Annotated in this window: 26 protein-coding genes (2 of these 26 running past the window's edge); 11 read left to right on the top strand and 15 right to left on the bottom strand. The window is 72.6% G+C overall.

What is annotated here, in order from left to right:
• Both ACGFIQ_RS22200 and ACGFIQ_RS22205 read right to left on the bottom strand, forming a co-directional pair.
• Positions 1–23: the 5' end (the start) of a hypothetical protein gene (locus ACGFIQ_RS22200; RefSeq protein WP_393246419.1), read on the bottom strand. Its footprint begins 319 nt before the window's first position; the window shows 23 of its 342 coding nt (coding positions 1–23); its start codon is at positions 21–23; its stop codon lies off the left edge, out of view.
• Positions 20–307 (bottom strand): hypothetical protein, encoded by a 288-nt coding sequence (locus ACGFIQ_RS22205; RefSeq protein WP_393246421.1) that lies wholly within the window; start codon positions 305–307, stop codon positions 20–22. The genes ACGFIQ_RS22200 and ACGFIQ_RS22205 overlap by 4 nt, the downstream gene beginning before the upstream one ends.
• Before the next feature lie 122 nt (positions 308–429).
• Between ACGFIQ_RS22205 and ACGFIQ_RS22210 the strand changes: the two genes are divergently transcribed.
• Positions 430–1,953, top strand: a complete 1,524-nt coding sequence (locus tag ACGFIQ_RS22210; protein ID WP_393246423.1) for a hypothetical protein — start codon at positions 430–432, stop codon at positions 1,951–1,953.
• A 138-nt stretch (positions 1,954–2,091) separates the two neighbouring features.
• Positions 2,092–4,647 (top strand): hypothetical protein, encoded by a 2,556-nt coding sequence (locus ACGFIQ_RS22215; protein ID WP_393246425.1) that lies wholly within the window; start codon positions 2,092–2,094, stop codon positions 4,645–4,647.
• Here the strand turns inward: ACGFIQ_RS22215 and ACGFIQ_RS22220 are convergent.
• The 5 genes from ACGFIQ_RS22220 to ACGFIQ_RS22240 form a co-directional block, all read right to left on the bottom strand.
• Positions 4,632–7,289 carry an AAA family ATPase gene (locus tag ACGFIQ_RS22220; protein WP_393246427.1) on the bottom strand — a complete coding sequence of 886 codons (2,658 nt, stop codon included), beginning with the start codon at positions 7,287–7,289 and terminating at the stop codon, positions 4,632–4,634. The two genes, ACGFIQ_RS22215 and ACGFIQ_RS22220, sit on opposite strands and share 16 nt — an antisense overlap.
• A complete protein-coding gene (locus ACGFIQ_RS22225; RefSeq protein ID WP_393246429.1) occupies positions 7,286–10,006 on the bottom strand; it encodes a LuxR C-terminal-related transcriptional regulator in 2,721 nt (906 codons plus the stop codon). The genes ACGFIQ_RS22220 and ACGFIQ_RS22225 overlap by 4 nt, the downstream gene beginning before the upstream one ends.
• Positions 10,003–10,515, bottom strand: a complete 513-nt coding sequence (locus tag ACGFIQ_RS22230; protein WP_393246431.1) for a hypothetical protein — start codon at positions 10,513–10,515, stop codon at positions 10,003–10,005. Before ACGFIQ_RS22230 ends, ACGFIQ_RS22225 begins: the two co-directional genes overlap by 4 nt.
• A gap of 71 nt (positions 10,516–10,586) precedes the next feature.
• The gene (locus ACGFIQ_RS22235; protein ID WP_393246433.1) at positions 10,587–26,195 is read right to left on the bottom strand and encodes a toxin glutamine deamidase domain-containing protein; all 15,609 of its coding nucleotides are present in this window, start codon (positions 26,193–26,195) and stop codon (positions 10,587–10,589) included.
• Between the two features lie 261 nt (positions 26,196–26,456).
• Entirely contained in the window at positions 26,457–29,021 is a 2,565-nt protein-coding gene (locus ACGFIQ_RS22240; RefSeq protein ID WP_393246435.1) for a hypothetical protein, read from the bottom strand.
• A gap of 274 nt (positions 29,022–29,295) precedes the next feature.
• On the opposite strand from ACGFIQ_RS22240, the gene ACGFIQ_RS22245 reads away from it, so the two are divergent.
• Positions 29,296–30,381 (top strand): hypothetical protein, encoded by a 1,086-nt coding sequence (locus ACGFIQ_RS22245; protein WP_393246437.1) that lies wholly within the window; start codon positions 29,296–29,298, stop codon positions 30,379–30,381.
• A gap of 174 nt (positions 30,382–30,555) precedes the next feature.
• On the opposite strand, the gene iolB is transcribed toward ACGFIQ_RS22245, so the two are convergent.
• The 7 genes from iolB to ACGFIQ_RS22280 all read right to left on the bottom strand — a co-directional run bounded on the left by iolB (position 30,556) and on the right by ACGFIQ_RS22280 (position 38,599).
• The gene (gene iolB / locus ACGFIQ_RS22250; protein WP_393246439.1) at positions 30,556–31,428 is read right to left on the bottom strand and encodes a 5-deoxy-glucuronate isomerase; all 873 of its coding nucleotides are present in this window, start codon (positions 31,426–31,428) and stop codon (positions 30,556–30,558) included.
• Positions 31,425–32,609: a glycoside hydrolase family 88 protein gene (locus ACGFIQ_RS22255; protein WP_393246441.1), complete on the bottom strand. Its 1,185-nt coding sequence runs from the start codon at positions 32,607–32,609 to the stop codon at positions 31,425–31,427. Before ACGFIQ_RS22255 ends, iolB begins: the two co-directional genes overlap by 4 nt.
• A gap of 83 nt (positions 32,610–32,692) precedes the next feature.
• Positions 32,693–33,370 carry a hypothetical protein gene (locus ACGFIQ_RS22260; protein WP_393246443.1) on the bottom strand — a complete coding sequence of 226 codons (678 nt, stop codon included), beginning with the start codon at positions 33,368–33,370 and terminating at the stop codon, positions 32,693–32,695.
• A gap of 5 nt (positions 33,371–33,375) precedes the next feature.
• Positions 33,376–34,269: a carbohydrate ABC transporter permease gene (locus tag ACGFIQ_RS22265; RefSeq protein WP_393246446.1), complete on the bottom strand. Its 894-nt coding sequence runs from the start codon at positions 34,267–34,269 to the stop codon at positions 33,376–33,378.
• Positions 34,269–35,132 (bottom strand): carbohydrate ABC transporter permease, encoded by an 864-nt coding sequence (locus ACGFIQ_RS22270; RefSeq protein ID WP_393246448.1) that lies wholly within the window; start codon positions 35,130–35,132, stop codon positions 34,269–34,271. Before ACGFIQ_RS22270 ends, ACGFIQ_RS22265 begins: the two co-directional genes overlap by 1 nt.
• Positions 35,133–35,248: 116 nt before the next feature.
• The gene (locus ACGFIQ_RS22275) at positions 35,249–36,553 is read right to left on the bottom strand and encodes an ABC transporter substrate-binding protein (RefSeq protein WP_393246450.1); all 1,305 of its coding nucleotides are present in this window, start codon (positions 36,551–36,553) and stop codon (positions 35,249–35,251) included.
• A gap of 42 nt (positions 36,554–36,595) precedes the next feature.
• Entirely contained in the window at positions 36,596–38,599 is a 2,004-nt protein-coding gene (locus ACGFIQ_RS22280; protein ID WP_393246452.1) for a DUF2264 domain-containing protein, read from the bottom strand.
• Positions 38,600–38,865: 266 nt separating this feature from the next.
• Here ACGFIQ_RS22280 and ACGFIQ_RS22285 point away from each other — a divergent pair, with 266 nt between their 5' ends.
• The 5 genes from ACGFIQ_RS22285 to ACGFIQ_RS22305 all read left to right on the top strand — a co-directional run bounded on the left by ACGFIQ_RS22285 (position 38,866) and on the right by ACGFIQ_RS22305 (position 45,573).
• Positions 38,866–40,815, top strand: a complete 1,950-nt coding sequence (locus tag ACGFIQ_RS22285) for a heparinase II/III family protein (protein ID WP_393246454.1) — start codon at positions 38,866–38,868, stop codon at positions 40,813–40,815.
• Complete coding sequence (locus ACGFIQ_RS22290; protein ID WP_393246456.1) at positions 40,812–41,951, top strand: substrate-binding domain-containing protein; 1,140 nt, start codon at positions 40,812–40,814, stop codon at positions 41,949–41,951. The genes ACGFIQ_RS22285 and ACGFIQ_RS22290 overlap by 4 nt, the downstream gene beginning before the upstream one ends.
• Positions 41,952–42,056: 105 nt before the next feature.
• Entirely contained in the window at positions 42,057–43,466 is a 1,410-nt protein-coding gene (locus tag ACGFIQ_RS22295) for a protein kinase (RefSeq protein WP_393246458.1), read from the top strand.
• 85 nt (positions 43,467–43,551) lie between these two features.
• Positions 43,552–45,321 (top strand): extracellular solute-binding protein, encoded by a 1,770-nt coding sequence (locus tag ACGFIQ_RS22300; protein WP_393246460.1) that lies wholly within the window; start codon positions 43,552–43,554, stop codon positions 45,319–45,321.
• A gap of 123 nt (positions 45,322–45,444) precedes the next feature.
• Complete coding sequence (locus ACGFIQ_RS22305) at positions 45,445–45,573, top strand: hypothetical protein (protein ID WP_357522714.1); 129 nt, start codon at positions 45,445–45,447, stop codon at positions 45,571–45,573.
• 51 nt (positions 45,574–45,624) lie between these two features.
• Here ACGFIQ_RS22305 and ACGFIQ_RS22310 read toward each other — a convergent pair whose 3' ends face one another.
• Positions 45,625–46,971 carry a lysine N(6)-hydroxylase/L-ornithine N(5)-oxygenase family protein gene (locus tag ACGFIQ_RS22310; protein WP_393246462.1) on the bottom strand — a complete coding sequence of 449 codons (1,347 nt, stop codon included), beginning with the start codon at positions 46,969–46,971 and terminating at the stop codon, positions 45,625–45,627.
• A gap of 126 nt (positions 46,972–47,097) precedes the next feature.
• Here ACGFIQ_RS22310 and ACGFIQ_RS22315 point away from each other — a divergent pair, with 126 nt between their 5' ends.
• The 3 genes from ACGFIQ_RS22315 to ACGFIQ_RS22325 form a co-directional block, all read left to right on the top strand.
• On the top strand, positions 47,098–48,042 hold the full coding sequence (locus ACGFIQ_RS22315; RefSeq protein ID WP_357073348.1) for a methionyl-tRNA formyltransferase: 945 nt from the start codon (positions 47,098–47,100) through the stop codon (positions 48,040–48,042).
• A 140-nt stretch (positions 48,043–48,182) separates the two neighbouring features.
• Positions 48,183–52,589 (top strand): amino acid adenylation domain-containing protein, encoded by a 4,407-nt coding sequence (locus ACGFIQ_RS22320; protein ID WP_393246465.1) that lies wholly within the window; start codon positions 48,183–48,185, stop codon positions 52,587–52,589.
• On the top strand, positions 52,586–57,671 hold the beginning of the coding sequence (locus ACGFIQ_RS22325) for an amino acid adenylation domain-containing protein (protein WP_393246467.1). It continues 5,327 nt past the right edge of the window; 5,086 of the gene's 10,413 nt are visible here — the first part of the coding sequence; its start codon is at positions 52,586–52,588; the stop codon falls past the right edge of the window. The genes ACGFIQ_RS22320 and ACGFIQ_RS22325 overlap by 4 nt, the downstream gene beginning before the upstream one ends.

Below are 57,671 nucleotides of genomic sequence, written 5' to 3' on the forward strand. Positions count from 1 at the left end.
GGTGCCCACTCGGTGGGGCTCATCGGGACCCACCGGCGGCGAGCGCCAGATCGGCCGGCCGGAGGTCGGCCGCCGCCTGCAGGTCACCGGCGATGTCCTGGAGCGCGTCGTCGAGCATCCGGGCGTAGATGTCGTACCCGGTCAGCAGCGCGTCGCGACGGGAGGCGGACATCCGCAGGCGTGCCGGGTCGAGGCTCGCCAGGTGGGCGCGTAGCCGGTCGAGTTGCGTACTGATGCCGGCTGCGGCGTCGCGGCACGCGTCGGCGATGTTGCCCTGGCCCTGCGGATACGGTGTAATTCCCCTCATAACGCCTCCGATCTCGGGAGAACAACCTGAGAACGACGGGTGGCACGCCCCGGTTCACCATTCCTCCGACGATCCTTGGATCGCGGCAGCACCCGACGACCCCGGCGAAGGACGATGCCACGATGAGACGACGGCTCGCGGTGCTCGGCCTCTGCCTGCTCGTGCTGGGCGTCAGCACACAGGTGATCGCTCCGGCGGCCGTCGCCGCACCCACCTCCCCGACGCTGCGCGCTGCGGGCGAGACCGGCAAGTACTACGTCGTCGGACCTCCGGTCGACGGCCAACGGGAATATCTCTTCGCGATCGCGGCGAAGACACTGGGCAACGGCAATCGGTCCCCGGAGATCTTCGCGCTCAACGAGGGGCGACTCCAACCCGACGGCCGTCGGCTGACCGACGCGACAAGCCTGCAGCCCGGCTGGATCCTCGTCCTGCCCCGGGACGCGACGGGCCCCGGCGTCCAGACCGGCGCGCTTCCGGCACCGACGCCAGCACCGACAGCGGTGTCACCGTCCCCGCCGTCGACCGCGTCCACGGCATCCGCCGACCCGCCGGCACCATCCACTGTCACACTGCCGCGCCTGTCCGTCCTGTGGTCCCCGACCGGGCTGCGGGTGGCGTTGATCGCGCTCGCCGTGCTCCTCCTGCTCTGGGCACACGTGGCTCTGCGTGCACGGCATCGACCCGCCCGTGGCGACGCCGCGCCGGCCAGCAGGCCGGTCCGGCCCGTCCCGACGACGACTCCCCCGGATCCACGGCCCGCACCGGTCACCACGCCACCAGCGGAGCAACCACCTCCCCCGACGCCCGCGGAACCAGCCCTCGTGATGCCATCCCCGGTCGCGACCGAGCCGCCCACACGGCCGCTCGTGGCGGTCACGACCAAGCCACCCGCCCAACCACCCGCGTGGGTCGCGACCGAGCCGCCCACCCAACCGCCCGCGGCAGTCGCGACCGCGACACCCGCGGCAGTCACGGCCAGGCCACCCGTCCAGCCGCCGGTGGCGGTCCCGTTGCCGCGAGCCGCGGATCGCACCCCGGCTCGGGCGGTGCCCGACGGCCGGGCTGCCGGCCTTCTTCCGCTGGCCCGCCCCAACCCGTTCGCCACCCTGGTCACGGATCTGACCTGCGGCCCGGACCGGGCGACCGTGCGGCTGGTCGGCGCGCGACCGGCGCGCTGGGGATCCCCCTACGGGTGGCTGACCGACGGGCAGCGACCTCCACCGTCGAGTGCGCCTCTCGTACTGGGCGACCGGGACGGGCGTCGACTGTGGATCGACCTCGCGGTCGCTCCCGACGTACTCAGCCTCGGCGGTGACCTGGCCGCCTGCCGCCGACACGCGCTGGCCCTGCTGCACCAGTTCGACGCCGACACGGACGTGGTGGTGGTCGGCGACGTGCTCGGCGACGCGGCACCCGAGGGTTGCCGCCGGGTCGACGCCGTTGCCGAGGTGGCAGCCGAGGAACCGTCGACGAGGGTACGGGTGGTGGTGTGCGCGGGCCCCGCTGCCGGGGCAGGGTGGGGCCCCTTCCGCGCGTTGTCGCACAGCCCCCACCGGACCGTACCGATTGTCGTCGGCGCGGGACCCGCGGCACGGTGGTCGTTGCGGCTGGGTCCACCGGTCGCGGCCCAGTCCGGACGATGAGCTGGCACAGCACCGGGCGTACGCCCAGAATGGACGCCTTGTGGCCGGTGCCGGCCCGAGGCGGGACACAGAGCGAGGACTACGTTGCGACCCAGCCGACAGCGCACGCTCGGGGCAGGCCCGGAGCAGGTTCCCCCGGTGGATCTGCCGCTACCCGTCGACGGCCTGTGCGACCTCGTGCTGGTCCGCACCGGGGACGGCAGGTTGGCCCGGCCAGCGGATGACGACACGGCACTGACCGCGGACGAGATCGCCGACTGCGCGCGGGCGCTCGGAGTCGCCGGGCGGGACCTTCGCGTCCTCGTCGACGACGGTGCCCGTGACGCGGCCCTGTTCGGGCAGGTCGCCACCGCGCTGGGCTGCGACGTCCTGGTCGCGCCCGCCGGAGCGACCGTGCGTCGCCGGACCGGCCCGGGCCTCGCCGGCCCTGCCGAGGTGGTCCCGCTCGACCGGATCAGCGGGGCGGTGGTCGACTGGGTCCTGGTGCAGCCCACCGGACTCCAGACCACCCGACCCGGGTGGTTCGACCTGGCCGGTGGCCTGGTGCTGCCGAGGACCGGGCTGGCGACACTGCCATTGGCGGGCGGCCTGGAGTTCGCCAACCGCGAGGACTTCGTCGTACGCCGGGCCGCGGCGGCCCGGCTCGGCGACGGTCACCCGGACCTGGTGACGGTGGCGCTCGCGACTCGCGCCGGCCAGTTCCGGCTCTCGACGTACCGGCAGGACGCCGCCGGGGAGAGACCGGGCCGGTACTCCGGGCAGGACGTGGCCGCGGCCCTCTCCGCGACGTTCCTGTACGGCGGTGACCTGCGCCTGTGGTTGCGCTGGCCGGACGATCCCGCACAGTGCGCGCGCCTCGACGCCGAGGTGACGGCTCTGGCCGAGGCGACCGGCGCGACGGTGTGGACCCCGGAGGTCGGCGGCGAGGCGGTGCTGCTGCGCGGCTGCCTGGACCTGGCCGCCCGGGACCGCTCCGGCGCGGTCACCCGCTGGCGGGAATACCGCCCCCCGCACGCACCGGGCGCCGCTCGCTTCGCGACCGATCGTGACGGACGGCTCGTGCCCGATGGCGGGCCCACGGTCAGCGCCGCCGGCGGGGTCGCGCTGATCAGCTCGGAACGGCCGTCGGAGGTCACGTTCCTCGAACGGTACGCCGATCTGTCGGCCGAGCCGGGCATGACGCTCGTCGACCTGACCATTCTCGACGGAGGGCGCCTCGCTCTGCGGTACGCAGATGGCAGCCACCTCGCGGTGGGCGCGGTCGAGCTGCGGGCACTGTTGACGAACGCCGGGTGGCAGGGTGCCGACCTCCAACTGCTGACCCCGGTGGCCGACGAGTGGACCGAGGGCCTGCGGGAGCACCTGAGCGTGCTGGAGTCGGACCTCGGCGTCGAGATCTGGTCGCTGGCCCCCGGCGCCGTCGTCGTGGTCCGCGACGGCCTGGCCCGGGCCGTCGACGAACAGCGACGCCCGGCGCGCTGGTTGCGGGCCGCCGATGCGGATCTGCGGGCCGAGACCGGTCGGTGGCGCAACGACGATGGTTGGCTGATCCCGCGTCGGCGGGGCGCGGATGGGCCGTCGACGCCTGCGCCGGGGCCGTCGCCCGCCGAACCGGCGGCCGGGCCATCGCCCGCCGAACCGGCGGCAGCCGAGCGGTCGCCCGCCGAACCGGCAGCCGGGCCATCGCCCGCCGAACCGGCGGCAGCCGAGCGGTCGCCCGGCGGACCGGCAGCCGGGCCATCGCGCGCCGAACCGGCGGCAGCCGCGCCGCCGCCCGAGCGGGTGTTGCCGGCACCGGGCCCGCGCCCCGCACTGACCGTTCCCGCACCCGGCAGCCGGCCACACGGTCTGCGGTGGTTGCCGGACCGCCCCGAGGTGAACGCCGACCCCGTGCGGGTCTGGCTGGCCAGCCCGTGGTCGCCGCAGCGGGTCGCGGTCGAGGGTGTGCCGTCGGCCGACCTGTTCCTCGTCGGCGACCTCGACGGCGAGCGGGTCGCCCGTGCCCACCCGTACCAGCATCTGCTGTGCCTGCGGGTCGAGGCCGGCGCCCTGGTGGACCTGGACCGGGTCGGTGACCTACCGGCGGACCTGGGCCGCCGTGTTGCCGGGGCGGCGGGCAGGTTCCTGCTGCCGGCGGGTTGGCTCGACCAGGCGCGGCTGCAGGCGGGCTACGACATCGACGACGCCGGGCGCCCACAGGAGGAGACCGAGCTACCCGGACATGACGTCGTGCTGCGCTGCACCGGGGCGCGACACGGCACGGACGGTCTCCCGGACGATGTGGTGCGCTGGCCCGCAGGCGGGCGGGGGGCCGGCGTCTGGGCGCTGATCCCGGCTGCCGGGGACGAGCCGACCGACGACTTCCTGCCGCTGCACCAGGGCCGACCGCCGGTGCGCGACGGATACCTGTTGGTGCGTCTTCGGGTGGCGGCGGGCCGGGCGATCGACGCGCGGGCCAGCGCCGCCGCGTTGGCCGCCCACACCTCGATTCGGTCGCGCCTGCCCGAGTTGGTGGCCGACGGTGTGACGCTGCTGTTGCCGCCGGGGTCCTACGACGACACCCGGGTGGAGCAGGTGCTGCACACCGACGGCGGGCGCTGGCGGCAGCGGGCGAAAGGAGTCGACCTGGCTCTGCCGAACCTTCTCGGGCAGCGACCCGCGCCAGACGTGTGGCGTCCTCAGCCGATGCGGTAGTCGCCGAGCAGCACTGCCGTGGCCAACTCCACCCGGGACCGGTAGCCGGTGCGGTTGAACAGTCGGGTGAGCCGGCCCTCGATGCTCTTCGCGCTGTTCTGCGTGGCGGCGGCCAACTGTCGGTTCGACAGTCCCTCCGCGACCAGGGCGGCGAGCAACCGTTCGCCCTCGGCAAGGGTCTGCGCCCGTCCCGGCACCGTGATGCCGTGGTCGCGCATCGCCTGGCGGACCCGGGACCGGTGCAGGATCGCGCCCAGGTCGCCGAGGATCTCGTACGCCTCACCCAGCAGCTCGACGCTCCGACCGGTCCAGCGGACCGCCCGCTCGATCGCCCTGGCCACCTCGTGGGGCTGACCGACGACCCGGGCCAGTGCCACCAGCTCACCGGGCCGCACCCGGTCCGGTCGAACGATCAGTTGGGCGGTGGCGACCCGCAGGGCGCCGATGGCGGTGGTCTGGTCCGCCGCCGCCACGGCGGATGCGGCGGCGCTGCGTGCCGCTTCGCCGTCGCCGCGTACGATCGCGAGTTCCGCGGCCACCAGCCAGAGTTCGTCCAGGCCGACGACCAGCCCGTGCCGGGTGGCGGCGGCCAGGGCGTCGCCGACGACGCGTTCGGCGGCCGACGCGTCGCCGAGGAGCCACTCCGCCTCGGCCGCCACGGGTGCCAGCAGGTACGGCAACGGGGCGGCGTCGGCGCGGGCGGCGTCGAGCAGCGCTCGGGCCCGCACCGGCCAACCGCGGGCGAGCAGTATCTCGGCCGCCGCCCGATGCACGGTGCTGTGTGCCACCGGCCGGGTCACGGGGAGATCGGCTGCGATACCGAGCAGCGCGGCGTCGTTCGCGGCATCCCACCGGCCCGCGCGCCAGTGGACCAGGCACCGCTCGGGCGGCGGCAGATCGTCCACCGTCAGACCGGCCTCCGCCAACTCACGATCCGCCCGGTCCAGCGCGCCGACGACCGCCGCCAGGCTGACCCGCGCGACGGTGTCCGCGAAACGCCGGCGGGCAGCGCCCCGAACCGACCCGCCGAGACCCGAGCCGTCACCGGCCGGAGCGCCGGCCACCGGGACGCCGGCGGTGCCGGCGGTGATCGGCGCGCCGATCAGTAGTTCGCTGTCGGAGCGGGTCGAGTCGGACGGCAGCAGGCTCGCGGCCTCGGCCCAGCGGTCCAGGAAGCAGAGCGCCGCGGCCCGGGTCGTCCGGGTCGGCACCGGACCGTCGGGCAGCCAGGGTTCGCCGGCCGCGACGGCCTGCACGTCAGGCGCCGCACGCATGCCACGCGCGCTGGCGAGGGCGAGCAGTTCGGCCTCCTGCCGGGCGGCGTCGGGCAGGGTGTCGGCGTACTCGCCGAGCAGGTGGCGCACCTGCGCCTGGGCGACGGCGTATCCGCCGATGCCGACTTCGGCGACGGTTCGGGCCAGCAGGGCCTCGGCACGGTCCGCGGGATCGCCGCTGAGGTCGGCCGCGCCGGCCCACCAGCGTGCCGCCACGGCGGGCGTGCGTACCGCCGCGTCGTCCGCGTGCCGGCGCAGCAGCGCCGCCGCCGGCTCGGCGTCGACCAGGCCACCGGCGGCGGCGACCTGATCCGGCAGGTACGCCGGATCCGCGCACCGGGCGGTGCCCGACCAGAGCGCCTCGACCGCCACCTGCGCGAGCCGGCGTCGTTCGTAGGGGCCGAGACCCGCGCGCAGGGCCAGTGCCAACGCGGGCACCCGGATCCGCCAGCCGCGCCGATACTCCCGCACGAAACCCTCCGCGCGCAGGGCATCCAGGTGCCGGTGTGCCTGCTCCGGTGTGGTGTCGAGCGCCTGCCCGATCAGCCCGGGGACGGCCGCGCCCAACGGTTCGAGCACTGCCAGGGCGCGGGCGACCGTGTGGGTGGCCGGGCCGAGCTGGCGTACCGGCCGGGTGAGGTCGTGCTCCGCGGGGATCCGGGGTGTGCTTGTCGCATCGGTCAGGTAGGCGCGGCGCTCGACGATCCGCAGGGCCGCCGAGGCGCGGTAACCCTCGACGACGGCGAGCACCGCGGCGGGCACACCCCGGCCGAGTCGGTGTAGCTGCGTCGAGAGGGAGTCGTGTGGCGTTGCCTGCAACGCCTGGCGGGCGAGCGCGTCGACGTCGGCCCGGGACAGCGGCCGCAGCCGCTCGATCCGCACGAGCCCGCTCTGGCGCAGGCGGTCGAAGGCGGCCGACTGGTCCGGATCGGCACCGACGGCGTCGGAGCGCAGGGTGGCGACGCACCGTACGGGCACCGGGTACTCCTCGTGCAACACGTTCCGCAGGGCATCGACGGACTCCGCGTCGGCCCACTGGGCGTCGTCGACGAGCAGCACCAGGCCGGAGTGCCGCCGCAGGACGCGGGAGAGTGCGTGCGCTGGCGGCTCGCCGGTGCGGGCGTGGCCACGACCGGCGGCCAACCGGGTGGGGGTCGGGATGAGCGCGGCAAGGATCCGCCCGGCGAGATATCCCGCGTCGTGCCGACACTCCGGCGCCAACCGCAGGTCGAGAACGGGCCTTCCGGCCTGCGTGGCGGCGTTGCGCAGCGTGCGCAGGGCATGGGTGCGACCGATGCCGGCCGGACCGGTGAGCACGGTCAGGGTGGGCCCGTCGAGGTCGACCGGGAGATTCACTGCGACGCTCACGACGCCGTACCGAGGATGTCCGTGGTGAGGCTCACCGCGGCCAACTCGACACGCGAGCGGCAACCGGTACGCGCGAATAGCCGGGTCAGGTGGTTTTCGACGGTCTTCTCGCTGATCCGCACCTGCGCCGCGATCTGCCGATTGGTCCGTCCGTGACCGATCAACTCGATGATGTGCGTCTCCACCGGGCTGAACCCCGTCCGGGGCGTACGGGTGCGGGGCTGGCGGACGTCGCGCTCCCGCATCGCGGCGGCGACGGCGGACCGCAGCCAACCAGAGGTCATCGTCTTCGCCACCGCCTGTGCCTCGATGAGCCACGGCCGAGGGTCCTCGGCGACCCGGCCGAGCGTCAGACAGGCGTACGCGAGGGCGAGGCGGTTCCCACCGGCACGGACGAGATCGACACCGCGTGCGGCGGCGGTCGCGTCACCCCGGCACAGCGCCTGGACCAGCAGCGTCGTCTGCCTGCTGAGCCGACGCCGAGGCTCGGCCGCGTCGGCGTCGACCACCGCCGTCAACCAGGCCGTCTGCTCGCCGAGACCGAACCGTGCCGCGAGACCCGCCGCGCGTACCAGGAGGTGCTCGACGCCGATGCGGCTGCCGTGGTGCCGGTGGCTCTCGTACGCCCGTCGCCCGTCACCCAACCGCCGGGCCGCCTCCTGCGCCGTCTGGGCCTCCCCGGCCGGCCCGTTCGCGGCCCACCACCGAAGTGCCGCGTACGGCGGTTCCTCCGGGACCGAGCGCAGCCAGGAGGGCGCCTCCGTGGCTCGACCCAGCAGGCCGAGCGCCTCGGCCGCCCAGAGCCGGGCGAGACAGCGCGGCAGGGGCGCCTCGGCGCCGGTCAGGTCCAGCTCGCGGGCGGCCGAGAGCAGGCCGGAGAGGTCGCCGCCGGCCTGGCAGGTGTGCAGCCGGTGGTACGCGGACAGGAGTCCGTCCTTCGGCACGCCGTAGCGGTGCGGTCCCAGGACCAGCCTCAGGAGTGCGGCCAGGTCCCCCGTCTCGCCGGCCAGCAGCAACTCCTCGCGCGCCGGGCCGGCATCCGCCAGTCCGGGGCCGACGGCGTCGGCCAGGACGCCGAGTTCCGCCGGGTGCAGCAGCGATCCGCTGTCTGCGTGGGCTGCCGGCGGCATCGGCGCCGCGGGCGGTACGCCGGTGCGCCACCAGTCGGCGAAGGCCACGGTTGCCGAGGCCACCGGTGCTCCCCGCAGAGCGGACCGGATGGTGGCGGGCACCGGCTCTCCGGTGTGCACGGCGACGAGTGCGGCGGCAGCCGCGACGTCCGCTGCGTGCCGGGACGACGCGCCGTGGCCTCGCTGGATGGCCGTGTCGACCACCTCGCCGAGGCGGGCGACCTGGCCGGTGCGCACCAGCAGCCGCAGCAGCCGGGCGAGGATGTCGTCGCCGGCCCGCCCGCCGCCGGAGTGCCAGAGTGCGGCGCGCAGCCAGTGCGCCGCCCGGTCCGGCGCACGGTCGCTGTTCTCGTCGGCCGTGGCGGCGAGGGTCACCGCCGTACGCCTGTCGAACGGCAGGGCGACGCCCGCCGAGGTGACCTGGTCGGCCAGGGCCGCCCCGTCCGCCGGCCGGCCGGACGCGGCCCGGCGGAACATCGCCGCGGCGCAGGCGCGGTGCAGGCGGGCCACGGCGTCCGGGCCGGCATCGGTGATCAGGCGGGCGGTGAGCGCCGGGCTCTGCGGGAGGATCCCGCCCTGCGGCCCGGCGACGAGCAGGCCGTCGTCGATCAGTTCGTCGATCATCCAGCCGTAGTCGGACAGCCGGCCGCGGGTGGCGTCGGCGAACAGCGGCAGGTCGTCGATGCCGAACCGGGTGACGGCGGCCATGGTGGCCAGCCGGACGGCGACCGGGCCGCGCGCCCGCAGCGCGGCGAGCAGGCTGTGGTCCGTCGGCAACGCGATCGGGGCGTGCGGGTCCAGCAGGCACAGGTGCCCCCGCACGACCGCGAGCCGCCCGGCCCGGGTCAACTCGTGTGCGATCTCCAGCACCGTGCCGGGGTGCCCGGCCAGCGGCCCGAGCGCGGTGGACAGGGCTGCGGGCACCGCGTCGTCGAGCGGCACGGCGTACCGGCGGGCCAGCATTGCGCGTACGGCCTCGGCGCTCAACGGCGGCAGGTCCACCACGACGTCGGCGAGCGTGCCGAGTCGGCAGTCGCCGGGTGGTGCGGCGGCGGCCACGACGAGGCAACCGGCGCGGACGGCGGCGGCCAGTGCCGGGGCCAGCGCGGGACTGGCGTCGTCAGCGATCAGCACCGTCGGCGCCCGTCGGCCGATCAGGGCGAACGCGGCGGCGGCCTGCTGGGCCAACGCGATGCCACGTCCGGCGTGCTCGCCGGCGGGCATGTCGCAGAGCGCACCGAGCGCGCTCAGCGGGCCGGCCAGCGGCGGGTCGGCCAGCAGCTCGTACTGGTCGCGAACGGCGTTCAGCAGCGCCGCGAAGCCGGCGGCGGTGTCGCCCGGTGCGGCAGGTGCCACCCGGAGCACCACCACCCCGGCGGTACGCCAGGCACTCGCGGCCGCGTCCAGCAGCGACGACCGGCCGCTGCCCGCCGGACCCCGGACGAGTGCGAACCGGCCGCCGATCGCGGCGGCCGCACGGGCCGCGTCGAGGGCGTGCAACTGCGCCGCACGGCCCACGATCGTCCGCCGTCTCGGGATGGCTCCCGGCCGCACGGTGCGTGGTCGCGGCACCTCCGGCGCGGTCATCCGACCGCCGCCCCGACGCCGGCGCCACCACGCCCACCCGCTGCCGCACCGACGGCGTCCTGCCGGATCACCAGGAAGATCTCACCGGCCACGGCCAGCGAACGTACGTAGGACTCCTCGTCCTCGGTCTCCAGCCAGATGATCCGCCCGCCCGCCTCGCGGGGGCGATCCGCGTCGGCCTCGGCGAAGTGCGCGTCGATCAGCACCAGCGGCACCGGGGCCGACCACCGCTGCGGGACCCTGCGGTTGGCGCGGTCGTTGAGCAGGACCTGCATCTCCTCCGAGTCGCAGTCGAAGGAGTCGTAGGCGTCGAGCACCCGCCGCTGGATCCGCCGCAGGGACAGCTCGGCGTGCTCCGTCCGGACCGCCCGGCGCCTCCCCTCCGGCACGGCCTGGTATCCCGGGATCAGGTCGGCGAGCAGCGCCGCCGGGTCGTCGGCGGTGACGCTGCGTTCCCCCGCCGCCCACACCATCCGGTAGCGCCGCTCTTCGTTCCCGACCCGTGCCACGTGCTCGCCTCCATCCACGCCCGACGGTGTGCCGGACGTGCCTGTTCAAACGAGACGCGGCCCCGAGTCGTTCACGGTGTCTCCGGTGCGTCGGCGATGAGCAGAATCAGCCGGTCCACCTCGGAGAGACCGAAGGGGCCGCGTTCAGCCAGCTGGCCGAGTCGACGGGTCCAGTAGGTCCGGGACGGGGAGTCGAGTTGGTGCAGTGTCTGCTGAATGATCAGCTCTGCCGCGTCGACGTCGTTTCTGGCGGCGTGACCGAGCGCCGTCAGCATCGCGACGTCGGCCGCGGGCGGGGCGGCCACCTCGACCAGCGGACGCAGCCGGTCGTACTCATCCGGGTCGGCCTTGGCCACCAGGTCGCGCAGCGCGTTCCGACGGGCCTCGGCACCGTCGGCGGCGAGCAGCGCCAGCGCCTCGTTCCCGACGCCCGCACTGGCGAGGTCGATGACTGCGGCCGCGGCCTGACGCGCGGCCTCGCCGCCACCGCCGACCGTCTGCCAGGGCGGGTCGTCGAAATCGTCCGGCAGGAGATTCCCCTGGAGGAAGGGCACCAGCTGCCGGCCGCCGTCGACGGCGAGGATGTCGTTGAGTGGTTGCCACTCCCGCGTCGCGGTTGCCCAGGTGGGCGCGCGCAGCCAGAGGCTGATCAGTGGCAGCGTGATCTCGGCGGCGAGACCCAGCAACGGATTTCCGGCTCCCGGGCCGTCCGCCACGATCCGCGTGTGGTGCAGCGACGTCAGCTGCCTGGCCCACTGGGCCCGCTGTCTGACCGTCAGGTGCCGGCGGGCCGGCTCAAGCGCGTCGAGCGCGCCCGGCAGGTCGTCGGCGAGAGCCCGGCTGACGGCTTCGAACAGCGGTGCCGTGACCGGGCGCGCCTGCGCGGTGGTGGTCGGCCCTGCCTCCGGCAGCGGTTCGTCCCGCAGCGGTGGCAGGTCCTTCGCCTCCAGGTACAGGTCGCGAGCCAGCTCGGCGAGTTCCTGATACCACACGCGGGCCTGCGCGACAGTGCCCCGACGGGCCCCGTACGACCGCACCTCCACCACTCCGAGCTCGACCGAAAGGCTGCCGTCCGCCGTGTCGAGCCGGTCGTGCGTCGTCATCCCGGGGAACACGTCCTCCTGGTCGATGATTCTCCCGTGCAGCGCCGACAGCAGGTACACCATCGGCGACACAAGTGGACTGGAGCGGGACGCCGTCCAGGGCTGGTGGCCGCTCGGCAACTGCACACCGACCATCGCGCCGGCCACGGTTGCGAGCCGGTCCAGGTAGCCGTCGTTGTGGTCGAGGTAGAACCGCGCGAAGCGGTTGTGGATCGCGTCCGCCTGGTCGCTCAGGTAGAGCCGCGCCCACCAGGGCAACTGTCGCACGTACAGGCCCAGCGCGGGCCGGGACAGGGCGGCGACGTGTGCCTTGGTCAGGCTCATCGGGGCGAGCAGGTACTCGGCGGCCCCGGCCGTGTGCGCGTACACCAGCGCGAGCACACCCTTCATCGCGTCGAGCACCCGGGCGGTGGGCACCCGGCCCGCCTCGGCGAAGTACCGCAGGAAGTGCTCTGCCTCGCGTTCGCCGAAGTCGATCCCGTCCTGCTGGTTCTCCTTCGAGCGGTAGGCGAGCGGGCCGAGCGGGGCTGACTCGTAGGTGACGGAGCTGTCGCGCCAGGTGCGCTCCGCGACGTGCGCCAGGAACCGCCGCAGGCCCTCGGTCGGCGTACCCATGGAGATGTGCCAGTGCCAACCACCGTCGTCACCGTGCGGCGGCCGGCCGATCGTCCCGCTGGCCAACGGTGCGGTCGCCACCTCGGCGGAGGCGAGGGTCGCGGGCAGGGCGGTCGTGGGCAGGCCCGGTGGCCCCTGGACCGCCTCGAACCGGTCCTCCAGCTCCTGCAGCTGCCGCCAGAAGTCCTCGGTGTCCTCGATCCGGCCCTGCTCGCCGGGAAGGTTCCTGATGATTCCGGTGACCAGCTCGGGGACGGCTATCCACACCGGGGCGCCGCCGGCCGGATCGCCGGGGAGCAGGTATCCGCGGGGCTCGCCGTCCTCGGCCTCCTGGGCCGCGTAGTTCAGCTGCTTCGTCTCCACCTCGATGTGGAAGCTGCCGTCGCGGGCACGGGCGATGATGCTGCCCGGTTCCGCCTGCGCCGGGGTGTCGCCGTAGAGGTCCATCGGCATGGTGCGTTCACCCTCCAGCCCGCCGCCGCGGTACCCCCTGCTGCCGACCGGATCCACCAGGGCCTCGGCCAGCGGCCGCCGGGACGTGTCCCCGCCGCGGACCACACCGTCGGGACCGATCACCAACGCACGGGCGTGGACGTCCGCGTCGTACTCCCCCGGTGTCTCCTGCGGCGCACCCACCCGCGGCACCGCACCCGGATCGGTCAGGTTCAGCCACAGGACACCCTCGTCCGCCGTGTGATACGCGGCGTACACGTGCCCGAACCCCGACCGCGTCCGCTCCACCAGCACCACCGCCACCGAACGCCGGCCGAGGTCATCCGCGCCCAGCCGCGCCGTCAGCCCGTCCCAGCCGTCGAACCGCTCCCAGTCCCGCCGATCCCCCAGCCACGCCTCCGCCGGCCGACCAAGATCCGTGTCGTCCCTCGTCCGAGGCACCCGGACCGCATGCGCCAGAGGGCCACCCGGAAACAGCCGCGACACCAGCGCCTGCACCACCGCGAGACAGTCCGCCACCGTCACCCGACCAGCCGGGTCGACGACGCGACCCGCGGCGACGACCTCGCCGAACAACCGACGCAGGCCGGCACCGGTCAGGGCCGGAGACCCCTCCAGGGGTACGGTGGCCGGCTCCGACCGCGTCTCGTCGTCCCGGCCGACCCGGCCGCCGAGGTGGAAGAGCCGGGCCAGGTCACGTCGGTGTGCCGGCCCGGCCCCGACCTGGTCGATCAGGGCCCGTGCGGCGGACGGGCGGGCAACGGCGCTGGGGCCCGGCGGTGCCACGATCGAGGTGTGGTCCACGGCCCGCACCGCCACCACCAGGGCGAGTTGCGCCTGGATGGTGCCGAGATCCAGCCGCGCGGCGGGCATCCGCGCGGTGATCGCGTCCGGCGTGAGCAGGAGGGCACCGGGCGCCGTGTGCGGATCGGCCGTGGCCGCCAGCAGCACGCCCCACTCGGCTGCGTACCCGTCGACGAGCGTGGCCAGGCCCTGCGTGTCGCCAGCGGAGTCGAGAGCGGCCTCGATGCCACCGTGCACCTGTCGTACGCCGGCGGAGCGCAGGTGGCGGACCAGCTCCCGCAGGTCGGTCCAGGTGTCCGCGGAGTCGTCGGTGATCCGCATCGTGACGGTGCTGCCGTCGGGCGCGATCGTGACGTTCCCCGGTCGACGCAGCCGCGCCGCCACGGCGACGCCGTCGATCAACGCACGCGCCGAATCCGCCGGGTCGAGGCCGAGGGTCAGGGTCAGCGCGGCGTCCGCGCCGGGCGCGAGGCCGGACAGCGCACCACGAGTGCGGTACGGGAGGGGATCGTCACCCACGTCGAGACGGTGGCGCACGTCGTCCTCGACGGCCCGGAACTCGTCGGGATTGTTGACGAACCCGTCGTCCGGCCACTGGGCCGGCGCGGCGGACCCCTCTTCGGCAGACGTCCCCGCCAGGACCGCGGTGGTGTCCGCCGCTGGCGGTGCGGCCGGCGGTGCGGTCGGATCGGGTACGCCCTCGGTGGTGGCCACGAACCGTATCCGGGACGGATCCGGGGGTGCCGTCGCGGGCTGGCCGGTCTGGTCGTCCCAGTAGGTGGCCTCGCCGTCGTCGTCGCGGAACACGTTGAACGCGTGCGCCACCTCGCCGTCGGCGCCGTTGACGATGACGATGCCGGCGGCGCCGTCCGCCGCGTCGCGCATCGCCTCGGTGACCGCGTCGAAGCCCGTGACGTCCCGCAGCGGATGCCCGGCGTACCAGGACAACACGCCCACCTCGGTCGGCACCGACTCCGGGACGACGAAGGAGCCCTGTCCTCGCGTGCGTATCCGCTGGTCCGTCACGATCGACGCGAAGACGCAGTCGGTCCGCGAGGTGGTGGGGTCCGTTCCGCTCCCGTGCAGATACGGGTGCCTGGTCAGCACCTCGCTCGCCACACGGGGCGGACCGACCTCGGTCCACCCGCCGCGGTCGGCAGGCGTCGCACCGGCCAGGTCACCACCCCCCGGCCCTGGGGTGGAGGGGCCGGTGGACGAGCCGGTGGACAAGCCGGCAGCCGCGCTGGAATCCTCTGGTAAGGCCCAGTGCACCCTCCGTTGCCGCCCCGCGCCACCGGCCTTCCCGCTGTCGCCGGCCTTCCCGCTGTCGCCGGCCTTCCCGCTGTCGCCGGCCTTCCCACTGCTGCCGGCCTTCAGGATGCCCCTGGGCTTCCCGACACCGTCGGCTTTGCGTGCGCCCTCGTAGGGCTGGTGGTCGGGCGGTAGCGGCCGGCTGGCCGACGGTGCCGTCAGGGACACCGGCTGCGACTCCGTACGGACCGGAGCCGGCGGTCGGGTGTCGGCGCCGTACCGCTCAGCCAGCACGTCGGCGAGGTTGTGCGAGGGAAGCTGCTTGCGGAACCGACCACCCTGGAACTCCTCCCAGTTGTGCGCCGCTCGCAGGCCCTCGCGGACCTCCTCGTCGGTGTAGCCGAGCACCTGGCCGTCCTTGTCGACCACGACATGCCGGTTGGCGAATACGGGACCCACCCACCCGCGAGACAGCTCCTCGACGAACGCCCGGTCCGTCCCGGCCAACACGACCAGGGGCGACCTCCGGGAGACGCCCGCCGTTTCCAACGTGTCCAGGACCTGCGCGGCCGTCCGGCCGCCGATGGTGGTCGTGCCGTCCACGGTGATGCCGCGGCCGATCACCATCGGCGCGTCCGGATGACCCCGCAGCCCCTCGATGGCGTCCACATGGGTGTCACGGTCGGCCGCGCCCGGCAGGTAGACGCCCGCGTCGACCTGCCTGCCGGGGTCCACCAGGGCGAACGGAATCCGGGTCTCCACGGTGCCGGCGATCAGCCGGGTCCGCGTGGTCTTGCTCCCCACGGGGGCATCCGGGCTCAGCCGCTCGGCGAGGGCGTCGATGGACCCGCCGAAGCCGAGCCGGTCCTCGACCCACTTGGCGGCGTCACCGACGGTCTGGCTGGCGTCGCGGACCGTGTCGACGATGCCCTCCCAGACGACGCTCGACACCGTCGAGGTCTCGCCGGTGATCTCCAGGAGCACGTCGCGTTGACGCAGTACGACCGGGTGTTTCTCCTCGTGGGAGCCGGTCGCGGCCGGCGCGAACCGCCGGCCGCGCCGGTCCGACCAGCGCAGTTGGGTGCTTGCGCCGATGGTCTCGGAGCCGATGAACGACACGCCCAGGATGGTGAAGTTGATGAAGCTCTGGCCACCCGGGGCCACACCAAACTCCGGCCGACCCGCCGAGCTGGTGCCACCGCCGCCGTCGCCCGACGCGTCGCCGGAGTCCAGTTGGCGCGACGTGACCGTGGGGTTGCTCGCCGCGCGGACCCCGTCGCCCTGGTTCAGCGAGACGAGCGGGGCCAGTGCCACGGTCACGCGTTGCTCGACCTGGCTGGTGGAGGTCAGGACCTTGCCGACGATCGGGAAGTACTCGAACACCGCGCTGGTGTCGTGGCCGGGCACGAAGTCGACAGGCACATCGGGGTCGCCGGGGTTGGGCTTGTGCTGTTCGGCGGGAAGCCGCCAGGGCGACGCGGCGATCGTCTTGATGGTCAACGTGCCGTCGACACCGACGCCCAGCCCTCCACTCGGGAAGGTCTGTTTGACTCCGCCGCGTTTGAGCAACGAGTAGAGGTTGCCGCCGCCGACCTCCCCGTCCACGAACCCGGTGAGCTCCCACTGGTTGACGCCGGGAAGCACCTCGAGCACCAGTTCCTGCAGCTTGGGGAGGCCGCTGAACCAGCTCACCCGGAACTCTGGTCCCAACCCCTCGGTGGGACGGAAGGACCGCAGCACGCCGAGGGTGAACGCGCCCATCTCGTTGACCCGGGAGGTCGGGTTGATCCGGACCCCGTGCAGGGTCTCCCGCCCCGCCGGGTCGCCGTGCAACACCGTGACCCCGGGCGGGCGTCCCGTACCGTCCGGCACCAGCGGCTGGGTGGAACCGTCGGCCGCCATGAACTCCAGCACGGCGCCAGCCTTCAGCCAGGACCGCTGACCCGCCTCGCCGGCCGGATTGGTCCAGAGCGACTTCGCCCAGGAGAAGATGGTCGGCGTGATCGCCGTCATCAGCCAATCCTTCAGTGTCATCACCTGCACGTCGACGCTGATCTCGAAGGGGTAGTACATGCGGGCCAGCCCACCCTTGGACTTGGTGATCACCCGCGGTTCCTGCCGGTCCCGTTCAAGGTCGGCCTCGCTCCGCTGCCGAGACAGCTCGATCTGCGGAGTCCCCCCGATCAGTCGCACCGGTCTGTTCCGCTGCGCCCTCGTGTGCACGGGGCCGGAGAGGCGACCGGTGTGCGACTTCACCCGTTGCCTCGCCTTGCCCCGGGACTCCAGGTGGGTACCGTGCATCTCCATGTCGGACTCCGGCGCGGGTGCCGGATCGAAGGGGCGGCCGTTCTCGTCGACGGCGCCGGTCGTGGAGGGGTCGATCTGGTGGGGGAGCTTCCGTCCGTGCAGCCGCAGCTCGTCGTGCAGTGGGTCGGGGCGGGCAAGCAGTTTGTAGTCGACCACCATGGTGCCGCCCAGGTGGGTGATCGCGCGTTGGAACCGCGTCACCACCACCGGATACGGGGACGGCCCGGAGCTGAAGTACCGGCGGATGTCGCCGCGCGTCACGATGCTCGACGCGTGCAGGGTGATCCAGTCGTAGAGCCCGGCCGAGTAGCTGTTGGAACCCAGGTCGGTGGCGCCGTCGGCGTCCGCCTTCAGGCTGCGCAGCGTGTGGTGCAGCAGCTCCCGACCGGCGGGAAGTCTGATGTCCAGCACCGAGGCGTCACCCAGGCCCATCCGCTGGCTGATCCGTCGTGGTGGGTACACGGCGTCCGGGCCCGGTTTCTCGCCCGGCTCGGGGGGCAACAGGTCGAGGGCGGCCTTGACCTGGGCGTGCAGCGCGGGGGGCAGCCCCGCGATGAAGTCGACAGGCCGCTGGAAGTCGGCCGGTGTGCCGTCGGTGTCGGCGAAGTGGTCGACGTCGGGCCAGGACCGTTCGAGATCCCGCCAGATTGTCGCCATGTCGAGGATGCTGACCAGCGCCTGGATGCCGTCCTCGACGTCGATCGCGCTGTCCGACGCCGTCGCCGGCAGTGCGGCCTCCCACATCCCGCCGAAGAGTGAGCGGAGGCTGCTCACCAGGTTGCGGGAGGCGCCGGTGAAGGTTCCGACCATCGTGACCGGGATGGTGATCGTGTAGACGCGGGCGCTGATGTTGTTGATCCGGTAGTCGGTGCCCGCCAGCGTCCTGGTCTCGCTGACGCGCTCACGCGTGGACGTGAGGTACGTGGCACTCGGCGCGTTGCCATGGGGGTGCACCACATTGGCGCCTCCACTGTGGTACCGCGTCTCCTCCCGGCTCCGGGTGAACGCGCTGGTGCCGGTGACCGGGATCCCGTCCTCCACGTAGAGCTCGTAGTCCCGGGGCTGTGGCACGTACCGGGGCACCTGATGGATGTAGGCCTGCAACTCGTGCCGGCCTTCCGCGTCGGCGAGGAGGCCCGGCTCGAATGCCTGCTCCGAGGAGTGCGCGCCGCGCAGCGCCACGTCCATCACCGCCAGCAGCCGCTCCTCGCTGATGAAGACCCGGCGGGTGTGCGCGGACAGGGTGGTCGGCCACCCGGGGTTGTTGCCGATCAGCTTCGACCACCGTGCGACGAGTATGTCCGGAAGGTTGCTGAGCCATTCCTGTAGCGGGGCGAACTGGCTCGTGGCGAGTTCCGCGAACATCTTGTCGAGCGCGGCGCTGCCGCGGACGGCGTCGATGCCCGCGAGGTTCGGCAGGCTGGGTCCGACGCTCAGCATGGCTCGGTCGAAGTCGGTCAGGGTCCGGTGACTGATCGGCTCACGCCGGGTCGCGGGTGCGCTCAGCACACGCATGTCGGGCACCCACGCCTCGTAGGAGACGGGTTGGTCCCCCGGTGCGAACGTCTCGTCCGGTGTGTCGTGGCCCTCGTCGTAGGCCTCGGCGCGAAGGTTCGTGGAGAGGACGAACTTGTGCATCGCCTGGTCCTGCTCGGTGTCCAGGACCACCGACCGACCAGGGACCTGGCCGTACCCGAGGGAGGTGGTGTTCTCCCAGGTCTTGCCGATCACGGTGCCGCTGAGCACCGAGTTCGTCCAGCCGGGCAGCAGGTTCTTCAGCCACTTCCGGACCGGCAGGCTGAGGTTGCCGTCGAGCGCGGCGCGTTTGGACCGGAACATCGACCGGAAGCTGTCCAGCCGGAAGAACGAGTCGATGGTCATGTTGGCGCCGAGCTCGTCGGTGAGGCCCTCGTACCCCACCTCCGGGTCCTGGTCGGCGGGGACGAAGTACTTGATCCATTTCCTGTGCGTCCCGGAGGCGGTGAGCTTGTCGTAGGGCACCCACAGGCCGGTGCCGCGCAGGGCACCGATCATGCCGATCCGGTGCGCGCCGGAGCTGGTCTCCAGCAGACGCCTGTGGTTCTTCGCCAACAGCTCGGTGGCCGGCGCGGTCTTCGGCAGGTACCCCTCGCTGCGCAGGTAGTCCTCCACCTGCATGTCCAGGTCCGGTCGCGGATCCGCGGCGGTCCCCTGGGGAGCCACTGTGAAGTTCTTGAAGACCGCCATGCCGGGCCCGTCACCGTCGACGACGCCGCGCGGTGGGTGGCGAACCTTGTCCGCGTCGCGCAGCGTGTACGGCAGGTATCGCACCCGGGCGCCATGGCCGGCGGAGTTCCCGGACCACGTACGGGAGGGCGGCGCTGCGTGCCGCTCCTTCCCGCCGGTGATCAGTTCGAGCTTCCACCTCATGCCGACGTCGGCGACCATGCCCCGTCGGATCGCCTTGGTGGCCGTGGGGTCGGGTGCCATGCCGGGGCGTTTCGGGTCGGGTTCCCGGCCGGACCGGAACCCGCGGCCCACGAACGAGACAGCCCCGCTGTTGTGGCCGATGGTGACACCGGTCCCCAGGCCGAGGGTGACCGAGGGGCCACCCGACAGGAACGTGCCGGGAGTCTTGGTCTCCTCGGTCGGATTCAGGAGTGTCACGCCTCCGCTGACCGGCAGGTCGAGAGCGTTGCGCAGCACGACCGATCCCCGCTCGGTCATCTGCGCCTCGGTCAGGAACTCCAGCGAGTTGTCGCTGGCCCGGCTGACGATACGGCTGGTGTCGTCCTTGAACGGCACTCCCGTCAGGCGCAGGACGCCGAGCAGCCTGCCGTTCGCGTCGTGGATCGGGTCGCTGTAGGCAGCCCCGTCGCGCACCCGCTGGAAGACGTTGTGCATGTTGCCGTGTCCGGCGAAGCTGAAAATGTGCTTCTGCGACCTCGTGTTGAGCAGCCCCGAGCGGTGCCCCCGCCGGGCACCGAGCCGGCGACCACGGCGGGGCGAGCGCACGGCCGGCGCGCCACGGCCGGCGCGCCGACCGCCGGCGTTCCTGCCCCCGGCGGCCCTGCTCCGGGCGCGCGCCTCCGCGATGAGACCGGGCAACTCGCTCAGGATGCGCAGCGGCAGCTCCGTTGGGTCGTGCAGCGTGTCCAGTGACATCGGGTACGAGGCGAGAGCCGCGTCGTTCGCCACTGTGGTGTCCTCCGGAGGATCCGGCACGGCGATGTGCTGTGGAAAGAACACCACCAACCGCTCGCGTACGCTGTTCGACTCCGGGTCGGCCTCGATGTCCTGCCACGGGTCGTCGGGATCGTCGAGAGTGGGTCGTCCCGGCGGCGTGACCAGCTGGGGCGGGCGGCTCGCCGGCTCCGCCGTGACCCTCATCTCCCAGGTGTAGAAGTGCGCCAGTCCTGGTTCCCGCAGTCGCTCGATGGTCGCCGGCCCCGTGCCGGTCTCGACGAAGGCGGTGCGGGTCTGCCGGTTGTGGGTCAGCCGGGGCACCGCCGACACGTTGAGCACCCGCAGCGGGCCGGTCGTCCCCAGCCCCAGGAACTCCTGGATGGGCAGCGGCAGGTCGCGGTAGTTGATGTTGCTGTGGCTACTGGTGGAGGAGACATCCGAGAAGCGCCTCTTCTCGCCCTGGCTGACCGCGGGCGGCGGGTAGTCCGGGGCGAGGTCCCGCTCGTCGTGTCGGGTGAGCGTCGAGTGGAACGTCAGCCGTACCGCGTGGCGGCCGCTTCCGACCACCTGTACCGAGCCGCTGCGCCCGGTGGAGGACGGCAGATCATCCACCAACGCCATGGGTGTGGTCAGGCGGGCGATGTCGCCCTGGATCTCCGCCTCCTGAGTCCAGCGCCCCAGCGGACGGACGGCAGCGATCGCCAGCTCCCGCATCCGAGCCGCGGCCTGCTCGGTGATCACGCCCTCGGCGCCGATACTCAGGTAGCTACGGTCGCCTTCGGCCTCGTCACGATCGCCGAAGATCGTCAGGTCCGACTCGCGCTCGTCGGCGATGTCCTGCCACTCGTTGAGAGCCTCTCGGGCATCGTCGGCCCGCGCCGTGGCCGTGTCACGCACCATGCCAGCGTCCCGGGCCACCCGGGTCAGGCGGGTCGTGGTGTTCGCCAGGTCCGTCTCGGAGGGCAGGCGCTCGACCTCGGTACGCAGCAGATCCCGTTGCGCGGCGGCCTCGTCGCGGCTCGCCGTGGCGGCCTGGGCGGTGGCCCTGTTCTCGGCGTGCTCCTCCTCGGCATGGCGCAGGCGTGCCCGCAGGCCGTCGTCCCCGTCCAGGGCGGCGCGCTGCTCGCGCAGGCTCTCCGTCACCGATTCCAGGCTCTTGTCCGTCGTGGTGATCGTGGCCCTGGCCTTGGTGAGGGCGGCGTCGGCTGCTCTGCCCCGGGCGCCCTGTTGCCGAGCCTCCCCAACGATCGCGTCGAGCCGTTCGTTGAGCCGGGCCTGTTCCGCGATGAGGTGGATGCGCCGCCGCTGACCGGCGACACGCTCATCCGGGGCGAACGTCGCGAGGCTCTCCTGGCTGAGGTTGTCGAGCTGTTCCTCGATCTCCTCCAACCGGTCCTGCGCCGTGTCCCGCTCGTCCTCCAGCCTGGTGATCTCGGCTCGCGCGGCGGCCCGGTCGGCCTCGGCTTCGGCCCGGGCCCGTTCGGCGTCCGCCCGCGTCTCCCGCAGGGCGTCGTGCTGCCGCTCGGTCTCTGCGAGTTGCTCGGTCGCGTCCGCCAGCGCCTTCGTTGCCGCGGCCACCTCGCCCTGGCTGACCTGCAGCGCCCCCACCGCCGCATCCGTCTGCTGCTGCCGGTCCCGCACCGTCTGTTCGGCACTCGTCAGGTCGTTCCTGGCCTGCGTCGCCGCCCGTACCTCGTCCCGGTGGTCCCGGAGGCTCTTGTCGGCCTTGTCGGCGAAGTGCTGGGCGTCCCGCTGCCCGGGTTCGAGCACCGAACTCAGGAGCAGCTTGGTCTCCCGGAGCATCGCGTGGATCTCCGGATTGGGGTAAAGCTCGCCGTCCTGGGGATGATCGGCGAAGGCTTCGGGAATACGCGGGGCAGGGGTGGATCCCTCACCGCCGTCCCGGCTAGCGCCCCGGCTGTCCGCGCCCTTGGCACCGCCCGGACTCGACGGCCCGCCAGCCCCACCGCCTGGACCGTCCGCGCCCTTGCCACCGCCCTGACTCGACGGCCGGCCAGTCCCACCGCCCCCCGTCGCCGACGAGCCCTGTCCCCCGGCGTCACGGGTGTTCGATGTCGCCTTGCCCTTCCCCTTGCCGGTCGGTGTGTCGTCGTCCGAGGCCGGCGACTCCAGCATCGCCTCGACCGGCGGGAGCAGGTCCCGGTCACCGGTCAGCGCCAGCAGTCGGCCCTGGGCGACCCGATAGTCGCGTACCAGGTCGACGAGGCCAGCCCTCAGCGTCTGCTCGGACATGCCGGCCATGCCCGCTTCCAGGGCGAAGAGTCGCCGGTCGAACGCGGTGACTGCGGACAAGGCGGCCGACGAGCCCGGCTGTCCCAGAGCGGTCCTGATGTCATCCAGCCGGTCGTCCCGGAGCGACACGAACGCCTGCACGATGTCCTGCGCGTTGCCCGGCAGCGCCGCCACCAGCTGCGCGGCGTCGTCGACACGGGCCAAACCCACGGTGTACGTCGGCAGCGCGCCGGACGAGCGCGGGGTCACGTCGGTGTCAGGTGTTTCCGTCGCCGCGCCCCGCAGGTGTTCCACCGTCGGCACGGTCTCCGCGCCGGTCGCCCGGTTCACCTCGTAGCGGGCATGGTCCACCTGGAGCAGCGCGTCGCGGAAGTGCTCGCGTGCCGGCCCCAAACGGCTCTGGTCCGAGCTGACCACACCGGCGAGCCCCTGCCGGGCCGCGTCGAGGACCGCCCTGGCCGTCTCCACCTGCTCGGTGCGGGCCGGGCCGTCCGCCGTGCCAGCCTGGTCAATCAGCGCCTCCCGCAACGCCGACTCGATCCGATCCGCCAACCCGCCGAGCTGGTCCAGGACCTCCTGTGCGGCGCGTCGCACGCCGCCGATGGTCGCCGGCACCAGATGGTCCACCCGGGCGACGGAGTTGGTCTGCACGCTCGTCTGCAGGTACACCCAGGGGTTGTTGGTGAAGCCGAACCTCCGATCCACGTCGCCGCGTTCCGGGGCGACCCCGTCCGACCCCTGCCCGACCGGGCCCATGCCGGCCGGCTCGCTGATCGGCTCAATGGCCGGCTCGTTGGCCGGCTCGTTGGCCGGCTCGTTGGTCGGTGACTGCGCTGGCTCGACCCGGTCGGCAGCAACCGGATGGGACAGCTGATCGGATGACGTCGGCACCGCCGAGCGGTCTCCGCCCACCACCTCCGGGCGGCTCGGGCCGACAAGCGTGTCGACCGACGGCAGGAGCGCCGCGCCGGCGACGCTGCGCACCTGTTGGTGCGCCGAGTCGTAGGCGGTCAACACCCTTGCGATGTCGGCCCTCGCCTGCTGCTTCGACAGGCTCGGCAGCGACTCCTCCAGGTGCGTCAGCGACTGCTGGACCGACCGGACGGCGTCGCGGGCGGCCGCCACCTCCGGGGCACGGTCCGGCGGCGACGCCTGGAGCGCGCCGATGATCGCGTCCCGCGCACCCTCGAACGCGGCGCGGGTGTTCGCCACCACGTGCGACACATCCTGGGTCGACGAGGCCAGCAGGCGCTCCACATCGCCGCTGCGGGGATCGCTCCTGCCCACCGAGGCCTCTGCGGACTGTGGCAGAGCCGGGTCCGCCCCGTCCGACCGGTCGGTGCCGGATCCCAGTGCCTGCTGAGCACCCGGGTCCGAAACGGTCCGCAGGTCGGTTGAGCTGCCCGGGTCCGTGGTCGCCCGGTCGGCCCCAGGAATACCGTCGCCCCCGACCACCGTGGTCGGAGACCCCGATCGGGCAGCGCCGCCATCGAGCGTCTGGCCCGCGCCCACCTGTGCGCGCTGTTGCCCCTCCCCTCGGGCACCGCCAGCGTCACCCACCGGTGACGCCGCACCACCCGACGACGCCACGCCACCCGACGACGCCACGCCACCGTCGACCTGCTCCGAACCCCACCCCGCACCACCCCGCGAGGTACCACCAGCACCATCGGTCTCCGGGGCTCCGGCCGCGGACTGGCCATTGGTGATCTGCTCACCGCCGACGCCAGCGCCGCCCCTCTCGGCGGCCTCGCCGGATTGACCACCAACCGTGGTCTCGGGCGGCAAACCGACCGACGAGCGGCCGGCATCCTCGTTCGAGCCGACAACCGAACCATCGCCGAGCCCGCCGCCCGACCGGTCAGCGACGCCGTCGCCGGTTGGCGTGGCCGCGACACCGCCGGCCACATTCGTCCCGCCCTGGCCTACGGAATTGCCGGCACCCTGCCCCGCACCCCCGTCCACCACGCCACCGTCCGCCGCACCCCCACTCGCCACGCCACCGTCTGCCCCACCACTCGCGGCACGGCCGTCCGCCACACCCCCACTGGCCACACCACCAGCCGCCACACCACCAGCCGCCACACCACCAGCCGCCGCACCGCCAGCCGCCGCGTGGCTGTCCGCCACACCACCACTCGCCACACCACCGTCCGCCACACCACTCGCCGCACGGCCGTCGGCCACACCACTCGCCGCACGGCTGTCCGCCGCACCACCACTCGCCACGCCGCCAGCCGCCGCCCGGCCGTCCGCCACACCACCACTCGCCACACCACCGTCCGCCACACCACCACTCGCCACGCCCCCAGCCGCCGCACGGCCGTCCGCCACACCCCCACTCGCCACGCCATCGGCAACCCCCGCCCCACGACTGACGGCCGCGCCCGCGTCGCCGTTGGACGACTGAACGCCGGAGCCTGCCGCACTACCCTCCGAAATGCCGCCGGTTCCCGCGTCTGTCGACGCCTGCTGATCCGCTGCGCTCGACGCGCCGGCGCCCAGCCCGGCGCCCAGCCCGGCGCCGACACCGCTGTGCCCGAGGAGGGACTGCCGAACCTCATCAATGGTGGGCGACGTGTCTCCGGTCCCGGCGTCACTCTTCTCGTCGCCGATCAGCTTCTCGTTGTCCCATCCGATGCCGCTGCTGTTGTCGTCAACGGAGTAGGCGGGTGGTTCGCTCGTCGGCTTCTCGTTGTCCCGGTCGATACCGCTGTTGTTGTTGTCGACGACGGAGTAGGGGGATGGTTCGGTCGGCGGCGCCCCCTTCTCGTTGTTGACGCCGGAGTCGCCACCGCCCTGCTGCCCGTCGCCGCCCAGAGGGGCCGCCTTGTCGTACCCGTTGCGGTACGGCAGATTGAGGCCGTCGGCCAACTGCCCCGGAGTAGAGGCGTTGCCCTCGTACAGGCCACCGACGAAAGCGCTGGTCGCCGTCCCCCACCGCCACTCGATCGGCGCCCCCACCGCAGCCTGTCCGGCGGCCTCGGCCGGCATCGCCACAGCCGCCTGCGCCCCGCCCTTCGTGAAGAGAGCGCCGGCCCGGAACACACCATCGGTGATGTAGAGCGTGCCGTCGGCACCCACCCGGTCGACCTTGGCGATCCTCCCCGCCGCCCAGTCGACGACACCCGAAGCAGCGGAATTGGTCAGACCGGCAGCCGCACCCGCGATCACCGTCTGAATCAGAGCCTTCTCGATCGCGTTCCAGTCGATGCCCTCCCGCACCCCATCGGCATCCTGCGCCGCCTGGATCACGATCATCAGCAGCGGCTCCTGAGCGATCTCCTGCCCGACCTCGACGAAGAGGTTGCGAAGAATCGCGGTGATGATGGCGCGAAACCCACCAACCACCAACGGAATCGCCAACGCCCCGAACAGCGACGCCATGAGCCAGGCCAACTGGATGGCCAACAGCGCCAACTGCACCACCAGCATGATCTTCTTTTCCTGAAGCTCGGCCGCACCGTTCTTCAGGTCCTTGCGCATGCTCTCCGCAGTCGACCGCAACTGGTCGAGATAATCGACGAGGCTGTCCAGCGACTCCGTGACGCCGTCGGCGAACTTCCCGCTCAACACGTCCGGCACCCGAGAACGCTCAGCCACGAGCGTCTCCCGGGCCGCATCCAGAACGTCCCGGAGGTGCTCCCACTCCCCGGAGTGCGCCCGCATCCCGCTCTCACTGCCCGTCGGCCAGGTCGCGCCGACGAAGAAGTTCAAGATGTGGTTCAACCAGTCAGGAATGGGGGTGTCCATGCCGGGCCGCTCCCGCTATCCGCTGCTCGACGACGGCGCGCTGGCGCACGCCGACCCATCGACGCTTCCCCGGCTGCCCACCGTCAGGTTGCCGCGCGGTCGCAGTGACAGCGTTCGCATCTCGGCTTCACCCCCCTGTCACACCCGCACCGGATGAGCATGCGACGGCGACCGCCGACGCGGCGGTTTCCGACGCCGTACCGGCGGAGTTGGGGGTTATCCCTCGTGACCGGAGGGTCAGTCGGTGCCGGCACCGGCGGACGCCCCGGCTTCCTCCACGTAACCGAGCGGTGGACCGAGCAGCCGCTCGATGGTGTGCGCGTCGGTGAGCAGGCGAGGCGAGGCCGCTCTCCGCCGGGTCAGCGCCCGTTCCAGGCGGCTCAGAGCGCTCCGGTCGGCGTCGTCCAGACCGGACGCGGACTGCTCGTCGGGCAACACCTCCCGCAACAGTACGGCGGTCGTCGGGATGCCGACCCGTTCCGCCGCCACCGCTCCCTCACGGACGGCGAGCACCTTGAACCGGGCACCGGCCAGAAACACCGCCTCGTCCAGATCCTGCTGTTCGGCCAGCGCGCCGGCCTGCCGCGCCGTACGCGACCAGACCAGGTAGTCGACGTCGGCACCCTCCACGGCGAGGTCGGTGGCGCCGCTGACACTGCGGAAGCCGGGCTCCACCAGCAGGCCGCCCTCGGGGTAGAGGTGTCGCGCCTGGTCGGCCACCCGACCCTGGCAGAGCATCGCCCGGCGGTACGGCGGCAGGCGACGCAACCCGGACACCAGGCACGGCAGGTAGCCAGGCAGGCTCGGTGCCCGCCCGGCACGCAGTCCCGCGTTGAGCCGGGCCGCCCCCGCCTCCGACCGGCCGAAGAAGACGTGCACGGCGACGAAGTCCGTCTTCGCCGACGCGGAGATGCCCTGCCGCAGCGCGGGCCACGCGGCCAGGGCGGCGTTGACGGTGGTGATCGAGTCGGTGAAGGCCGGGCCGAGGCTGGCAGCGAGATCGCGCTGTTCCGCTGCGGTGCTGGCCCGGTCCTCGACGGGGTCCGCCACGGCCGGCGCGTAACTGTGCACCGCGCGCCCTCCGGAGTACGTGCCGGGCGCGCCTCGAAGCGAGGGGGCGAGCGCTCCTTCGCCTGCCGAGGCGGGGGCGCTGGCGACAACCGGGCGTTCGGGCTCGCCCAGGTACGGCCCGGAGCTGGTGATCACCGGTGGCGGACCGGCGGCCGGCCGAGGCGGGGGCGGGGGCTCGCCGGTCAGGTCCTGCACGGCCGGTTGGCCGCCAGCGCTCGGCAGCGCCTCGGCAGCGGCTGCCGACCGTCTCGCGACCGGCAGGGACTCCACGCGTCGCCGCGCGGCGACGGCCGGGGCCGCCGGATCCACGAACTGGTGCGCGGTCGCTGGCGGCCAGCCCCGCGCCGGGGCCTCCGCTGACGTCACCTCGACCGCCGCCGTCGGCGGACGCGGTGAGAGCGGCACCGCCAGCGTCGCCTGGTCCGCGACGCTGCTCCGCCGATCGGTCGCCACGGAAGGCCGGGCGGTGCCCGTCGCCGAGGTCGCCCGGACGCCCACCGGCAGCCCCGTACGGGGTGCCGTCTCGGCGCGCAGCGCCGCTTCCAGGCGTACCCTCGTCGGCTCGCCGGTCTGCCCCACCAGGGTGAGGCCCGGTGCTCCGCCGGCCCCGACGAGCATCCGGCACAGTTGGTCGACCAACCGGTCGGAGTCGCGGACGTCGACCGCCAGCACCCACTCGGCGGGGTCGACGAAGGCCAGGCCGTCGGGCTGACGGGCACCAGCCGTGCGCAGCAGGACGCCGGATGGGACCACCTCGGCGAGCAGGTCCGGCACGATCGCGTGGCGGTAGAGCCGGCTGCTGGCGCGTACCCAACCGTCACTCAGCACGGGTGGTGACTGGCCGGACGCCCGTCGGTGCTGGCCCGGCTCGGGCACCCCGATCGGCTCGGCGACGGCGGCCGATTCGTCGAGGGCCGCCGCGAGTGCGGTCACCCAGTCGGCGCGCGGCGGCGGTGTCGTCGGGTCGAGCAGTGCGGTCTCGATCCGAACCATCGTCCGCGCCGGCAGGCCCGCGAAGATCCCGGCGAGCGACCAGGGATCCGGTGGTGGCTCGCCGACATGGCGCAGGAGCAGCGTCGGCCGGTGTCGGTCCACCGGCATGTCGTAGGCCGGGTCACCCACCGCGGCGGGTGCGGCGGCCGAGGCACGCAGCAGCACTCCGGCGGGGACGGGATCGGCCACCAGCCCGGGCAGCACCACCGCCTGGTCCGGCAACGCCGGCTCCCAGGACGGGACCGGGTAGCGGTTGCCGACCACCGGGCTGCTGGCGCCCGGCCGGAAGGACCGCCAACCCCAGGCGCCCGTGCCGCCCGCCGCGTAGAGGGTGCCGTCCGGTGTGGCGTGGACGGGACCGTCCGGGGCGAGCAGTTCGACGCCGGTGCGGGCCGCCAGCCGGGTCAGCCAGGAGGCGTACGCCTCGTCCGGCCGGCCGAGGCCGCTCGCGGCCACCCAGACCCGGCCGACGCCCCACTCCTGGGCCGCACCCTCGACCACCCCGCGCAGCACGCCACCGCAGGCGGCGCTGCGCACGGCGCGCTCGGAGGTCAGGACCAGCACGTCGTCGGACGCCGCGACGGCGGTACGCACCAGCTGCCACAGCAGCGACGGCGGATCGTCCCCGTGTGAGATCACCGCGGCCGAGCCGTGCCACTCCACGAAGAGTTCGTGGCCGGGGGGCGGTTCGACGCGGACCGGTCGGCGGAGCCAGCGCGGCAACCACAGCAGCGCCATCCGCCTCGGCCCCCCAGTTCGTCGGGGTCTCGAACCAGCCGCACCCCGATGTGCTGAGACTGACGCACCGTCGAGGCCACGGCGTCGGCCGCCGGCCGGCGGTGTCGGTTCCGGGGGAAATCCCCCGCCAGCGGGGCAGACCGCCGGAGACCCGCCCGGCAGCTCGGTCAGGAGTAGCGAACAGCCGACTCCACAACACGGAATAACCGACTGTGATCATGAAATCACTGCGCGCACACTCCCTCCGGCATGTTCTCGTCGAGTGGAGGAACAGATGCGTCTCCGATCGTTCGTCACCGCGGCACTGGCCGCCGTCCTGGCCGCCGGGGCACTCGCGCCGCCGGCACCGGCCGCGGCGGCCACCGCCGACCGCTGGGGCTTCGCGTACGTCAAGGACCCCACCGTCGCGGTCTGGACCGTGCTGGACACCAGCCGGCAGCGGGGTAGTTGGAAGACCGCGTTCCCGGCCGCCTGGGCCGACGGCATCAAGCTCGCGCCTGGCCGGTTCCAGGTGCGTTTCCCCCAGGTGGGTGCCGGCGCGCGGGGTGTGCCGCACGTGACCCCGGTGAACCGGACCGGGCACTACTGCGAGGTGGTCCGCTGGTTCCAGTCCGGCGCCGACGAGATCGTCGACGTGCAGTGCCACAAGCCGGGCGGTACGCGTGAGGACACTCCGTTCACCGTGCTCTGGACGACCAGCTCCGGCGTGCTACCGGCCGGCACCTCCCACGCGTACGTGCAGTGGGGCGCCGGCGCGCTGGTGCAGTCGTACAACTCCACGGGTGTGGTGAACACGGTCGGGCCGCTGGGCGTCGGGCAGTACCTGGTGCGGCTGCCCGGGGTGGGACTGTCCGGGGTGCTCGCCGGCAACGTGCAGGTCACCGCCGGGCAGCCGAACGCCGGTCCCCGCCGGTGCAAGGTCTACTCCTGGAACGCGGTCGGCACCGACGTGCAGGTGTACGTCTTCTGCTACGACCAGGCCGGTGCGTTCGTCAACACCGACTTCACCCTCTCCTACCACCGTCGGCGGCCGGTGATCGGCTCTCTCGCCCCACCGTCGTACTTCGGTTACCTGGGTACCGCCGTCGGCGGTCCGACGAACGACAACTCGGTGCTCGGTGTCGGCGCGAACACGGTGGCGCCGCTGGCGCCCGCCGGTCGCTACCTGGCGACCTTCCCGCAGATCGGCCTGAAGGAGACGCACGCCCAGGTGGTGGCGCAGGGCTCCGGCAGCAACTACTGCCACCTCACCCAACCCTGGCCGTACACCACGAACGCCGACGTCGACGTGATCTGCTTCGACAACGCCGGTGTGGTCACCCCACACCGCTTCCTGGCCACGTTCACCTCCCGGCTCTGACGCCGGGCCGTACCGGCGGCGACCCGTCCCCCGGGTCGCCGCCCGCCAGCGGTGACCGTCCCCGGATCGCCGCGCGCCAGCGGTGGCCGTCGGGTCACCGCTGGCGGCGGTACGGCGAGCGCGCACGCCGGTCGCGGTCCGGCCGTCGAGACGGCCGGTGTCCGCAAACCGTCGCTACAGGCCCAGGCTGCGCAGGGTCGGCACGGTCTGGCCCACCCAGGCGAGGTCGGCGTCCTCGCGGGCACCCTGGGTGCGTTGCGTGCCGGCCAGGAACCACAGGAAATAGGTGGTGTAGCCGGGTGCGCTGACCACCGTGTGGTAGCCCTCGGGCATCATCTGCATCACGTGGTCACGGATGGTGACGTTCTCCTCGTACCCCTCGTCGGTGTAGACCCGGCTGATGCCGAACCCGTTCGCCGGGCTGACGCGGTAGTAGTACATCTCCTCGTGTGCGGCCTCGGCGGGCAGGTCGTCGACCTTGTGCCGGTGTGGCGGGTAGGTGCTCCAGTTGCCCGAGGGCGTGTAGGTCTCGCCGACGATGAGCCGGCGGGCGGGCAGCTCCGGTTGGGCGATCTCGGTGAGGATCTGGTGGTAGTCGCGGCCGAAGTTGGTCGCTCCCCAACGGCCGGTCGCGACCTGCTCCGGCGCGATGACGTACGGGTCGGTGGCCAGGTCGCTGGGGGCGCTGGGGAGGGCGATCTCCACGTCGGTGACCGCCTCGACGGTGATCGAGGAGCCGGCCGGGAGATAGACCGAGTGCGGCTTGCCGGAGAAGACGTCGGCACGCTCGCCGACCTGCGGGAAGTGGTGGCCGGCGACTGTGAAGTTGGCCGTGCCGCCGAGGATGACGGCCAGGATCTCCCGGTCACCGGACTCGCCGGTCCAGGACTCGCCGGCCGACAGTCGCAGCAGGGTGAAGTCCAGCAGCCGGCAGGGATTGACGGGCAGCGTGTTCCGGCCCTCGGCGGCGGGAATGGTGCAGTGGTAGCGGTAGTCCATGGTCACCTTTCGGAATGCGGGGCGGTGCGGGTCGGTCGGGGTGGTCACCAGGGGCTGGTCCAGCCGGGGATGGTGGCGCGGGTGAGGGCTTCCAGGTAGAAGTAGTCGCCCCACAGGGTTCCCTCGTCGACGCCGATGTCCTTGGGCTTGTCGTACACGCCGTGCAGGAGCAGCGCGTTCGAGCCCGGCTGGCCGCCGGTGGAGTAGTGGTCGATGAGCGAGCGCAGGATCGCGGCGGCGGCCTTGCGGTACCGGTCGGCACTGGCCTGGTCGGTGAGGCCGTCGGCCAGTTCGACCAGGCCGCACGCGGCGATGGCCGCGGCGGAGCTGTCCCGCTCCTGGCCGCTGCCGTCGCCGAACTCCAGATCCCAGTACGCCACGTGGTCGTCGGGCAGGCAGGCGAGGAAGTGGTCGGCGCAGGTCCTCGCGGCGGCCAGCAGCGCGGGGTCGCCGATGTGCCGGTGGTTGAGGCTGAAGCCGTAGATGCCCCAGGCCTGCCCGCGGGCCCAGCACGAGTGGTCGGCGTGGCCCTGTTCGGTCTCCCCGCGCAGTGGCGCGCCGCTGTCCGTGTCCCAGTAGAAGGTGTGGAAGGTGGTGCCGTCCGGACGCAGGATGTGCTGGCGCAGTTGGGCGGTGTGCCGGCGGGCCGCGGCGGCGTAGCGGTCGTCGCCGGTGGTCTGGCTGGCCCAGAAGAGCAGCGGCGTGTTCATGAGGCTGTCGATGATCGTGCGTCCGCGTTGGCGGGGGTCGTTCAGGTCACCCCAGGCCTGGATGATTCCGGCGGGTTCGAGGACGCGCGTCATCAGGTGGTCGGCGGCGGCGAGAGCCGCGTCGCGGGCCCGCGGGTCGCCGGTACGACGGGCCGGGGTGACGCAGGAGAGGGTGTAGAGGAACCCGAGGTCGTGGGTGTCCAGGTCGATGCCGCGGTTCACCCGATCCGCGAAGCTGTCCACGTGCGACAGCGCGGCCCGCAGGTGGCGGTCGTCACCGGTCAGGTCGTGTGCCAGCCAGAGTTGGCCGGGCCAGAAGCTGGTGGTCCAGCCGACGTTGGCGCCCTCGGGTTGACCGGCGCTCGGTGGCCGCAGCGGGTAGCGGTTGGCGTCGGTGGTGTCCGCGGGGTACCGGTCGCCGAAGGTGGCGATGTTCGCGTCGACGGTGCGTATCGCGGCGGCCACCGCGGCGGCCGTGGCCTCTGCGTCGGAGCTGGGACGGACGTCGGTCGCCGTCATGGATGCTGTTCTCCCTCGTGTGTCCGGTCCGGTGCCGGGCAGGTGTGTCGTCGGCGTCCGGCTGGGTGGCCGGAACGTGGTGGTCAGGCGCGCTGGGGTGCGGCCGTCGGTGGGTCGAGGGCGGCGCGCAGGGTGAAGCGGCTGTTGGCCCAGACCACGTAGAGCAGCGGCGCGGCCGCGAGGCCGAGCGCGATCGCGGGGCGGGCCGCCAGGAGCTGGGCGAGCAGCACGAGCACCAACAGCGACACGGCGGTGAGGTACCACCGGCGTACCGCCAGGTACACGCAGGTACGGGCCACCTCGCGCAGCGGCGCGCCGGGTCGCTCGGCGATGGTCACCAACCCGAGCAGCGCGGTCGCGACGGTGAGGACGATCAGGGTCGCCAGCACCGGCAGGGCGAGTGCCCCGACCCGGTGGCCCCACGCGGCGCGGGCGTCGACGGCGAGCACCACCAGGGCAGTCATGGCCGCCGCCGTCCAGAGCATCGCCGGCCGGGCGGTGGCCCGCCAGGCGCGAGCGTAGGTGCGCGGCACGCCGCCGGTGTCGCCGGCCGAGTAGGCGGACATCACCGCGAAGGCAGCGCAGACCCCGGGCGCGCAGAGCGGTGCGGTCAGCGCGTACAGCGGCCAGGACCGCGCCGCGTCGGTGGTGAACGCGAGCGTCACCAGGGGCAGGCAACCGAGCACCAGCAGCAGGTTGGTGGCGAGCGCGGCGTAGATCCCGTCGAAGACGGCGGTGATGGTGTGGTGGCGCGAACGCACGGGCCTCAACCCTTCAGTCCGGTCGAGGCGACGCCCTCGATGAAGTAACGCTGGCCGAGCAGGAAGATGACCGCGACGGGCAGCACGGACAGCACCGAGCCCGTCATGATCAGCGCGTACTCGGCGTTGTACTGCGAGATGAAGGTGTTCAGCCCCAACTGGATGGTGCGCAGTTCCGGACTGCGCAGGTAGACGAGTGGGCCGAGGTAGTCGTTCCAGGTGGTCGTGAACATGAGCAGGGCCAGGCTGGCGAGCGCCGGCCGGGACAGCGGCAGGATGATCCGTCGGTAGATGCCGTACTCGCTGAGCCCGTCGACCCGCGCCGCTTCGCTGAGTTCCTCGGGGATCGTCTCGTAGAACTGCTTCATCAGGAACACGCCGATCGCGCCGAACGCCTGGATCGCGACGATCGACCACAGCGTGTTCGACAGGTGCAGCTTCGACATGAGGATGAACTGCGGGATCATGTACGACTGCCAGGGCACCGCGATCGTCCCGACGTACGCCAGGAAGAGCAGGTTGCGGCCGGGGAAGCGGACGCGGGCGAAGCCGTAGGCCGCGAAGCTGCCGGTGAGCACCTGCAGGAAGGTGACGATCACCGACAGCAGCAGGGTGTTCCACAGCCACGTCGTCATGTCCGAGCGCTGCCAGATGTCGACGTAGTTTCGCCACACCACCGGATCGGGGAGCCAGGTGATCGGGATGGTGAAGACGTCGTTGTTGGTCTTCAACGACGCCACCACCATCCAGAAGAACGGCAGCAGCAGCCCGGCCGCCGCGAGCACCAGAGCGGCGTACCCGAGGAGCCGCCCGCCCAGGGACCGGACCGGTCGGCGGGGCGCGCGACTGCCGGGCGCGGCGACGGCCGGGGTGGGCACGGAGAGGTCGGTCGCGGTCATCAGCTGTTCCTCCGCTTGTTGACCATGAACTGGATGACCGTGATGCCGAAGCAGATGGCGAACAGGACGATGGAGACCGCCGAGGCGTAGCCGAACTGGTTCTCCTCGAAGCCCTTCTGGTAGATGTACTGCGAGAGCACGAGTGTCGACTGACCCGGTCCGCCGCCGGTCATCACGAGGATGAGGTCGAAGACCTTGAAGCTTTCGATGGTGAGCAGCACCGTGACGAAGAAGGTCGTGGTTCGTAGCCCGGGGAGGGTCACGTGCACGAACCGCTGCCACGGTGAGGCGCCGTCGGTCTCGGCCGCCTCGTAGAGCTGGGCCGGGATGGTCTGCAGGCCGGCCAGGAACAGCAGCATGTAGTAGCCCATGTACCGCCAGGTGCCGACGATGATGACCGCCGGCATCGACCAGGTCGCCGACGCGGTCCAGCCCGGTGGATCGTCCACCCCGACGGCCCCGAGGAGAGCGTTGATCGGGCCGTACTCCGGGCTGAACAGCTGGTTCCAGACGACCGCGATCGCCACGATCGAGGTGATGTAGGGGAAGAAGGCGATGGTGCGGAAGAACCGTACGCCGCGCAGTTTGCGGTTGAGCAGCAGCGCCAGCCCGAGTGCCGCCGCGAGGGTCAGCGGGATGTGGAAGACCGCGTAGTAGACGGTGTTGCGCAGTGCGGTCCAGAAGCTGGAGTCGTCCCACATCCGCCGGAAGTTGGCGGTGCCGGTCCACTCGGCCACCCCGAAGACGTTCCAGTTGGTGAACGCCACGTAGAACAGCACGACGACGGGCAGCAGGGTGAGCAGGGCGAAGCCGAGGAAGTTGGGAAGGATGAACGACCAGCCGGCGACCGTGTTGCGCGACACCAGCCGCCGGTTCCTGGGTCTCGTGCGCGGCAATGTTGCCATAGGGAGTCTCCGGGAGCGTTCGGCCTGGGGGCGGGACCGGCGTGCGGCTCAGGCGCGCCGGGCCCGCCATCAGCTCACTGGTTGAGGACTTCGTTCTTGGCGCGGGTCTGCGCCTTGCTCAGCTCCGCGTCGACGCCCTTGCTGTCGGAGAGGATCGCCGAATGCGTCTCGTTCAGGAGGTTCTGCAGGCCGGCGGTGTGCTTCGACACCGGGTTCTCCGGCTTGATCGTGTGCTTGGAGTAGGCGAACTTCGACAGCTCGTCCTGCGGTACGCCGTCCAGCCCGAACAGTGACGCGGTGACCGCGTCGGTGACCTGGGCCGGGGTGATGCCGATCCCGGCCAGCGCCTTGCCGGCCTCCGGGCCGGCCGCGTACTTGAGGAAGTCCTTGGCCGCGGCGGTCTTGGACTTGCTGATCTTCGGGTTGATCCCCAGGCCGGTCGGGTCACCGAAGGTGACAGGCGTGGCGGAGGTGCCGGTGGTGGACTTGTCGAACTGCGGCGCCGGCGCGATGCCCCACTGGAACTTGTCGGCGTCACCGCTCTTGCGCTGGTTGAGCAGCGTGGCCACGTACCAGGTGCCCATCAGCAGCATCGCCGACTGCTGCTTGCCGAACTGCGCCTGGTAGGTGAGCTTGTTGGTCTTCGCGGTGCCGAAGGTCGGCTGCGCGCCGGACGCCTGCAGGTCCAGTGACTTCTCGTAGTACGGCTTGAGGAAGCCGAAGTTCCCGGAGAGCAGGTCCGCGTTGGGGGTCTGGGCGAGCGCGAACCCCTGCACCGTCGACTGGAAGGTGTGCTGGTACGCGCCCGTCGCGTTCGAGCCGGCGGCCTTCAGCCCGGTGTGCAGTCGCTTCGCCGCGTCGGTGTAGTCGTCCCAGGTCCAACTGCCGTCCGGGGGCGTCACCTTCGCCTTCGCGAAGAGGTCCTTGTTGTAGAACAGCACCCACGAGTCCTGCCGGTACGGCACCGCGTACGCCTTGCCGTCCACCTGGTACGACGCGAGCCCCGGAGCCGAGCCGAGACCGGAGGCGGCGTCGGAGACGTCGAGCAGCTGACCACCGCTCTGGTACGTGTAGAAGTTCTTGAGGTTCTTCATGACGTAGACGTCCGGCGCGGTGCCGGCGGCCAGGTCCGTGATCATCTGGGTGTCGTAGTCGTTGCCCGGGGCGTACTCCTTGAGCTCCACCGTGACGTTCGGGTGGGTCGCCTTGAAGCCGTCGGCGAGCGTCTTGAACTCCGGCGTGGACGACAGGCTCCAGCCGGCCAGGGTGATCGTCACGGGGGCGTTGGGGTCGACTGGCTCGTCTCCGCCCCCACAGCCGGCGAGAACAAGTGTCAGGGCCGTCGCGGCGCTGATGACGGCCGGTATCGCACGCTTCATCCTCTCTCCTTCAGGTCAAGGGGCCCGGACGGGCCCGCACTGCTACCAGGCCGCTTGGGTGGGCCTGGGATGCTCCGTGTCCAGACGGGTCGACGTGCTGATCCCGTCGGGCCAGTCGACCGCCACGTGGAGGCCGTGGCCGTCCTCGTCGACCACGGCCTGGCATGCCTGCCCGGCCGTGGCCACCGGCACCCCGGACAACTCGGTGAGGGTGGTGACCCATGCGCCCGGCCGGACGGGGTGGTCCAGCCAGGGCACGACCAGCCCGCCGGCCAGGGGCCCGCCGTGCGGGACCGCGGTGGTGCCGGCCGTTCCGCCGCCGTGCACGCTCTCGATCCTGCTGGTCAGGCCGGCGCCGGTCACGGTCGCCACCCGGTCGCCGACGGCTGCCGTCGCGTCCCCTGGAACGGCCCAGCCGCCGATCCGCAGCCGCAGCGCAGCCGCCTCGACGCCGTCGGCGAGGCCGTCGACGCGGGTCAGACGCAGCTCCCAGGGGCCCCGGACCAGCGAGTGAACCGTGAGGTGCCCGGCCGGGCGGGACCGGCCCACGAGGCCGCCGCCGTGATCGCGCTGCCCCGGCTCCGGCTCGACCCAGTGGGCGAGGGCACGTGACCCGGCCACACCCACGCCGTCGGTGTCGACGCGCACGGTCAGCAGGCGCATGCCGGCGCGGTGGGTGACCCGATCCGCGTCGTCGACGAGAGTGACGGACTGGTCGAGCGGGGTGGCCCAGCCGCTGTCGTCGAGGACGGGGGTGGTGGCGGTGGAGTAGCCCAGTCGGGCGTAGAGCGGGGAATCCGAGACGGTGGCACCCTCCACGGCGTGGTCGGTGCCGTGGTTGACGACGCGGACGATGCCGTCGGCACGGGTGCCGGAGACCAGCCAGCCGGGCGCGCGTATCGCCCGCAGCGTGTCCCGCTCCTGCACCGGCAGCGGCTCCTCGGGAGTCGTCCACACCGGATGGTCGGCGGGTAGCGCGATGCCGAGCAGACCCTTGCTGGCCCAGTACGGCGAGCCCGGCCCGGAGTACGACTGCGCCAGCCGAGGCCACGGCCCGTGCCAGCCGAGGGTGAGCAGGCCGCGTTCGTCCGGGGCGCCGTTGGCGACGAAGTGACGCACGATGCGGGTGGCCGCCCCCCGCAACCGGCCGAGGCTGACCGAGGGCACGCCGGCGATGGCGCCGACCCAGAACGGCGCCGCGGCGGCGAAACGGTAGGTCAGGCTTCGCCCCTGGATCAGCGGTGCTCCGTCGGCGCCCACCAGCGCGATCGCGTCGCCCAGGAAGCGGTCGAGGCCGGCCAGGTCCCGTTCGCGGCGCGGCGCGGCCAGGTCGGCGGCGCCGGCCATCCGGGCCCACAGCGTCGGGTAGAGGTGCAGGGCCCAGCCCACATAGTGGTCGTAGGCGCGGTCCGGCCCGTCGGACATCCAGCCGTCGCCGCGGACGAAGCCGTCGTGCGTGGTCAGGTCCTCGTTCATCTCGTCGAGCGAGTGCGGCCCGCCCACCGAGCGCAGGAACGTCTGGACGACAAGCCGGAACCAGACCCAGTTGATCCGTGGGTACGTGTCGTCGCCGACGGCCGGGCGCAGATAGTCCACCACCCGCTCGCGCACCGCGGACGGCAGCCGGTCCCAGATCCACGGGCGGGTCAGGTCCAGGACCAGCGCGATGGAGGCGGCCTCCACCTTGGCCTGGGGATGCTCGTCCAGGCGTACCCAGCGGTCCGGAGATCTCGGGTCGGTGCCGGCGGCGATGCCTGCGGTGTACCTGTCGACGAGCTCGTCCGTGCCCACTCCCCGGGCGCCCGCGATGCGGAAACCGGCGAGCAGGAAGGTGCGGGCGAAGCCCTCCAGGCCGTCGACGGCCCGTCCGTAGCCGCCCTCCGGCCCGGGAAACGTGACGAGGGCGTGCCCGGGCGACGCGAACGGCCGGGCGGCGGCGAGCATCCGGTCGGCGAGGGCCAACCAGTCGTCCCGGCTCCAGGTCGCGGCGAGAGTGGCAGCCGGGTGCGTCCCCGGTGCCGGCTGGCCGGTCGTCCCGAACGTCATCCGAGGTCCTGTCGCATCGATCCGTCTCCGTGGCAAGGTGGCGAGCGGGCGTGCCGCTCAATGTGACGCGCAGGCATCCGCCGGGTTTCCGAAGTAAAACGCTCACAACAGAGCAAGTCAATGCTTCTCTTCGACCGATGTGAACACACCTGATCAAAAGGACGCACGTTGCAGCCTCGACGTGGCGTCACCGCGGGCACTCGACTGCCATAAATGCTCTGATACGATCAGAATCGTTCAGACTCGCTCTACCAGTCCGAGGGGCCATGACCGTCGCAGAGCGCTTCGCGGGCCCTCTGGCTGCGGCCTGGCCGGGCAACCGCAGAGACCTGCTGGCCCGGGCACTCGCTCCACCGGACGGATCGTTGCCGGTGCCGCCGGCCGGCGAGCGTGCCGTGTGGACCCGCCCGCACGCCCCCACGATGCGACAGCTGCGCAGCCGCGCCGAGGGCGACATCGCCGCCCCCTGGCCACTCCCCCTCGCCCACCAGTACGCCAGGTACTTCCGCGACGGCGAACGCGACACGTACGAGCAGGTGGTCTTCGCCCGGCAGCGGCGCCTGACCCGGGCCGCCGTGCTCGCCGCGGTCACCCTCGACCCGGCCTGGCTGGACGAGGTGGTCGACGGCGTGACCCTGCTGTGCGAGCAGAGCAGTTGGTGCTGGCCAGCGCACGACGACACCCACGCCGTGCACGCGGCGGTGCTGCCGACCGTGACCGATCCGTATCTCGACCTCGGCGCGGGCGAGGTCGCCGCTCAACTGGCCTGGGTCGACCACCTGCTCGGCGAGCCGCTCGACGCACACGCCCGGGGCCTGCGGGCCCGGATCCGGCACGAGGTCGACAGGCGCGTGCTCACACCGTTCGCCGAGCGCCGCGACTGGCACTGGCTCGGCCTCGACGGCGACGTGCACAACTGGAGCCCGTGGATCCACGGCAACGTGCTCGTCGCCGCGCTACGCCTGGTGGCGGACCAAGCCCGGCGGGCCGGGCTTGTCGACCTGGTGGTCGAGGGGCTCGACCGGTACGTGGCGTCGCTGCCCGCCGACGGCGCCATCGACGAGGGCTACGGCTACTGGTGGAACGGCGCGTGTCGGGCCCACGAGGCACTCGACCTGCTCGCCCACGCCACCGGTGGCGCGCTCGACGGCGCGCCGGCCAGCGCCCTGCGGCACACCGTCGCGTTCCCCCACCTGATGCACCTGGGCGGCGACTGGTATCTCAACCACGCCGACGGGTCGGCCCGACCCTCCGGGGGCCAGCCCTGGCACGCGCTGCACCGGGCCGCCCGCCGGGTCGGTAACCGGGACGCGGTGGCGCACGCCGCGGCGCACCGCCGTCCCGACGCGCCCGTCGCGGACGAGGAACACGGCCTGGGCCGGCTGCTGCTGGCGTTGACCGACCCGGCGTGGGTCTCCGCCACCCCGGCGCCACCGCCGCTGCCCCGCGACGTGTGGCTGCCCTCCGTGCAGGTGCTGCTCGCCCGTGCGGCGGCCGGCAGTCCCGGCGGGCTGACCCTGGCGGCCAAGGGCGGGCACAACGGCGAACACCACAACCACAACGACGTCGGCAGCATCGTGGTGGCCCTCAACGGGGTGCCGGTGGTCGTCGACGCCGGGCGTCCCACCTACACGGCGCACACCTTCGGCCCCGGCCGGTACGACATCTGGACCATGCGCAGTGACTGGCACAACGTCCCGCACATCCGCGGCACCGAGCAGGCGCCCGGCAACACCCACGCCGCCCGGCACGCCACGGCCGACGGCGCCGACGCCGAGTTACGTCTGGACCTCGCCGGGGCCTACCCGCGCACGGATGTCCGGCACTGGTGGCGCAGCTCCCGACTGGACCGCCACGCTGGACGGGTCGTCGTCGTCGACTCCTGGGAGCTCGACCCCGGGGACCCCGACCCGGGCCAGGCCGTCCCGCCGACCCTCGTCCACCTGCTCGTCGCCGGCGAGGTCCGGCTCGGCGACGGCCGCGCCGAGGTCACCGCGTTGGACGGCGCCGGCCGACTCGGGCTCAGCTGGCAGCCGGCCTCGGCGCCCTGCGCCACGACGATCCGGCAGATCACGGATCCCCTGCTCCTCGACGTGTGGGGAGAACACCTGACCCGGCTCGCGATCGACGTCACCGCGGTCGGCCCGACCGGCGAGCTCGTCGTCGTCCTGCAAGAGCTCTCGCCGCACGAAGCGTTCCTCGGAGGTCCCCCATGACCAAGGACAATCCCGTCGTCACCACGACGGAGTCCTCCCGCGGGCCGCTTCAGGTCGTCCGCCGCCAGCAGCTGTTGGCCGCCCTGCAACGCGACGGCTCGATGCGCATCTCCGACCTGTCCCACGTGCTCGGCGCCGCGCCGGTCACCATCCGACGCGACATCGCCGAGCTCGCCGCCGAAGGGTTGGTCCGCCGGGTCCACGGTGGGGTCGCCCTGATCCTGCCGGACGACGCCCCGACGGCCGACGAGTCACCCGCCGCGGGCCAGGACCCGCTCGTCGGGCGCACCCTCGGCATGCTCGTGCCCTCGTTGGACTACTACTGGCCCGACGTGGCCCGCGGCGTCGAGGCGGCCGCCCGCGAGCTCGACATGCGTGTGGTTCTACGCGGTTCCTCCTACGACAGCGAGGACGACCAGCCGCAACTGGCCCGCCTGGTGGGGCGGATGGGCGTCGACGCCCTGATCATCGCGCCGAGCATGGACGCACCGAACGCCGAGCGCACCATCGAGTGGCTCGACCAGGTCGACGTCCCGGTCGTCCTGCTGGAACGGACCGCCACGGTGGGCAGCCACCACGCCGTCATGGAGTCGGTGGTCACCGACCACGCGCTCGGTGCGGCCATGGCGGTACGCCACCTCACCTCCCTCGGGCACCGCAAGGTCGGCCTGGTGCTCGACGCCAACAGCCCCACCAGCCAGCACGTACGGCGCGGCTGGCTCGACGCCACGAGCGAGTGCGGCCTCGACTCGGACGCGACAGTGGTGGCCGTGGTGCCCGACGCGCGGTCACCGGAACGGGACACCGTCCTGGACGGCGTCCTCGACAGGTGCCGGGCGACCGGGACGACGGCGCTGCTGGTGCACGCCGACGCCGAGGCGATCGCGCTGGTGCAGCACTGCGAGAAGCGACACCTGTCCGTTCCCGGTGACCTGTCCATCGTGGCGTACGACGACGAGGTCGCCGGGCTCTTCAGCCCGCCGCTGACCGCGGTCCGACCGCCGCGACGCTCGATCGGACGGGCCGCCGTACGTCTCGTCGCCGACCGGCTCGCCGACGCCGGCCGCCCCACCCACCGGGTCGTCATCAGCCCCGCACTGCGGATCCGGGGGTCGAGCGCGCCGCCACCCGCGTAACGGTCTCAACCCAATGTCGAACGTCCTCGGTCACCGGTGGCGGACATGGCACGATGGCCGTGTCCTGCGCCGCCGGTGGCCGGGCACGACACTGATGGAGTCCTGATGTCAGAGCTGGCCGGCGCGCCGGTGCCAGGATTGGCGAAGCTGTGGACGCACGATCCGGTCACCGCCGGCCCGTACCGGCTGGTCGGGCGGCTGGGCTCGGGCGGTCAGGGGGTCGTCTACCTCGGTGAGGACGACGCCGGTGACCGGGTCGCGGTCAAGATGGTCAACGTCGATCTGAGTGATCCACGGGCGCGGTCGCAGTTCGTGAAGGAGATCGCCGCCGCACGCCGGGTCGCCCCGTTCTGCACCGCCCAGGTGCTCTTCGCCGAGGTGGACGGCGAACGGCCGTACGTGGTCAGTGAGTTCATCGAGGGCCCGACCCTGCATCGGCACGTCCGCGAACGTGGCCTGGTGACCGGTAACGCCCTGCACCGGCTCGCGGTCGGCACCGTCACCGCGCTCGCCGCGATCCACAGTGCCGGCGTGGTGCACTGCGATCTGAAGCCGGACAACGTGGTGCTGGGCGAGGACGGTCCTCGGGTGATCGACTTCGGCATCGCCCGCGCGTTGGGCGTCACCGAGACGGCGTCCAGCCGGGTCATGGGGACCACCGCGTACATGGCGCCCGAGCGGTTTCGCAACGACACGATCGGTCCGCCCTGCGACGTCTTCGCCTGGGCGGCCACGATCGCCTTCGCCGCCGGTGGACGGCCACCGTTCGGCAACGACTCGCTCTTCGCCGTGATGCACCGGGTGCTGAACGATCCGCCCGAGCTGCCCGCGTTGCCTCCCGTTCTGGACGAGCTGATCCGGGAGTGCCTGGCCAAGGATCCGGCGGACCGGCCGAGCGCCGAGCGCGTGCTGGTGCGGCTGCTCCGGCAGGACGGCCGGGTCAGCGACCCGCTCCGTCGCGACCACCTGCTCGAGGCCGGCAACATGACCGCTGGCGCGCCGACACCGAACCACCCGCTGCCCCAGGTCACACCCCCGGCACCACAGCCACACCCGACGCGGCAGCAGATACCGACCCAGTCGACGGCTCCGGCCCAGCCGGCCTACACGCCGGCACCGACCCAACCGGCCTACACGACAATGCCGACCCAGCCGGCCTACACGCCAGCGCCGACCCAGCCGGCCTACACACCGATGCCGACCCAGCCGGCTCACGTGCCGGTGACCCAGCCGGCTTACGTTCCGGCAATGGCGCAGCCGGCTTACCCGCCGGTGACGCAGCGCGGCGTCGGTGCTGGTGACGGCGGCGCGTTGCGGCGGCTGCGTCGTGAGGCCCCGGACGCCTGGGGCATCTCGACCGCGCTCTTCCTCGGTTCGGTTGGCGCAGCCGCCGGTTACGTCGCGTCGAGCGAGGTCGGCCCGGCCGCCGCGGTCGGGGCTGTCGCCTTCGTCGTGGTCTACCTGGTGCGGCTGCTGGTCGCGACGGCGCTCGGGGGGCGGTCCGACCGGGGATGACAGATGCGGCGGGGTCGGGGTCACCGGCTGGCACCGGATCGATAGGTTGACTGCCACCGCCCCGCCCGCCGAGGAGGACGTCCCGATGCCCCCAACCGCCACGCGTCCGCGGCAGTGGTTGCCGTACACCGCCGCCGTCACCGCCGGCCTGGTGGTCATCGCCGGGGCGTTCGTGATCGTCCAACAGCGCGAAGCCGACTGCACCACCACGCTTGAGGTCAACTCCTCCACGGAGAAGGCGGCTCTGCTCGTCGACCTGGCCGAACGCTACAACCGCGGCGACCGGTCGATCGATGGCGGCGGCTGCGCCCAGGTGCACGTCAGCGCGTTGAACTCGGGCAAGGCCACCGAGGCGCTGGCCACCGGCTGGGCCAACACCGGCCTGCCGCAACCACAGGTCTGGTTGCCGACGTCGAGTCTCTGGACCGGCCAGCTCCGGCTGCTCGACCAGGCCGCCGGGCGGGAGCCGCAGACCCCGGACCGCTACCCGTCGATCGCCAACAGCCCGCTGGTGATCGCGATGCCGCAGCCCAAGGCCGAGCTGGTACGCCAGCGCGGGTCGCTGGGCTGGGGAGAGATCCTGGGCCTCTCCGGGCGGGACGGGTGGGCGAGCTTCGGCAAGCCGGAGTGGGGGCGTTTCACCTTCGGCAAGGACAACCCGAACCTGTCCACCTCCGGGTTGGCGGCGACCATCGCCACGTACTACGCGGCGGTGCAACGGTCCAACGACCTGACCCGGTCCGACCTGGCCAACCCCGCGGTCACCCAGTTCGTCCGCCGGATCGAGGCCAACGTGTCGCACTACAGCGACGACTCGGTCGACCTGCTGCGCGGCCTCGCCGAGGCCGACCTGGCCGGCGGGGCGGGCCGCACCGACGACATGAGTGCCATCGTCCTGCAGGAGGAACTGGTGGACCTCTACAACACGGGTGCGCTGAGCCCCCGGCAGGACGGGCAGCAGCAGGGTCGCCGGCCGAACGTCCCGCTTGTCGCCGTCCACCCCAGGGAGGGCACGTTCAACCTGGACCACCCGTTCGTCGTGCTGCCCTCCGCCGACAAGCGGCAGCGCGCGGCGGCGGCCGACTTCCAGAAATTCCTCACCGAGGACGACCAGCAGAAGAGCTTCGCCCGCCTCGGCTTCCGGGATCACAAACGCCGCGCCTCGGCGGAGTTGCTCGCCAGCGTCGGCGCCGAGCCCACCGGCGGGCTGACCTACTTCGAGCCCCCGGACCCGCAGGTGGTCGGCGCGATGCTGGACGGCTGGCGCACGCTCCGCAAGAAGGCCAACATCCTGATCGCCCTGGACACCTCGGGGTCGATGGAGGCGATGGTCGGGACCCGTACCCGGTTCCAGGTCGCCTCGGCGGCGGCGGGCAAGGGCCTCGCGCTGCTCAACAGCGAAGACCGGGTGGGGCTCTGGTCGTTCTCCTCCGAGATTCCGAGTCGGCCGAAGACGCCCTACCGGCGGGAGGTCCCACTCGGCGAGTTCGACCAGAAGCAGATCAACGCCAGGATCGCCGGCCTGCACGTCGAGGGCGCCACCGCGCTCTACGCCACGGTCCGGGCCGCACACCGAGAACTGCGCGAGCGGTACGACCCGCAGCGGATCAACGCGATCGTCGTGCTGACCGACGGCAAGAACGAGTACAGCCGGGACAACGACCTCCCCCGGTTGCTCGCCGACGTCGCCCTGGACCCGCAACATCCGGTGAAGGTGTTCTGCATCGCCTTCGACCGGGAGTCGGACTTCGCCACCCTGGACCAGATCGCCAAGGCCTCGTCGGGCAAGGCCTTCGACGCCACCGATCCCGCCAAGATCGACGAAGCGTTCGTGAAGCTGGTCAGCAGCTTCTGACGCAGCGCCACGGGTGCGGGCGGCGCCGGGTCAGCCCGGTCAGCACCGGAGCGGGTTGGGCGCCGGGCATTTCGGGAAGGGAGTGGTCCTGACCCGCACCCTCCTCATCGGACGGAGACGAACATGCTGGAAAACCTCGCCGTGGTCGGCGGTCCGAAGTCGCCCGTCGACACACCGGTGATGATCGGCTTCTTCGCCCTCGTCGCGGTCGCCATCGTGGTGATCCTGTTCCTCCGCGCGCGCAACAGGTAGCGCCGCACGACCGCGCCGGCACTGCTGCCCCACGGTCGTCGACCTGTGTCGTCAGTCCGGCACACCCGCGGCCACCGCGACGCGGCTGGCCACCGGGCGGTCGTCGGCGCGGCGGTCGACGATGGAGCCGAGAATCTCGCCGGCACGTACCGCCGCGTTGGACAGCAGGGAGGCGCTGATGCCGTGGGAGTGTTCGGTGCCGCCCTGGAGGTAGACGTTGGCCCGCACCGACGCGTCCGCCCGGATGCGGTAGTCGCGCTGCACCACGGCCCGGCCGAACTCGTCCCGGTGGTAGTACCGGGCCGCGTCGTCGAGCAGCGGGAACGGGTCGACCGGCTGGTAGCCGGTGGCGCAGATCAGGACGTCGGCGTCGAGGACCGACACCTCGCCGGTGGTCAGCGTCTCGATGGTGACGGCCACCCGGCCGTCGTGCTCGCGGGCCCCGGTCAGACGGGACATGTTGAGCAGGCGCAGCCGCTGGACGCCGTTGACCTTCTCCTGGTAGGAGCGCCGGTAGAGTTCCTCGATGAGGTCGGCGTCGACGACCGCGTAGTTCGTGTTGCGGTGGTAGTTCATCAGCATCGTCTTGACCTCCGACGGCGCGGTGAAATAGTCGTCCACGGCGGCCGGGTCGAAGATGCGGTTGGCGAACGAGCTGTCGTCGGCCGGGCTGTAGCCGTAGCGGGAGAACACGCCGCACACCTCGGCGGTCGGGAACCGCTCGTGCAGGAACGCGGTGACCTCGGCGGCGCTCTGGCCGGCGCCCACCACGACGAACCGGGACGGGTCGGTGCCGTCGAGCCGGTCGATGTTGGTCAGGAGGTCGCGGCTGTGCCAGATCTGGTCGGAGACCTGCACGCCGGCCGGGGTCTGCGGGAGCAGCCCGGTCGCGATGACGAGATTGCGGGCACGGTACGAGGTGACGCGGCCACCGTGGCGCACCAGCACGTCGAACGCCTCGACGACGCCGTCGCGGAGCACCGGGACGACCCTGGTGACCTCCTGGCCGTAGTGCACCAGGTCGCCGACCTTGGCCGCGGCCCACTCGAGGTAGTCGTGGAACTCGACGCGCAGCGGGAAGAAGCTCTTGTGGTTGACGAAGTCGACGAGCCGTCCCCGGTCCTTCAGATAGCACAGGAAGCTGAACTCACTGGTGGGGTTACGCAGCGTGACCAGGTCCTTGAGGAAGGACACCTGCATCGTCGCGTCCGACAGCAGCATGCCGCGGTGCCAGCCGAAACGGGCCTGGCGCTCCAGGAACACGGCGGTGACCGGGTCGGCCGCGGCGTCGCCGTTGTGTTCGTGCACGGCGACCGCTAAGGCCAGGTTGGAGGGACCGAAGCCGATTCCGAGCAGGTCGTAGACCGGAGTTGCGCCGTACGGAGCGGCCTGTGACATCGGCAGTCCTCATCGTCAGGTCGAGCGGGTCGACACCCTGCACGTGAAAGAGCCGCCCCCGGGGACGGCGCGAAGCTAGGTTAGACTAACCTAACTTTCGCTGAGTTGGATGGGCCAGGAGGAACCGTGCGGGTAGTCATGTTCGGGTACCAGACGTGGGGGCATCGGACCCTGCAAGCACTGCTGGACTCGGAGCACGAGGTCGCTCTGGTGGTCACGCACCCGCCGAGCGAGCACGCGTACGAGCGGATCTGGAGCGACTCGGTCGCCGACCTCGCGGCGGCGCACGGCATCCCGGTCGAGGTCCGCGACCGGCCCGACGACGATCTGCTGATCCCGTTGGAGAAGGCCGATCCGGACGTCATCGTGGCGACCAACTGGCGCACCTGGATCCCACCGCAGATCTTCGAGCTGCCCCGGCGGGGCACGCTCAACGTGCACGACTCGCTACTCCCCGCGTACGCGGGCTTCTCGCCGTTGATCTGGGCTCTGCTCAACGGCGAGAAGGAGGTCGGGGTGACCGCGCACATGATGGATGCGGAGTTGGACGCCGGCAACATCGTGTTGCAGCGGTCGGTGCCGGTCGGTCCGCGGGACACGACGACCGACCTGTTCCACAAGACGCTGGAGCTGTTCGGGCCGATCACCGTCGACGGTCTCGCGCTCATCGCCTCCGGCAAGACCGACTGGACGCCACAGGACCGCTCGAAGGCCAGCTTCTTCCACAAGCGGTCCGATGAGGACAACCGCATCGACTGGACCTGGTCGGCGGAGGAGCTGGACCGGCTGGTCCGGGCGCAGTCCGACCCGTACCCGAACGCGTACGCGTTCCACCGGGGACAGCGGCTGCGCATCACCGCCGCGTCCGTCTCGCGGGGCAACTACGGCGGTACGCCCGGTCGGATCTTCATCCGCGAGGGTGACGCCGTCGTCATCGTGGCCGGCGCCGAGGCCCGCCGCGGCAAGAGTCCCGGCCTCGCGGTCGAACGGGTTCGCCTGGAGGACGGCACCGAGCTGGCCGCGACCGAGTACTTCCGCACCATGGGCGGCTATCTCACCAGCCACCCGTGACGCGCGGGCGCTGATTCGTTCGAGCCTCCGGGGCTCGCGCCGACGGGCCGAGCCCCGGATCCGCTGCGCCTCTAATCCGGACATTTAGGCCAGCCTTACCTTACCGACTTCGACCGCCCCGGCCCTTCAGGAGCGACTGTATGCAGATCATCGGCGGCAGCACCGGCGGCACCGTGGCGGACCGGGAGGCGCTCTCCAGTGGCGGCCCGCTGACCGTCGCCCCGACCACCCTCCCGGACGCGTTCGCGCGGACGGTTCGACGTGACCCCGACGCGGTGGCGGTGGTCTTCGAGGACGTCGAGGTCACCTACGCCGAGTTGGACGCCAGGGCCAACCGGTTGGCGCACCTGCTCGTCGCCCGGGGTCTGGGCCCGGATCGGGTGGCCGGGCTCGCCGTGCCGCGCTCGGTCGACATGATCGTGGCGGAGCTGGCCGTGCTGAAGGCCGGCGGCGCCTACCTTCCGCTGGACCCGGCCGACCCGGCCGAGCGGCTCGCCTACCTGGTCGGCGACGCGCGACCGGTCTGCCTGGTCACCACCTCCGAGTCGGCGGACCGGCTGCCCCGAGCCGACGGTGTGCCCCGGCTGCTGCTCGATGCCCCCGAGGTGGTCGCCGAGCTGGCGAACGCGTCGACCGACGACCCCGAGCGGCCCGGCCTGCGGGTCGAGCACGCCGCCTACGTCATCTACACCTCGGGCTCGACCGGCCGCCCCAAGGGCGTGCTGCTCACCCACACCGGCGTGGCCAAGCTGCTCTCCACCCAGTTCGAGCGGTTCGGGCTCACCCCCGACGTCCGGGTCCTGCACTTCGCCTCGCCGAGCTTCGACGTGGCGTTCTGGGATCTCTGCCTGGCCCTGCTCTCCGGTGGGCGGCTGGTCATCGTCCCCGCCGAGCGCCGCGTCGCCGGGCCTGCCCTCACCGAGTACGCCATCCGGCACCGGGCCAACTTCATGATCCTGCCGCCGGCGCTGCTGGCCGCGCTGCCCCCGGAGTGTGACCTGCCACCGGGCATCCTGCTGGCCGGCACCGAACGGGTGTCGCCGGAACTGGTCGCCCGCTGGGCGCGGGATCGCCGCATGTTCAACGCGTACGGCCCGACGGAGGCCACCGTCAACTCCACGCTCGGCGAGTGTGACCCGGAGCGGATCGACGGCTCCTCGGTCCCGATCGGACGCCCCGACCCGGGCACCGACGCCTACCTGCTCGACGACGCGTTGCGGCCGGTCGAGCCCGGTGTGCCAGGTGAGCTCTACCTTGCCGGGCCGGGCCTGGCCCGCTGTTACGTCAACCGGCCGGACCTGACCGCCGAGCGGTTCCTCGCCGACCCGTACGGCCCACCCGGTCGACGGATGTACCGCACCGGTGACGTGGCGAGCTGGCGGGCGGACGGACGGCTGGACTTCCTCGGGCGGGTCGACGACCAGGTGAAGGTACGCGGATACCGCATCGAGCTGGGCGAGATCGAGTCGGTGCTGGCCCGCCACCCGAACGTCGGCCAGGTCACCGTGCTGGCCCGCGAGGACCGCCCGGGTGACGTGCGGCTGGCGGCCTACGTCGTACCGAGCGAGGACGCCGCACCGCAGGACCGGGCCGACAGTCAGGTCGCCGAGTGGAAGGAACTGCACGAACTGCTCTACCAGGCCGGCCGGGTCGAGCGCTTCGACGAGAACTTCACCGGCTGGAACAGCAGCTTCGACGGCTCGCCCATTCCGTTGGCGCAGATGCGCGAGTGGCGGGACACCACTGTCGACCGGATCCGGTCGCTGCGGCCCCGGCGCGTCCTGGAGATCGGCGTCGGCAGCGGGTTGCTGCTGTCGCGACTCGCCCCGGAGTGCGAGAGCTACTGGGGTCTGGACCTCTCCGAGCAGGCCGTCGACACGTTACGTGCCGCGGTGTCGGCGATTCCCGGGCTCGCCGAACGGGTCACGCTTCGCGCCCAACCGGCCCACGACCTGACGGGGGTGCCGACCGGCTGGTTCGACACGGTCGTCATCAACTCGGTGGTGCAGTACTTCCCGAGCGCCGACTACCTGAGCGGTGTGCTGCGCGCGGCGGCCGAGCGACTCGCCCCCGGCGGTGTGATCTTCGTCGGCGACGTCCGTAACCTGCGCCTGCACCGGATGCTGCACGAGGCGATCCAGACCAGCCGTGGTGTGGCCCCCGCCGCGTTGGACGCCGCGGTCGAGGCGGCGGTCCGCGCCGAACGGGAGCTGCTGCTCGACCCGGACTACTTCGCCACGCTGCCGACCGGATCGATCCGGGGCGCCGAGGTGTGGGTGAAGCGGGGCGGCTACGACAACGAGCTGAGCGGCTACCGCTACGACGTGGTGCTGACCACCGCGCCGGTGCCCGCGCCCACACTCGAGACGACGTACGCCTGGGCCGGGCACCTGGACGACGTCCGGAAGCAGTTGACCGCCGGCCGGCGGCGGCTGCGGGTCACCGCGGTGCCGAACGCCCGCCTGGGTGGGCACGACGCCCCGTCCGTCGAGGACTTCCACGCGCTTGCCGACGCATCCGGCTACCACGCCGTGGTGACCTGGGACGGCTCCTCGACACGCGGGGACCTGGACGTCGTCTTCGAACGCGGCACCGAGCCCCGCCACGCCTACCGTCGGGGCGCGGTGGTCGCGCACGCCAACACCCTGACCGCGGTCGCCGATCCGGCGGCCCTGGTGAAGTCACTGCGTCTGCACGCCGAGTCCTGGCTGCCCAGCTACATGGTGCCGACCGGATTCGTGCTGCTGGACCGGCTGCCGGTGCTGACCAGCGGCAAACTCGACCGGGCCGCGCTGCCAGCACCGGACTACGCCGCCCAGGCCACCGGCACCGCGCCCCGCACGCCCCGCGAGCGGGTGCTCTGCGAGCTGTACGCGGACGTCCTGGGCGTCCCCGGGGTCGGCATCGAGGACGACTTCTTCAGCCTCGGCGGGGACAGCATCGTCTCCATCCAGTTCGTGCTGCGCGCCCGCGCGGCGGGGCTGGTGTGCACCTCACGCCAGGTGTTCGAGCTGCGGACGGTGGCCGCGTTGGCCGAGGTCGTCACCGAACTCGACACCGGCGCCCGGGACCAGCCCGACGACGGGGTGGGCGACATCCCGTTCACGCCGATCCTGCGCTGGCTCGACGAGACCGGCGGCGACATCGACGCGTTCAGCCAGTCGATAGTGCTCGCCACGCCGGCCGGAGCCACCGAGGCCGACCTGACCGCCGTGCTGGACGCGCTCACCGACCGGCACGACCTGCTGCGCTCGCGGCTCGTCCGCGCCACCCCGACGACGCCGGGCCGGCTGCACGTCGCGCCACGCGGCACCACTCGGCCGTGGCTGCGGCGGGCCGAACCCGGCGCGGTGATCGAGGCCGAGGAGCAGGCCGCCGCCGGCCGGCTCGACCCCGCGCGGGGTGTCATGGCCCAGGCCGTCTGGTTCGACCGCGGGCCCTGCGCGCCGGGCCGGCTGCTGCTGGTCATCCACCACAGCGTCGTGGACGGCGTGTCGTGGCGGATCCTGCCGGCCGACCTGGCCACCGCGTGGGAACAGCGGGTGGCGGGGCGTACCCCGGTCCTGGAACGCACCGGCACGTCCTTCCGGCGGTGGGCCACCGCACTCACCGAGGCGGCCCGGCGGCCGGAACGCACCGCGGAACTGGCGCTGTGGCAGCGCATCCTGACCGGCGCGGACCCGGCGTTGACGCGGCGTCCGCTGCGGCCGGTGGACGACCTCGCCACGGTCACCCGGCACACCGTGCGGCTGCCCGCCGCGACCACCGAGCCGCTGATCACCACTGTCGCCGCCGCCTTCCACGCCGGCATCAACGACGTGCTGCTCACCGCGCTGGCCCTGGCGATGATCGACTGGCGGACCCGGCACGGGAAGGGCGCCGAGCGCTCGGTGCTGATCGCCCTGGAGGGGCACGGCCGGGAGGAGCAGGTCGTCGCGAACGCCGACCTCACTCCGGCGCTCGGCTGGTTCACCACAGTCTTCCCCGTCCGCCTCGACCCCGGTGACATCGACGTCGCCGAGGCACTGGCCGGTGGCCCGAGCGCCGGCACCGCGCTGAAGCGGCTCAAGGAGCAGCTGCGGGCCATCCCGGACCACGGCATCGGGTACGGGATGCTGCGCTACCTCAACCCGGACACCGAGCCTGAGCTGGCCGCCCGTCCCGCCCCGCAGGTCAGCTTCAACTACCTCGGCCGGTTCACCGCCTCGTCCGGCGACGACGGAAGCTGGACGCCGGTGGCCGGGCACGGGATCCTGGCCGGCGGGTTCGACCTGGGCATGCCTGTCGCACCGTACGCCTTGGAGATCAACGCGTACGTGCAGGACAGCACGGCCGGCCCGGAACTGGGGGTGACCTGGGCGTACCCGCGTGAGCTGCTGGACGACGCGGCGGTGGCCGACCTGGCCGCGACCTGGTTCGCCGCGCTGGAGGCGCTCGTCGTGCACGCCCGCGGCCCGGCCGCCGGCGGGCTCACCCCGTCCGACCTGACGCTGACGCTCAGCCAGGACGAGATCGACGAGTTCGAGGCCGAATGGGAGCTCTCGTGACCGCGACCGCCACCCCCGGGCAGGCCTCCGGGATCGCCGACATCCTGTCGCTGACCCCGCTCCAGGAAGGGTTGCTGTTCCACGCGCATCTCGCCGCGGACGGCCCGGACGTCTACACCGGACAGTTGACCGTCGCCCTGGACGGGCCACTGGACGCCGAGCGGCTGCGGGCCGCCGGGCAGGCCCTGCTCGATCGTCGGCCCAACCTGCGGGTGGCGTTCCGCCGCCGCAAGAACGGGCAGTCCGTGGCCGTGGTGCCCCGGCACGTGCCGCTGCCCTGGGCCGCCCTGACCCTGGCCGAGGACGACCTCCCCGGCTTCCTCGACACGGACCTGGCGACCCGGCTCGACCCGGCGACCGCGCCGCTGCTGCGGATGACCCTGGTCCAGCTCGGCCCGCACCGGCACCGGCTCGTGCTCACCCACCACCACCTGCTGCTCGACGGTTGGTCGGTGCCGCTGTTGCTGGACGAGCTGATCGCCCTCTACCGGGGCGACCTGCTGCCGGAGCCCGCCGACTTCCGCGACTACCTCGCCTGGACCGCCGCCCAGGACCGCCCGGCGGCCGAGGCCGCGTGGCGCGCGGCGCTGGCCGGGCTGGACGGGCCGACCCTCCTCGCCGGCCGCCCGCCGGCCCACGCGGTCGTTCCGCGGCGCCTCGTGCGTGACCTCCCGGTCGACCTGACCACTCGGCTCACCGCCCTCGGCCGTGCCCGTGGGCTCACCATGAACACAGTCGTCCAGGGCGCCTGGGGCATCGTGGCCGGCGCGCTGACCGGCCGCGACGACGTGGTGGTCGGCGCGACGGTCGCCGGGCGCCCGCCGGACCTGCCCGGCGCCGACACCATGATCGGCCTGTTCATCAACACCATTCCGGTACGCATCGCCCTGGACCCGGCCGCGCCGGTGGCGACAGTGCTACGCCGCCTGCAGGACGGGCAGGTGCGGCTGATGGAGCACCAGCACCTCGGGTTGGCCGAGATCCAGCGGCTGGCCGGGCACGGCGAGTTGTTCGACACCCTGACGGTCTTCGAGAACTACCCGCTGGGCGAGTCGCTGCCCGCGCCGGCAGACGGCGTACGCGTCACCGGCGCGGACGTCCGCGACTGCGCGCACTATCCGCTGACGCTTACCGCGCGTCCCGGCCACCGGCTGCACCTCGATCTGGAGTACCGCGCCGACCTGATCGACACCGACGCCGCCGCGACGCTCCTGGACCGGTTGACCCTGGTGCTGACCCGGATCTGCGACGCCCCGGACGCGCCTCTCGCCGCCGTCGACGTGCTGACCTCGGTGGAACGGGACCGCGTCCTGCGGGGCTGGAACGACACCGCCAGGCCAGTGCCCGACACCACGGTCAGCGCCCTGTTCCACGAGCAGGCGGCCCGGACGCCCACCGCCGTCGCCCTCGTCGCGGACGGACGCGAGTGGACCTTCGCCGAGGTGGAGCGCTGGGCCGCCGGACTGGCCGGGGCGTTGCGCGAGCGCGGCGTCACGCGTACCGACCGGGTGGCGCTCGCGTTGCCCCGGGCGCTCACCGTGCCTGCGGTGTTCGGCGTGCTCGACAGCGGCGCGGCGTACCTGCCGCTCGATCTGAACCAACCGGCCGACCGGCTCACCGCGATGCTCGACGACGCGGTCCCGGCGGTGCTGGTGGTCGCGGCCGGCGACGACCCGGCCCCGGCATGGACCGGTGTCCGGCTGGTCGTTGGTTCCTCGGTGCCGGAGGCGGTGCCGTTCGTGGGTACGCCGTCGGCGCAGGACCCCGCGTACGTGATCTTCACGTCGGGGTCGACGGGACGGCCGAAGGGTGTGGTGGTGCCCCACCGGGGCATCGTGAACCTGTTCGCGTCGCACCGGGGACCGCTGATGGCCGGTCCGCGACGTCGGGTGGCGCACGTGACGTCGTTCACGTTCGACGGGTCGTGGGATCCGCTGCTCTGGCTGCTCGACGGGCACACCCTGCACGTCCTCGACTCGGACGTCTACCTCGACGCCGCCGCGCTTGTCGGCCACCTGCGCGCGCAGCGGATCGACGTGTTGGACGTGACGCCCACCTACCTGCGGGAGCTGGTGCCGGCGGGCGTGTTGGACGCGGGCCTGAGCATGCTGTTCGTCGGCGGCGAGGCGATCGACGGGCAGTTGTGGCAACAGGTGTGCGCCACGCCCGGCTTGACCTGTCACGACCTGTACGGGCCGACCGAGACGTCCGTGGACGCCTACGGGTGGCACGGCCCGGACCGGTCGGCGTACCGGTTGGCCAACGTCCGCACGTACGTCCTCGACGCCGCCCTGCGGCCGGTGCCGCCAGGGGTCCTCGGTGAGCTGTACGTGGCCGGGGCGGGGTTGGCGCACGGGTACCTGAACCGGGCCGGGCTCACCGCGCAGCGGTTCGTGGCCGACCCGTTCGGTCCGGCGGGTGCGCGGATGTACCGCACCGGGGACCTGGCCCGGTTCAACTCCGACGGGGTGTTGGAGTTCGCCGGTCGCGCGGACGGGCAGGTCAAGGTCCGTGGCTTCCGGATCGAGCTGGGCGAGATCGAGGCCGCGCTCGGTCGGGCCGCCGTGGTGCTCCGCGACGGCCGGCTTGTCGCGTACGTGGTGGGTGGGCCCGTCGACCTGGACCGGCTGCGCGCCACGCTGCCGGACTACATGATCCCCTCGGCGTTCGTCGAGGTGGACGCGCTGCCCCGGACGGTCGCCGGGAAGCTCGACGTCGCCGCGTTACCCGCTCCGGACTTCGCCGCGTCGAGTGTGGGTCGGACCGCCCGCAACAGCCGCGAACAACACATGTGTGACCTGTTCGCCGAGGTGCTGGGCCTGCCGTCGGTGGGCATCGACGACGACTTCTTCGCCCTCGGCGGCCACTCGCTGCTGGTGATGCGCCTCGCCGGCCGGGTGCGGGCCGTCCTGGGCGTGGAGCTGCCGGTCCGCGCCGTGTTCGACGCACCGACCGTGGCGGGACTGCTACCGAAACTTGTCGGGTCGAGCCGAGCACCGCTGGTGACCGGACCACGCCCGGACCGGGTGCCCTTGTCGTACGCCCAACAACGGCTGTGGTTCCTCTACCGGCTCGAAGGACCGAACCCGACGTACAACATCCCGATCGCCTGGCGACTGCGCGGCCGACTGGACCCGGACGCGCTGGTCGCGGCGATCGGCGACGTGGTCACCCGCCACGAAGCCCTCCGCACCATCTTCGGTGAGCAGGACGGCGGCGAGCCGTACCAGCGCGTCCTGCCCGCCGCACCGGTCGCGGTGCCGGTGACGGACATCGCCGAGGCGGACCTCCCCGGGCGGCTCGCCGAGATCGGGGCGTACGGATTCCGCCTCGACCACGAGCCACCGCTGCGCGCCCAGCTCTTCCGGATCGCACCGGACGAGCACGTGTTGCTGCTGCTGTTGCACCACATCGCCGGCGACGAGTGGTCGGATGTGCCACTGCGCCGCGACATCGTGGCCGCCTACACCGCCCGCTGCGCCGGGCTGGTGCCGGCGTTCCCGCCGCTGCCCGTGCAGTACGCCGACTTCGCGCTGTGGCAGCGCGCCGAGTCGGGCGCGCTCACCGCGCAGGTCGACGGCTGGCGGGAGGCCCTGGCCGGGCTGCCCGACGAGGTGGACCTGCCGGCCGACCGGCCCCGCCCGGCGCAGGCCAGTCACCGGGGCGACGTGGTCGACTTCACGCTGCCCGCCGAGGTGACCGAACGGCTGCGTGCGCTGGCCCGGTCCACCGGGACCTCCATGTTCATGGTGGTGCAGGCGGCGGTGGCGGTGCTGCTGTCCCGGTTGGGCGCCGGCACCGACGTGCCGTTGGGCGCACCGGTGGCGGGGCGACCGGACGCCGCGTTGGACGACCTCGTCGGCTTCTTCGTGAACACGCTCGTGCTGCGCACCGACACCTCGGGTGACCCGTCGTTCCGCGAGTTGCTGGCCCGGGTGCGGGAGACCGACCTGGCCGCCTTCGACCGACAGGACGTCCCGTTCGAACACCTCGTGGAGGCGCTGAACCCGGTCCGATCGCTGGGCCGGCACCCGCTGTTCCAGACGATGGTCTCCTACCTCGGCGAGGCCGACGCCGCCTGGCACCTCGGATCGCTGCGCGTCGAGACCGAGCGGGTACGCCAGCACGTCGCGATGTTCGACCTGTCCTTCGACTTCTTCGAGACCCGCGGCGGCGTCCGAGGCGAGTTGGAGTACGCCACCGACCGGTTCGACAGTTCGTCCGCCCAGACCCTCGTCGAGCGGTTGCAGCGGGTCCTCGCCACCGTCGCCACCGACCCGTCGACGGTGGTGAGCAGGATCGACGTGCTCGCCCCCGCCGAGCGTTCCCGGCTGCTGGCCGTGCCGGCCGCCACACCGATCCCGCCGGGCTCCATCGTGGACCTGTTCGTCGCGCAGGCGGCGGCCAGCCCCGAGGCGGTGGCCCTGGTCTCCGGCGGGCGCGCCTGGACGTACGCCGAACTGGACGACTGGTCGTCGCGGCTCGCCGGTGCGCTGGCCCCGTACGCCGGGGGCCTCGTCGCGCTGGCCACCTCCCGCCCGCTCACCGTCCCGGCGATCCTGGGCGTACTCAAGGCGGGTGCGGCGTACCTGCCGTTGGACGCGTACCAGCCGACCGACCGGATCGCCGCGATGCTCGACGACGCGCAGCCGGCGATCCTGGTCACCACCGGGGACACCGACGTGCCCTGGTCGGGCCCTCAGCTGGTGGTGGGGTCGGCGGCGCCGGAGGCGGAGCCGTTCGTGGGTGCGCCGTCGGCGCACGACCCCGCGTATGTGATCTTCACGTCGGGGTCGACGGGACGGCCGAAGGGCGTGGTGGTCCCGCACCGGGGCATCGTGAACCTGTTCGCGTCGCACCGGGAGCGGCTGATGGCCGGCCCCCGGCGTCGGGTGGCGCACGTGGCGTCGTTCACCTTCGACGGGTCGTGGGAGCCGCTGCTCTGGCTGCTCGACGGGCACACCCTGCACGTCCTCGACGACGACGAGTACCGCGACGCGGGTGTTCTCGTGTCGCGGCTGCGTGACCAGCGGATCGACGTGTTGGACGTGACGCCCACCTACCTGCGGGAGCTGGTCGCGG

This window comes from Micromonospora sp. NPDC048898, from assembly GCF_043198035.1.
In the GTDB taxonomy this organism is placed as follows: Bacteria; Actinomycetota; Actinomycetes; order Mycobacteriales; family Micromonosporaceae; genus Micromonospora.

Bases quoted from the DNA above. Each gene is read 5' to 3' on its own strand.
- ACGFIQ_RS22320 (WP_393246465.1), top strand. From the start codon at position 48,183: ATGCAGATCATCGGCGGCAGCACCGGCGGCACCGTGGCGGACCGGGAG.
- ACGFIQ_RS22295 (WP_393246458.1), top strand. From the start codon at position 42,057: ATGTCAGAGCTGGCCGGCGCGCCGGTGCCAGGATTGGCGAAGCTGTGG.
- ACGFIQ_RS22275 (WP_393246450.1), bottom strand. From the start codon at position 36,553: ATGAAGCGTGCGATACCGGCCGTCATCAGCGCCGCGACGGCCCTGACA.
- ACGFIQ_RS22280 (WP_393246452.1), bottom strand. From the start codon at position 38,599: ATGACGTTCGGGACGACCGGCCAGCCGGCACCGGGGACGCACCCGGCT.
- ACGFIQ_RS22205 (WP_393246421.1), bottom strand. From the start codon at position 307: ATGAGGGGAATTACACCGTATCCGCAGGGCCAGGGCAACATCGCCGAC.
- ACGFIQ_RS22245 (WP_393246437.1), top strand. From the start codon at position 29,296: ATGCGTCTCCGATCGTTCGTCACCGCGGCACTGGCCGCCGTCCTGGCC.
- ACGFIQ_RS22310 (WP_393246462.1), bottom strand. From the start codon at position 46,971: ATGTCACAGGCCGCTCCGTACGGCGCAACTCCGGTCTACGACCTGCTC.
- ACGFIQ_RS22290 (WP_393246456.1), top strand. From the start codon at position 40,812: ATGACCAAGGACAATCCCGTCGTCACCACGACGGAGTCCTCCCGCGGG.
- ACGFIQ_RS22305 (WP_357522714.1), top strand. From the start codon at position 45,445: ATGCTGGAAAACCTCGCCGTGGTCGGCGGTCCGAAGTCGCCCGTCGAC.
- ACGFIQ_RS22265 (WP_393246446.1), bottom strand. From the start codon at position 34,269: ATGACCGCGACCGACCTCTCCGTGCCCACCCCGGCCGTCGCCGCGCCC.
- ACGFIQ_RS22300 (WP_393246460.1), top strand. From the start codon at position 43,552: ATGCCCCCAACCGCCACGCGTCCGCGGCAGTGGTTGCCGTACACCGCC.
- ACGFIQ_RS22225 (WP_393246429.1), bottom strand. From the start codon at position 10,006: ATGACCGCGCCGGAGGTGCCGCGACCACGCACCGTGCGGCCGGGAGCC.
- ACGFIQ_RS22255 (WP_393246441.1), bottom strand. From the start codon at position 32,609: ATGACGGCGACCGACGTCCGTCCCAGCTCCGACGCAGAGGCCACGGCC.
- ACGFIQ_RS22210 (WP_393246423.1), top strand. From the start codon at position 430: ATGAGACGACGGCTCGCGGTGCTCGGCCTCTGCCTGCTCGTGCTGGGC.
- ACGFIQ_RS22240 (WP_393246435.1), bottom strand. From the start codon at position 29,021: ATGGCGCTGCTGTGGTTGCCGCGCTGGCTCCGCCGACCGGTCCGCGTC.
- ACGFIQ_RS22285 (WP_393246454.1), top strand. From the start codon at position 38,866: ATGACCGTCGCAGAGCGCTTCGCGGGCCCTCTGGCTGCGGCCTGGCCG.